General features: G+C 42.2%; 49 protein-coding genes, 3 tRNA genes and 2 pseudogenes. 28 read left to right on the top strand and 26 right to left on the bottom strand.

Annotated features, from left to right (window positions below; all coding sequences use genetic code 11):
• Positions 1 to 129: 129 nt before the first annotated feature.
• From ACGF5R_RS18020 to ACGF5R_RS17975, 10 genes are all read left to right on the top strand, one after another.
• Positions 130 to 366 carry a hypothetical protein gene (locus ACGF5R_RS18020; protein WP_387692054.1) on the top strand — a complete coding sequence of 79 codons (237 nt, stop codon included), beginning with the start codon at positions 130 to 132 and terminating at the stop codon, positions 364 to 366.
• A gap of 63 nt (positions 367 to 429) precedes the next feature.
• Positions 430 to 882, top strand: coding sequence for a phage tail protein (locus ACGF5R_RS18015; protein WP_112876958.1), 453 nt, complete (start codon positions 430 to 432; stop codon positions 880 to 882).
• Complete coding sequence (locus ACGF5R_RS18010; protein WP_387692052.1) at positions 879 to 1,520, top strand: phage virion morphogenesis protein; 642 nt, start codon at positions 879 to 881, stop codon at positions 1,518 to 1,520. The genes ACGF5R_RS18015 and ACGF5R_RS18010 overlap by 4 nt, the downstream gene beginning before the upstream one ends.
• Positions 1,517 to 2,146 carry a phage baseplate assembly protein V gene (locus tag ACGF5R_RS18005; protein ID WP_112876960.1) on the top strand — a complete coding sequence of 210 codons (630 nt, stop codon included), beginning with the start codon at positions 1,517 to 1,519 and terminating at the stop codon, positions 2,144 to 2,146. The genes ACGF5R_RS18010 and ACGF5R_RS18005 overlap by 4 nt, the downstream gene beginning before the upstream one ends.
• Complete coding sequence (locus ACGF5R_RS18000; protein WP_112876961.1) at positions 2,146 to 2,484, top strand: GPW/gp25 family protein; 339 nt, start codon at positions 2,146 to 2,148, stop codon at positions 2,482 to 2,484. The genes ACGF5R_RS18005 and ACGF5R_RS18000 overlap by 1 nt, the downstream gene beginning before the upstream one ends.
• 4 nt (positions 2,485 to 2,488) lie before the next feature.
• The gene (locus ACGF5R_RS17995; RefSeq protein ID WP_112876962.1) at positions 2,489 to 3,397 is read left to right on the top strand and encodes a baseplate J/gp47 family protein; all 909 of its coding nucleotides are present in this window, start codon (positions 2,489 to 2,491) and stop codon (positions 3,395 to 3,397) included.
• Entirely contained in the window at positions 3,390 to 3,998 is a 609-nt protein-coding gene (locus tag ACGF5R_RS17990) for a phage tail protein I (protein ID WP_262981738.1), read from the top strand. The genes ACGF5R_RS17995 and ACGF5R_RS17990 overlap by 8 nt, the downstream gene beginning before the upstream one ends.
• Complete coding sequence (locus ACGF5R_RS17985) at positions 3,995 to 5,590, top strand: phage tail protein (protein WP_387692050.1); 1,596 nt, start codon at positions 3,995 to 3,997, stop codon at positions 5,588 to 5,590. Before ACGF5R_RS17990 ends, ACGF5R_RS17985 begins: the two co-directional genes overlap by 4 nt.
• A complete protein-coding gene (locus ACGF5R_RS17980; RefSeq protein WP_387692048.1) occupies positions 5,590 to 6,216 on the top strand; it encodes a tail fiber assembly protein in 627 nt (208 codons plus the stop codon). Before ACGF5R_RS17985 ends, ACGF5R_RS17980 begins: the two co-directional genes overlap by 1 nt.
• A 51-nt stretch (positions 6,217 to 6,267) precedes the next feature.
• Entirely contained in the window at positions 6,268 to 6,468 is a 201-nt protein-coding gene (locus ACGF5R_RS17975; RefSeq protein ID WP_112876966.1) for a hypothetical protein, read from the top strand.
• On the opposite strand, the gene ACGF5R_RS17970 is transcribed toward ACGF5R_RS17975, so the two are convergent.
• The 6 genes from ACGF5R_RS17970 to ACGF5R_RS17945 form a co-directional block, all read right to left on the bottom strand.
• The gene (locus ACGF5R_RS17970) at positions 6,448 to 6,882 is read right to left on the bottom strand and encodes a phage tail protein (RefSeq protein WP_112876967.1); all 435 of its coding nucleotides are present in this window, start codon (positions 6,880 to 6,882) and stop codon (positions 6,448 to 6,450) included. The genes ACGF5R_RS17975 and ACGF5R_RS17970 overlap by 21 nt on opposite strands.
• A 4-nt stretch (positions 6,883 to 6,886) precedes the next feature.
• Positions 6,887 to 10,045: a phage tail tape measure protein gene (locus ACGF5R_RS17965; RefSeq protein WP_112876968.1), complete on the bottom strand. Its 3,159-nt coding sequence runs from the start codon at positions 10,043 to 10,045 to the stop codon at positions 6,887 to 6,889.
• The gene (locus ACGF5R_RS17960) at positions 10,042 to 10,107 is read right to left on the bottom strand and encodes a GpE family phage tail protein (protein WP_315903414.1); all 66 of its coding nucleotides are present in this window, start codon (positions 10,105 to 10,107) and stop codon (positions 10,042 to 10,044) included. Before ACGF5R_RS17960 ends, ACGF5R_RS17965 begins: the two co-directional genes overlap by 4 nt.
• Before the next feature lie 83 nt (positions 10,108 to 10,190).
• Complete coding sequence (locus ACGF5R_RS17955) at positions 10,191 to 10,496, bottom strand: phage tail assembly protein (RefSeq protein ID WP_112876969.1); 306 nt, start codon at positions 10,494 to 10,496, stop codon at positions 10,191 to 10,193.
• A gap of 65 nt (positions 10,497 to 10,561) precedes the next feature.
• Complete coding sequence (locus ACGF5R_RS17950; protein WP_049585618.1) at positions 10,562 to 11,074, bottom strand: phage major tail tube protein; 513 nt, start codon at positions 11,072 to 11,074, stop codon at positions 10,562 to 10,564.
• A gap of 12 nt (positions 11,075 to 11,086) precedes the next feature.
• A complete protein-coding gene (locus ACGF5R_RS17945) occupies positions 11,087 to 12,265 on the bottom strand; it encodes a phage tail sheath subtilisin-like domain-containing protein (RefSeq protein WP_370446046.1) in 1,179 nt (392 codons plus the stop codon).
• 159 nt (positions 12,266 to 12,424) lie between these two features.
• Here ACGF5R_RS17945 and ACGF5R_RS17940 point away from each other — a divergent pair, with 159 nt between their 5' ends.
• Positions 12,425 to 13,582: a phage late control D family protein gene (locus ACGF5R_RS17940; RefSeq protein ID WP_112876971.1), complete on the top strand. Its 1,158-nt coding sequence runs from the start codon at positions 12,425 to 12,427 to the stop codon at positions 13,580 to 13,582.
• A 46-nt stretch (positions 13,583 to 13,628) separates the two neighbouring features.
• Entirely contained in the window at positions 13,629 to 13,880 is a 252-nt protein-coding gene (locus ACGF5R_RS17935; RefSeq protein ID WP_112876972.1) for an ogr/Delta-like zinc finger family protein, read from the top strand.
• A gap of 51 nt (positions 13,881 to 13,931) precedes the next feature.
• Here ACGF5R_RS17935 and ACGF5R_RS17930 read toward each other — a convergent pair whose 3' ends face one another.
• The 7 genes from ACGF5R_RS17930 to uvrY form a co-directional block, all read right to left on the bottom strand.
• Complete coding sequence (locus tag ACGF5R_RS17930) at positions 13,932 to 14,681, bottom strand: hypothetical protein (protein ID WP_112876973.1); 750 nt, start codon at positions 14,679 to 14,681, stop codon at positions 13,932 to 13,934.
• 343 nt (positions 14,682 to 15,024) lie between these two features.
• Positions 15,025 to 15,111: transfer RNA gene (locus tag ACGF5R_RS17925), tRNA-Leu, on the bottom strand.
• 6 nt (positions 15,112 to 15,117) lie between these two features.
• Positions 15,118 to 15,191, bottom strand: a tRNA-Cys gene (locus ACGF5R_RS17920).
• Positions 15,192 to 15,281: 90 nt separating this feature from the next.
• Positions 15,282 to 15,357, bottom strand: a tRNA-Gly gene (locus ACGF5R_RS17915).
• A gap of 144 nt (positions 15,358 to 15,501) precedes the next feature.
• Positions 15,502 to 16,050 carry a CDP-diacylglycerol--glycerol-3-phosphate 3-phosphatidyltransferase gene (gene pgsA, locus ACGF5R_RS17910; protein WP_112876974.1) on the bottom strand — a complete coding sequence of 183 codons (549 nt, stop codon included), beginning with the start codon at positions 16,048 to 16,050 and terminating at the stop codon, positions 15,502 to 15,504.
• Positions 16,051 to 16,107: 57 nt separating this feature from the next.
• Entirely contained in the window at positions 16,108 to 17,940 is a 1,833-nt protein-coding gene (gene uvrC, locus ACGF5R_RS17905; protein WP_387692046.1) for an excinuclease ABC subunit UvrC, read from the bottom strand.
• On the bottom strand, positions 17,924 to 18,589 hold the full coding sequence (gene uvrY / locus ACGF5R_RS17900) for a UvrY/SirA/GacA family response regulator transcription factor (protein WP_387692044.1): 666 nt from the start codon (positions 18,587 to 18,589) through the stop codon (positions 17,924 to 17,926). The genes uvrC and uvrY overlap by 17 nt, the downstream gene beginning before the upstream one ends.
• 559 nt (positions 18,590 to 19,148) lie before the next feature.
• Between uvrY and ACGF5R_RS17895 the strand changes: the two genes are divergently transcribed.
• From ACGF5R_RS17895 to phoH, 10 genes are all read left to right on the top strand, one after another.
• Positions 19,149 to 19,373, top strand: a complete 225-nt coding sequence (locus ACGF5R_RS17895; protein ID WP_112876976.1) for a DUF2594 family protein — start codon at positions 19,149 to 19,151, stop codon at positions 19,371 to 19,373.
• 236 nt (positions 19,374 to 19,609) lie between these two features.
• On the top strand, positions 19,610 to 20,038 hold the full coding sequence (locus ACGF5R_RS17890; protein WP_112876977.1) for a universal stress protein: 429 nt from the start codon (positions 19,610 to 19,612) through the stop codon (positions 20,036 to 20,038).
• Between the two features lie 163 nt (positions 20,039 to 20,201).
• Positions 20,202 to 20,540, top strand: a complete 339-nt coding sequence (locus ACGF5R_RS17885) for a hypothetical protein (RefSeq protein ID WP_112876978.1) — start codon at positions 20,202 to 20,204, stop codon at positions 20,538 to 20,540.
• Positions 20,541 to 20,724: 184 nt separating this feature from the next.
• Positions 20,725 to 21,069: a universal stress protein gene (locus ACGF5R_RS17880; protein WP_387692042.1), complete on the top strand. Its 345-nt coding sequence runs from the start codon at positions 20,725 to 20,727 to the stop codon at positions 21,067 to 21,069.
• Between the two features lie 325 nt (positions 21,070 to 21,394).
• Positions 21,395 to 22,090, top strand: a complete 696-nt coding sequence (gene aqpZ, locus ACGF5R_RS17875) for an aquaporin Z (RefSeq protein ID WP_112876979.1) — start codon at positions 21,395 to 21,397, stop codon at positions 22,088 to 22,090.
• A 320-nt stretch (positions 22,091 to 22,410) separates the two neighbouring features.
• Entirely contained in the window at positions 22,411 to 23,181 is a 771-nt protein-coding gene (locus tag ACGF5R_RS17870; RefSeq protein WP_262981422.1) for a phage tail protein, read from the top strand.
• 21 nt (positions 23,182 to 23,202) lie between these two features.
• On the top strand, positions 23,203 to 23,829 hold the full coding sequence (locus tag ACGF5R_RS17865; protein WP_112876981.1) for a tail fiber assembly protein: 627 nt from the start codon (positions 23,203 to 23,205) through the stop codon (positions 23,827 to 23,829).
• A gap of 414 nt (positions 23,830 to 24,243) precedes the next feature.
• On the top strand, positions 24,244 to 25,302 hold the full coding sequence (locus tag ACGF5R_RS17860) for a tail fiber protein (RefSeq protein WP_387692039.1): 1,059 nt from the start codon (positions 24,244 to 24,246) through the stop codon (positions 25,300 to 25,302).
• Between the two features lie 127 nt (positions 25,303 to 25,429).
• Positions 25,430 to 26,413, top strand: coding sequence for an endonuclease (locus ACGF5R_RS17855; protein ID WP_387692057.1), 984 nt, complete (start codon positions 25,430 to 25,432; stop codon positions 26,411 to 26,413).
• 497 nt (positions 26,414 to 26,910) lie between these two features.
• Positions 26,911 to 27,702 carry a phosphate starvation-inducible protein PhoH gene (gene phoH / locus ACGF5R_RS17850; RefSeq protein WP_262981424.1) on the top strand — a complete coding sequence of 264 codons (792 nt, stop codon included), beginning with the start codon at positions 26,911 to 26,913 and terminating at the stop codon, positions 27,700 to 27,702.
• 327 nt (positions 27,703 to 28,029) lie between these two features.
• Here the strand turns inward: phoH and ACGF5R_RS17845 are convergent, their stop codons facing one another.
• From ACGF5R_RS17845 to ACGF5R_RS17815, 7 genes are all read right to left on the bottom strand, one after another.
• On the bottom strand, positions 28,030 to 28,227 hold the full coding sequence (locus ACGF5R_RS17845) for a hypothetical protein (protein ID WP_387692037.1): 198 nt from the start codon (positions 28,225 to 28,227) through the stop codon (positions 28,030 to 28,032).
• Positions 28,224 to 30,143, bottom strand: coding sequence for a lipase family protein (locus tag ACGF5R_RS17840; protein WP_387692035.1), 1,920 nt, complete (start codon positions 30,141 to 30,143; stop codon positions 28,224 to 28,226). The genes ACGF5R_RS17845 and ACGF5R_RS17840 overlap by 4 nt, the downstream gene beginning before the upstream one ends.
• A 694-nt stretch (positions 30,144 to 30,837) precedes the next feature.
• Positions 30,838 to 31,671, bottom strand: coding sequence for a siderophore-interacting protein (locus ACGF5R_RS17835; RefSeq protein WP_112876988.1), 834 nt, complete (start codon positions 31,669 to 31,671; stop codon positions 30,838 to 30,840).
• 138 nt (positions 31,672 to 31,809) lie between these two features.
• The gene (locus ACGF5R_RS17830; protein ID WP_240000724.1) at positions 31,810 to 32,898 is read right to left on the bottom strand and encodes a histidine kinase; all 1,089 of its coding nucleotides are present in this window, start codon (positions 32,896 to 32,898) and stop codon (positions 31,810 to 31,812) included.
• A gap of 208 nt (positions 32,899 to 33,106) precedes the next feature.
• Positions 33,107 to 33,265 (bottom strand): DUF2474 domain-containing protein, encoded by a 159-nt coding sequence (locus ACGF5R_RS17825; protein WP_387692033.1) that lies wholly within the window; start codon positions 33,263 to 33,265, stop codon positions 33,107 to 33,109.
• Positions 33,246 to 34,253, bottom strand: coding sequence for a cytochrome d ubiquinol oxidase subunit II (cydB, locus tag ACGF5R_RS17820; protein ID WP_387692031.1), 1,008 nt, complete (start codon positions 34,251 to 34,253; stop codon positions 33,246 to 33,248). Before cydB ends, ACGF5R_RS17825 begins: the two co-directional genes overlap by 20 nt.
• The gene (locus ACGF5R_RS17815) at positions 34,243 to 35,580 is read right to left on the bottom strand and encodes a cytochrome ubiquinol oxidase subunit I (RefSeq protein ID WP_387692029.1); all 1,338 of its coding nucleotides are present in this window, start codon (positions 35,578 to 35,580) and stop codon (positions 34,243 to 34,245) included. Before ACGF5R_RS17815 ends, cydB begins: the two co-directional genes overlap by 11 nt.
• 131 nt (positions 35,581 to 35,711) lie before the next feature.
• On the opposite strand from ACGF5R_RS17815, the gene ACGF5R_RS17810 reads away from it, so the two are divergent.
• Positions 35,712 to 37,133 (top strand): PLP-dependent aminotransferase family protein, encoded by a 1,422-nt coding sequence (locus tag ACGF5R_RS17810; protein WP_387692027.1) that lies wholly within the window; start codon positions 35,712 to 35,714, stop codon positions 37,131 to 37,133.
• 15 nt (positions 37,134 to 37,148) lie between these two features.
• Positions 37,149 to 37,250 (top strand): annotated as a pseudogene (locus tag ACGF5R_RS17805) (AbrB/MazE/SpoVT family DNA-binding domain-containing protein); the annotation flags it as partial.
• Between the two features lie 125 nt (positions 37,251 to 37,375).
• Here the strand turns inward: ACGF5R_RS17805 and ACGF5R_RS17800 are convergent.
• Positions 37,376 to 38,218 carry a hypothetical protein gene (locus tag ACGF5R_RS17800; protein ID WP_112876995.1) on the bottom strand — a complete coding sequence of 281 codons (843 nt, stop codon included), beginning with the start codon at positions 38,216 to 38,218 and terminating at the stop codon, positions 37,376 to 37,378.
• Between the two features lie 517 nt (positions 38,219 to 38,735).
• Complete coding sequence (locus ACGF5R_RS17795) at positions 38,736 to 39,542, bottom strand: hypothetical protein (protein ID WP_262981430.1); 807 nt, start codon at positions 39,540 to 39,542, stop codon at positions 38,736 to 38,738.
• 736 nt (positions 39,543 to 40,278) lie between these two features.
• Between ACGF5R_RS17795 and ACGF5R_RS17790 the strand changes: the two genes are divergently transcribed.
• Positions 40,279 to 41,487, top strand: coding sequence for a phage tail protein (locus ACGF5R_RS17790; protein ID WP_387692025.1), 1,209 nt, complete (start codon positions 40,279 to 40,281; stop codon positions 41,485 to 41,487).
• Positions 41,488 to 41,991: 504 nt separating this feature from the next.
• Here ACGF5R_RS17790 and ACGF5R_RS17785 read toward each other — a convergent pair.
• The gene (locus ACGF5R_RS17785) at positions 41,992 to 42,966 is read right to left on the bottom strand and encodes a GlxA family transcriptional regulator (protein ID WP_112876999.1); all 975 of its coding nucleotides are present in this window, start codon (positions 42,964 to 42,966) and stop codon (positions 41,992 to 41,994) included.
• Between the two features lie 129 nt (positions 42,967 to 43,095).
• Entirely contained in the window at positions 43,096 to 43,875 is a 780-nt protein-coding gene (locus ACGF5R_RS17780; protein WP_112877000.1) for an MBL fold metallo-hydrolase, read from the bottom strand.
• A 182-nt stretch (positions 43,876 to 44,057) separates the two neighbouring features.
• Here ACGF5R_RS17780 and ACGF5R_RS17775 point away from each other — a divergent pair.
• Positions 44,058 to 44,693, top strand: a pseudogene (locus ACGF5R_RS17775) (ATP-binding cassette domain-containing protein); the annotation flags it as partial.
• A gap of 183 nt (positions 44,694 to 44,876) precedes the next feature.
• Here ACGF5R_RS17775 and ychF read toward each other — a convergent pair.
• Together ychF and pth are read right to left on the bottom strand one after the other, a co-directional pair.
• Positions 44,877 to 45,968, bottom strand: coding sequence for a redox-regulated ATPase YchF (gene ychF, locus ACGF5R_RS17770; RefSeq protein ID WP_112877001.1), 1,092 nt, complete (start codon positions 45,966 to 45,968; stop codon positions 44,877 to 44,879).
• Positions 45,969 to 46,102: 134 nt separating this feature from the next.
• Entirely contained in the window at positions 46,103 to 46,693 is a 591-nt protein-coding gene (gene pth / locus ACGF5R_RS17765) for an aminoacyl-tRNA hydrolase (RefSeq protein ID WP_112877002.1), read from the bottom strand.
• Positions 46,694 to 47,057: 364 nt separating this feature from the next.
• Here pth and ACGF5R_RS17760 point away from each other — a divergent pair, with 364 nt between their 5' ends.
• A complete protein-coding gene (locus ACGF5R_RS17760; protein ID WP_262981435.1) occupies positions 47,058 to 48,740 on the top strand; it encodes a phage tail protein in 1,683 nt (560 codons plus the stop codon).
• A 227-nt stretch (positions 48,741 to 48,967) separates the two neighbouring features.
• Positions 48,968 to 51,611: inverse autotransporter beta domain-containing protein (locus ACGF5R_RS17755; RefSeq protein WP_387692023.1), on the top strand; the 2,644-nt coding region annotated here is incomplete at its 3' end.

Below are 51,611 nucleotides of genomic sequence, written 5' to 3'. Positions count from 1 at the left end.
AAATGTGAATGTGGGTTTGACTGGAGAAACTGGGCCAAGGAACAGTATTCATGAACACCCTGCCACCTCAGAGACCTCAGAGTAAATGATTCTGGGGTTGCAGGACTACATTAGAATGGAGTGTTTACGATGAACGAAGCTAAACAGCAAGACGGCAGCAAAATACAGGGCTATCGAAAACTTGATGATAAAGATATCGCTAACATGAACCGATTGAAAGAAATCAGTCGCCAGTTTATTGCCCAGTTGGATTCTCTTTGTGATTGTGATGCTGATAAGCGTTGGCTTTCAATTGCAAGAAACGATATGCAAACAGCATGTATGGCTGCGTGTCGTGCTGTTGCTAAACCGGATAATGATTGTTGAGAACGAACAGCAAATAAAATATTTGCAGGACTACATAAAAACCCAGTGCCAGTAGGGGGAGATATGCTGAAAACAAAACTGATGAGAGACATTATCACAAAACACAATCCCTTTTTTGTTCAAAATCCAGACCGACTGGAAGTGTATGTCACAGAAGGAAATCTGATAGCGACAGGAACGGCGTCACCGTCATTTTTGTATCAGTATAAATTACATGTGCTTGCGCTTGACTACCCGCATTCGCTCGACAGTCTCAGCGTGTCGGTTCTTGAGTGGGCGCGTCGGCATCAACCTGATTTGTTATTTAATCCTGATCAGCGTACGGATGGCATGAAGTTTGATGCCGATATCTTAAGTGACGGTACCGCAGATATTTTATTTGTATTGCGAACAACTGAACGTGTTGTTGTTCAATCAGAAAACGGGCGATTGACAGCCCAACATCTTGATGAGCCTCCTTATCCCTCTGCTAAAGATCCTTGGGGTGTATTGATTGACGGGAGCGTACAGCAATGACGGAAAATAATTCACTGTTCGTTGCGCTTGATAATGAACTGCAAAAATTAATCAGTACCACAAAACCGGCATACCGCCGCCGACTGGCTAATAAGCTGTCAAAGGCGATCCGCGCTGACCAACAGAAGCGCATTCGCAGCCAAAAAAATGTGGATGGTACCGCTTATGAGCCGCGCCGCCGTCGCGTATTACGCTCGCAGAAGGGTATTAAGTTTTTGTACCAAGGAGATGTGCGCACGCTGAAAAATTGGCGCGCAACGCGCGGACGCCGGGGGCGTATGATTACTGGCTTTGACGAAGAACGTAACGCGGTACGTTCATTTTATCGCAGTAATATAGAGCGTTATCTGGAAATCAATCACAGTGAAGTGAAAAAAACGTCAAATCGCCGCGATCCGATGTTCCGGCGATTGAGAACCGCGCGTTTTCTTAAGTCCAGTGCATCATCAGCCGCCGCTGTTGTTGGTTTTCAAGGCCGGGCCGCAGCAATTGCTCGTCAGCATCAATACGGTTTGGAAGGCAGTATTAACGCGTTGGCAGAAACGAAGTATCCGCAACGTCAATTGTTAGGCATCACGCCGCATGAGCGACTGCAACTGATTGAATTAATTTATCATGACCTCGTGAGTGAACTATGACACTGCCAGAATTGCATCGACTATTAACAAATATTATCCGCGTCGGCTTGGTCACGGATGTTGATCTCGTTGGTCATCGTTGTCGGGTAAGGACAGGTGACTTAAAAACGGATTGGATACCCTGGCTGACACTGCGAGCAGGTCATTCCCGTACCTGGTGGGCGCCCAGTGTTGGCGAACAGGTTTTATTGCTTGCCATTGGTGGAGAGTTGACTACTGCTTTTGTCTTACCGGCTGTTTATTCTGATCAGTTTCCGGCGCCGTCAGTTTCTGCCGAGGCTGTTCATATTGCTTTTCCTGATGGGGCAGTGATGGAATATGAGCCAGCGGTCAGTGCCTTAAAAGTAACGGGTATTAAAACCGCAACGGTGAATGCCTCCGGTTCTGTTCATGTCACTGCGCCAGAAATGACTTGTACCGCAAGCAGTCAAATTACGCTTGATACGCCTCACGTCATTTGTACCAATTTACTGACAACAGCCAGCTTGGTAGTGCAAAAAGGCGGAAAAATGACTGGAAATATTGAGCATAACGACGGGCAATTCAGCTCAAACGGGGTGATCGTGGATTCCCATAAACACACCGGCGTCAGATCAGGCGGTGACACATCAGGAGGCCCTGCATAATGAAATTTTTGGGTATGAATAAGCAAACGGGCCGCAACATGACTGATATTGAACACGTTCGCCAGAGCATCACCGATATTTTAATGACTCCAATCAACACACGCGTCATGCGACGCGAATACGGTTCATTGCTGCCCGCATTGATTGATCAGCCGCAGAATCCGGCATTACGTCTAAAAATTATGAGTGCTTGTTATATGGCAATCATGCGTTGGGAACCCCGCGTACGACTCACAACAATTACATTTCAGCGAGCAGAAGCGGGAGAAATGCACGTTGAAATAACTGGCGTTTATATCAACGGAAATGACTTAACAATAGCTATCCCCGTGAGGTGAAACTATGCCGACCATTGACTTAAGCCAGTTGCCGCCACCTGATGTCGTCGAGCCACTGGATTATGAAAGCCTGTTGGCTGAACGTAAAGCCAGGCTGATATCTCTTTATCCCGAAGAGCAACGAGCTGCAATCACTCGCACGCTTGAGTTGGAATCTGAACCCATTGTGAAATTATTACAAGAGAATGCTTATCGGGAGTTATTGCTGCGCCAGCGCGTGAATGAAGCGGCTCGCGCGGTGATGGTGGCCTATGCAGCGGGTAGCGATTTAGATCAGTTGGGCGCAAATAACAATATTACGCGTCTCATGCTGCAACAAGCTGATAACGACACGGTTCCGCCTATTGCGGCTATCATGGAATCCGATAACGATTTTCGCGTTCGTATCCCCCAGGCTTTCGAGGGGCTGAGCGTTGCCGGGCCGGTGGGTGCTTATGAATATCATGCCCGGAGTGCTGATGGCCGTGTTGCTGATGCATCAGCTATCAGCCCGTCACCGGCAAATGTCACTGTGACTATTATGTCGCGAGAAAATAACGGCGTAGCATCACAAGATTTGTTGGATAAAGTGGCTATAGCTCTTAATGACGAGAATGTTAGACCGGTTGCTGACCGGCTAATAGTTCAGTCAGCAAAAGTAATTGAATATCAGATTGATGCCGTGCTTTATCTCTATCCGACACCGGAGTCCGAACCGATTCGCATTGCCGCCATGCAACAAATGAAACGCTACACAGAGACACAACATCGTTTAGGGCGTGATATTCGCTTATCTGCCATTTATGCCGCTCTACATGTGGAGGGCGTGCAACGCGTGGAATTGAAATCACCCGCTCATGATGTTGTGTTAGATAAAACCCAGGTGTCATTTTGCACCAGCGCAAAACTCAGTGTCGGGGGTTCTGATGAATGACCGCTTGTTGCCATCGGGTTCTACCGTTTTGGAAGTGGCCGCAGCTAAGGCATGTGCACAATTGCAAAATGTTCCGGTACCGCTTCGCCAGCTCTGGAATCCTGATACTTGCCCGGTGGAGTTATTACCTTATCTGGCGTGGGCGTGGTCCGTTGATCGTTGGGATGAAAACTGGCCGGTAACGACTAAGCGGGATGTAATAAAAAACTCACTATTTTTGCACAAACATAAGGGCACTATTGGTGCTATCCGCCGTGTGGTAGAGCCATTGGGCTATTTCATTCAAATAAAGGAATGGTGGCAAACCAATGATGCGCCCGGCACTTTTCGACTTGAAGTCGGCGTTCGTGAGAGCGGGATTACTGCGGAAATATTTTCAGAGCTTGAACGTTTAATCTCTGATGCCAAACCTGTGAGCCGCCACCTAATCGGCTTGGCTGTCAGTTTAGATATATCGGGTGTCATTCACTGCGCGGCAACAAGCTATATCGGCGATAGTCTGACAGTTTACCCCTATTTGCCAGAAATGATTGAAACTAAAGGTACCGCTCATGCGGGATCTGCGGTTCATTTGATTGATACGATGAGGATTTTATCATGAAATACTTTGCCATTTTAACTAAGTTGGGTGCGGCAAAGCTGGCGAATGCTGCCGCATTGGGTACCAAAATTAGCATTACTCACATGGCCGTGGGCGACGGCGCCGGCAAATTACCAGAGCCTGACGCTAATCAAACACAATTAGTCAATGAAAAGCGTCGAGCCGCGATTAATACATTAAGCGTCGATCCGGTAAACACTAACCAAATTATTGCTGAACAGATTATCCCTGAAAGTGAGGGTGGTTGGTGGATGCGTGAAATTGGCTTATTTGATGGCGAGGATAGTCTGATAGCAGTAGCGAATTGCCCGGAAACCTATAAACCCCAATTACAAGAAGGGTCAGGCAGAACGCAGACGGTGAGAATGATTTTAATTGTTAACAGTACTGAGTCAGTCACGTTAAAAGTTGATCCCTCTGTCGTACTGGCAACGCGCGAGTATGTCGATAAAAACACGATTGAAGTGAAAGCTTACTGTGATAATGCATTTAAAGAGCATCTTGCAGCTAGTGATCCGCATCCACAATATTTGCTGAAAAAGAATTTACCGCCGTTGCCTGATGCCTCATTGACTCAGAAGGGGATAGTACAACTCAGTAGTGCGACAAATAGCGTAAGTGAAACCTTATCTGCTACGCCAAAAGCCGTAAAAGCGGCTTATGATCTTGCAGCAAGTAAGCTTGCAAGCATGCCCGACGCCTCATTAACCCAAAAAGGCATCACCCAGCTCACAGACAAAACAGGCAACAGTAATACCCTTGCAGCCACTCAGAAGTTAGTTTCTGATGTAAATGATAATGCAAATAGTAAACTAGCCAAAAATCAAAATGGCGCAGACATCCCTAATAAAAGTGAGTTTGTGAAAAACCTCGGATTGGTGGAGACGGTGGAGTTGGCGAGGAATTCAGCGCAGCAAAGCTTTGTTGATGCTAATTTCGCAAGAGGGAATATTGGAGTTGTTAATACAAGGAGCATATATCCATTAATTAATTTTTTACCGCCAGCTGGAAAAGAAAACAGAGGATTCTTTGCTATCGAGGCAAATCTAACTAATGATAATGAGCAATCTATTTATTTATATAAGCGAAACGCTGCGGGTAATAATATTTATCTTGTTAATTTCCCAAACAAAAACGGCACGTTAGCAACACTTGATGATATTGTTCCAGTCGGCGTTCCGCTTCCGTATCCTCACAGATACACTCCGGCCGGTTATCTTACGTGCAACGGCCAAACGTTTGATAAATCAAAATACCCAAAGTTAGCAGAAGCTTATCCCTCCGGGCAACTTCTTGATTTGCGCGGTGAATTTATCAGGGGATGGGATGATAGTCGAGGCGTTGATCCAGGGCGAATGCCTGGAACATGGCAAGGAGACGCGATACAAGATCATAATCACTATAAAGTAGCTTCAAAACAAAATGTTGAAGACCTCATTCTCGCCGGGAATCAGTCCTGGTCAACAGGAAAAGGAAGCACATACACACGTTCACTTGATCAAAATACGTACACTGGCGGCGTTACTGAAGCAGCAGCAAACGAAACCCGCCCCCGCAACGTCGCATTTAACTACATAGTGAGAGCAGCATAATGACTGAACAAAAGTACTCTTTAGAACATGAAACAGCCGTATTAGGTAAAGACGGATTAGCAATTCAGGCAGGCTGGATAAAGGTTTATCACTCGAATCAGATAACGAGAGAATTCACAGTTTCAGACATTGAGTATGTGATGTTGGGTGTCAGTCTGTCAGCCGGTGCTTATCCCGATGCGCCAAAGCTTCCCGATTCTCACGATGTGGCCGTTTGTCGCAGTGAAGACGGTAAGTGCTGGCAAATCCTCCCGGATTACCGTGGCAAAACAGCTTACGACACGTTAACTCGCGCTCCGCAAGAAGTCACTGAAATCGGTGAACTGCCGGATACCCTGACGTTCAAGAAGCCTCCCACAGACTTCGATAAGTGGAACGGTAAAGAATGGGTAGTTGATAAAGACCTTCTCAAATCCCATCAGATTAATGAAGCTAAGCAACAACAAGCAGCACTGTTACAACAAGCAAATGAAACACTCTCATTGCTACAAGACTCTGTTGATTTAGAAGTCGCTACTGACTCAGAGAAAGCCGCTCTACTCGAATGGAAAAAGTACAGAGTATTGCTGACTCGTGTAGATGTGAATCAAGCGCCTGACGTTGAGTGGCCGCCTGTACCTAAATAAGAACAGGGCCGTTTGGCCCTTGTCTACTGTACCCAGATTTGGAAATTAGAGATGTCAATACGTCGTTTTTTTATTGCTGTAAGTAGTATCATGGATATCATGCCAGCAACCAATTATAGAAAGCTTATATCGTCGAAAAGTGATAATGAGAAAATCCGCAATGATATTGCTGCGATATCTCAAGATACAGTTAACGCTTTAAATAAAAACAGAGTGGGCAAACGTACTACATTACTTAACAATATTAAGTAGATCATCAGCAGTGATATTGCTTAAGCCTTCTCTAATATCTTCACTGACTTTTTTCAGTGATAAAGTAAATTCAATTTTTCGTGCTTTTCCATCAGAAAAAAATTCGGTCCGGGTTTCATTCAGGCTTTCAATCACGAACATACCGTAAATCATGCCGGTGCCCTCAATTAACGGCCAAGCCCTGCCCGCATATGCAAGTGTGCGCAGGGCTTCAAGAGAAATATCACCCCCCGTCACTTCTGGATAGAGCACTCCATCAAGCGTAATGCTATCTTCACCCGCCCCGATATACTGCCATTTTGCCGATTTCCCCACGCGGTCATTTTTCACATGCCGCCAAGCCATTTCACGACTTAACGTTTGGTAGGGCGCGGTATTCAACATAAAAACAAACATACCATAGATCATCATCATAAAATCAATCTCCATCAGTTAAACGAGAACGGCGACGCGTATTATTTTCTCGCATCAGTTCACGTATTTTTTCTTTCACTAAGTCACCCAGGGCTTTGCTGTCACGCATATCAACGCCGTAAAAATTCAGCTCGAAAGTGTAGTTGTCACTCGCTCTTTGCCGCTCATTTCTATTTCCGTTCAGATCAATCGGTACCGGAATGCCAGCGAACGCCGGTTGTGGTTCTGGCAGCACCGCATTTGCAAGCCCCATCGCAGAATCTTTTAGTCGAGATAACAATGAGGCACGCGGTACATTCAATTGGGGCTCACGATACGCGCCATCTATTGCAGTCACGGCGGGATAATTCTTAAAGACAATTTCACCCAGTTTATTCGCGTCAGCGAGTGATGCAGTATTTTGTAATGATGTATTTGTGGTTCCCCCGCCTGTCTGATTCTTATTGTTCTTTTTATCTCCTTTAGGGGTGTAAACCTCGGTACCGAATGCCGGTATATTGGTTTTTTTATCATTACCAGCTACTTCATCAGCTTTTTTGCCTGCTTGTTTGATTGGTTCTTCGGCGCCGGGTTTCCATTCTTCCTTGACCATTTTTTTTAATTTATCATCCCATCGCCACGCAACCCCATCACCGACTTCGGCAGGTTTGATAGGCTCACCAGCCTTATTCATGACCTGAGCAGCTTCAGCGGCGGCTTTTGTGGCATCGGGAATCGCGCCAAGTTTTTCAAGCAGCCAGCTAACGCCCTCGGCTACTTTCAAAATGACGGATACTACAGCACCGATTGCTTTTCCGACAATTTCCCCAAATGTTTTTCCGGCTTCTGTACACGCTTTCAAATCTTCTGATGTGGTATTGACGGGTTCAAATAGTTTTGTGAACCAGTCCCACACTTTTTTAACTGCATTCGCAATACCATCAAAAATAGGCGCAAATGGCGCAAACGCAGCGTTAAATGCCTGTTTAATCGGCGCCAGCCCTTCAATCAAGCCGGAAAAAAAACCACTAAAAAACGCTTTAATGGGTTCCCAGTATTTCCAAATCAATATCGCGGCACCGACAATAGCAACAATAAGTAGACCAAGCGGACTCAGTAACAGCGAAAACCCGCTCATCAATGCTCTAAGCGCGATTGTTCCGCCACTCCGCAATGCACCAAACCCCGAAGAAACTAAGCTCTTTAACCCGTTGAACAGCATAGACATAGTCGCCATTGGCTGTGTAAAAGCCATCGCGATCCCGCGTCCCGCTGCCGATGCTCCACTCCCTAACGCTTTAAATCCATTGGCTCCGCTTGTTACAAGCTGGCCGCCAAAACGGCGCAATGCCGCGCTGCTATTTTGGAAAATCGGCCCCCATCCCTTAATACTTCTGCTAACGCCACCTAGTGAAGGCAGCAACCCTTTTAAGCCCCCCGTTAATCTACCAACGGACGGAATTAATTTGCCGATCCCGCCGCCGCCCGTCAGCATAAATATACTGAGTTTCATCGCAGCAAGAGGCACAATGACCGCAGCAGCAGCCAGCGCCAGTGCACCCAGTGCGCCGACTAGCGTCACGATAACCAGCGTGCCAACCATGATTGCATAGGTTAATTTGGGATTGGCTTTCATCCAGTCGCCGACGCGAGCAATAATCTTTGTTAGCCCTTGTGTCAGTTTTCGGAACGGAGAGTCAACACTCTCCTCCATTTGTATCCCCAAATCTTCCCACGCTGATTTGAGTTGTTTAAGGTCGCCTTTCAGGTTATCGATTTTGACTTTTGCAACTTTTTCGGCTTCACCTTTTGAATTTTCATTAGCCTTTTTCTGTTCGTCATATTTACCGTTTGCGGCACCTTCTAGCACGGCCCCCATTCCGACCATCGCTTCTTCACCGAAGATGTCTTTTTTGATGCGTATTTGGCTGGGTTGATCATATTTGCGGAGTTTTTGATCCAGTTCTTTTAGAATATCGCCCATATCCCGCAATTTACCGTTGGCCCCGCTGACTTTAATACCCAGAGCCTTCATGGCATCCGCGCCCGCGCCGACAGGCGCGACAAGGCGGGATAACCCCCCCCTCAAAGCCGTACCCGCCATGCTGCCGCGCATGCCATTCGCGGCCATCATTGCGGCCATTGATGCCATGCTTTCTAAGCTAATGCCCAGGTTGGCAGCAATTGGCCCGGCATAAGTCATGGTTTCGCCAAGTTGCCGTAAATCAGTATTGCTTCGAGTAAATGTCGCAGTCAGAACGTCAGACACCCGGTCCATCTGATCAGCATTGAGTTTGAACTGGGTCAGCACGTTTGAGCCAATGTCAGCAGCTTCCCCCAGGTCCACGTCATCAGCTAATGCCATATTAAGCACGCCGGGTAACGCCGCTTTGATAGATTCAGGGGTAAGGTTCGCCATAGCCAAAAATTTCTGACCTGCCGCCGCATCAGTCGCGGTAAATGCCGTACTGGCCCCTAATGCTCTGGCTTGTTCTCTGAGTATCTTAAGGCGAGGATCATTTTTATCGAGACGGGTTAGTGCCTGAACGCCAGACATGCCCTCATCGAAATCTAGACCGGGTGCCATGATGCGAGATGAAGCATACAGAAAGCCCGCGCTACCCGCCGTCGCAGCAGCCCCTGCGGTGGCAAGCTTCCCGCGCATTTCCTTGGCTTTGCTATAGCTATTCTGGGCACGCGTGACCGCATTTAATCGCCGTTGCTGCTCGGCTAATTGCTGATTGTAAATTTCAGTGCGACGGGTTATTTGAGCAGTGGCATTATCGCTTTGACGAACAGAAACGCCGTGTCGGTACATCTGAGCGCCAACCGCTTGTAATTTCTGTTTTTCTTTATCCAGTGTGCGGCCATAGCGATCCCGTTCCTGTCTGGCTGCAAGCAGGATTTTGCGCTGTTCTTCGGTTTGTTCCCTGAACCGCGGAAATTGCGCCGCTAACTCTTTGGCTTTAGCTTTGGCTTTGTCGTAAGTCTCCGCGTTTTTTTTAATAGAATCGCTTAAGCGGTCAAACGTTTTTGTCTGACTTGCCAGGCTCTTAATGTCGCTTGACGTTGATTTGATTTGAGAAGCCAGCCCCGCCGCTGCACGACTGGCAGCACTAACGGGACCGGATAACTTATTAGCGGCGCTCAGTGATACACGGATGTTAAGATTACGATCTGTCATGAATCACTTCCATTGCGTGCGGCTGCGCGTTCATGCCATTTTAATAATTCGAGCACGGTCATTGCGTCATACTCAGACGGGGCCCAGTGAAAAACCGTCGCGATATCCGCGATAATTTCGTCTGTTTCCACAAACGGGCACGGAATTATTTTTCGTCCTGTGTTTTGATCGTATCGGCTTCCGAGCTCGGTGCTAAAAAATCAGCAACACCGCTTGCCAGTGCTGTGAAATCCTGAATCCCCATGCTGTTAATCTCTGCTTCTGTCAAACGCGGCTGTGTCACACGCGGCAATAGCGTGATGAGAGAGTTCACATCACTTGTCATGACGTCATACAGTTTTAACCCACGTAAGGCGCCCACTTGCTTCATCGTGTCAGTGATCGTGACCTGTGTAATGGTTTCCCCGTTGTGGCGCTCTAAAGGTTCTGAGAGGGTAATTGTTTTTGACATGGTTAAATCTCCTGCAATTGGCCAATTGGCGTAATTACGGCCATTAAATTAAGTAGATAATTAGATTAGTGGCCGATATTGGCCCGGTGCTGCTCAAGTAAATCTTTGCCGTCGACTTTCCAGACCAAATTCAACATATCGACTTCGAACACTTCACTATTATCAATCGTGACTTTGCAATACGTGTTTTTCAGCGTGTATTTATGTTGAGTGTTGTCACCCGCTTTTGCCGAACCCCAGTCAAGTTCCGTGAAACGTCCTCGCGTCTGAATTTCACACGCGATAGTCTGCCCGGTTGCATCGTCATAGTAAGAACCAGCAAAGCGCAATTGCAGACTGTCAAGCGTACCGCCCCATGTTTTCAGCAATGAAGCTTCAATACCGCCCATTGTGACATCCATATCCAACGCGCCCCCGTCCATTCCGACGAGTACCGCGACTGATCCCGGCATGCCGGCGCCCTGATAATCTTCGGTTTTCAATGACAGCTTAGGCGTAGTGACTTCTTCAACCTGGCCTAAATATGTTTGACCGTTGATATACGTATCAAACATGAACAACTTTTTTGGCATACCCATTGTGTGTTTCCTCTAGCCTAACTGATTAAAAACGGCGAAATATTCATCAGTGAACGTCTGAGTGAGTTGTAGATTTTCCAGCGGCGGTACCGGCGTATATTTGTAGCGAATATGCGCTTTACCATCCCGCAAGTTTTCTTTCGGATTGTCTGCCGGGTCATACCAACATTCGAAGCCCAACAATTTCCCTTCTGTGACCAGTTGTACTCCTTTTCTATTAATGCCATCGATCACATCTTTGATGAGAGAAGGGGTTAGCGTTTTATCAATATAAGAGAAATGCGCTTCGGCAATCATATCTGCCAAGATCTGAGCGGTACGGGTATAGACTTCAAAGAAGTAAGTTTCACTGTCGCAAGTACGATTGCCCCAGAAACGGAAACCATCTCTTTTAATCAGTGTAGTTACGCCTTTGCTGTTGAGATCGTTAGCGTCAGTGTCGGTACTTTGCAGCGTCCACCAAATATCAGCAGAAATGCCAAGCACGCCGTTAACGGGAACGTTAGATAACGACTTATGCCAGCCTTGATCAGCGTCAATACGAGCACGTAGCCCCAGGGCGAACGCCGTAGCGGGAATCGTTTCATTTTTCCCTGACTGACTGTTGTAAGTAATGAAATCGGGGTAAATCACCATCAGCTCACGCTGATTGAAGTTTTCACGATATTTCTTCACATCAGCCAGCGTTTTATTGCCATTCGCGCCGATGTAAGCGAATGCACGCAGCTTCTCCGCAAATATCGCTATCTGAGCCGCGACGGCCTGCGTATCAAGTCCGGGGGCCGCTAGAATCCGTGGATGTTCTCCAACATTGGATTCAGCTGTTAATAGGGCGTATAAGCCGGTATAGCGCCCATCGGTACCAACACCGCCGATAACAAGCTGATCTTGTGTTTTTGTATCTTCACCCGACTTTTGTTTCGCTGCGTCAGCAACACGGATAACAATCACTTTTGGGCTGCACTGATCAGAAATGGCTTTCAGTGTTGTGTATAGCGTCCCTGTTTTCCCGGCTTTACCAATCACACTGTTAATACGCGTTACCAGCGTTGGCATGTCCAGCGGAAACAGTTCTGGATCAGCATCATCAGCGGTACAAACAACGCCAATAATTGACGTATCAATGTCCCGGATTAGCGTACTGAGTTTTGTTGTCTCCGTAACAGAGACCCCATGATGAAAAGCGGCCATGATTTTTACTCTCATGATTGAACATGTTGCTATAGTGATAGCTCAGCAACAAGAAATCATGTTGTGCCGCGTGTCGTGGTACCGCGACAACACTCGCTAATTGTCTACACGCGCACGCGCGGCAATGATGGACTGAAATAAATCGGTACTGGGTGGGTGATGAGTTTTCTTGATAATTTAATGGCGAGTGAATACGTCAAGCAGCCTGCTTTTGATCTAATGATTGGCGGTCAGCAAATCACAACACTGAATGACCGGCTGATTTCACTATCACTAACGGATAATCGGGGGTTTGAAGCAGATACGCTTGAGTTGGTCATTGACGACTCAGACGGTAAAGTTGCATTACCGCCACGCGGCGTCGAGATTTCTGTTGCAATTGGCTGGCAGGGAGAACCCCTTATTCACAAAGGTTTTTTTACAGTTGATGAAATTAGTCACAGCGGTCCCCCGGACCAATTAACTGTGACCGCCAGGTCTGCAGACTTTAGACAAGAATTCAATGTCAAACGAGAGTACAGCTGGCACGATATCACGGTTGCAAAAGTCGTCAGTGCGATTGCTGGCAGATACAATTTAAAGCCCGGCGTCAGTCGTCAATTGATGAATATTGAGATTGACCACGCCGACCAAACCAATGAGTCTGACATTAGTTTTTTGGGCCGGATGGCTGAAATGCTCGGCGCAATTGCGACAATCAAAAACGGTATGTTGCTGTTCATTGTACCCGGCCAGGGCGTTTCACGCAGCGGTAAGCCCTTGCCGGTTGTTACTCTCAAACGTGAATCTGGGGATAAGCATAATTTTAGCCTGGCTGATAGAGATGCTTACACCGGCGTTAAGGCTTATTGGTTGGATTTAAACTTTGGTAAAAAACCCGCAACAACAATGAAGCGTAAAAGTCAGCCTGACCAATCCACAAAAACAAAAACCAAGGCAACAGCATCAAATAAATCAAGCAAAAAAGAGGGCGATTATTTAGAAGGTGCAGAGGGAAATGTGTATGTGATGCGTCAGACATTCAAGACAGAACGTATAGCCCGCCGTGCTGCCGCGGCGAAATGGGCCACTTTGCAACGAGGAGCCGCCGAATTTAGTATCACACTGGCAAGGGGCCGCCCAGATCTCTATCCGGATCTCTATGCGCAAGTGATTGGTTTTAAGACAGTGATTGACTCCTCTGAGTGGGTAATAACAAGAGTGGGGCACAACATCGGTGACAGTGGTTATACAACTTCACTGGAACTTGAATTAAAAATTAAGAATACAGAAATGAGCGTGGCTGACGAAAATAGCAAAAATAGTCACAAGTCGTGATATGCTTATATTAAGCAAACCCCTTTTAGATTAGAGGGCTAATATCATGGCGTTTATATGTCCCCGCTGCAATGCTGTAGCAAAGACCCGCACAAGTGAAATGATGAGTGAAGAAACTCGTCGCAGCTATCATCAATGCCAAAATCTGCTATGCGGCTGTACATTTACAACCATTACAACCGTTGAACGCTATCTCTGTACACCCAATCAACATGAATTACCGCCAGAATTCAAATTACCAAAAATGGCATTCCCGGCAAGTCACTACGGTGATGAGCAAATAGGTTTTGGTTTTTAGCTCTACTGTAAGCAAGAAAATAAACCCCGAAAATCGGGGTTTTGGCGGCTATCACTTAGATATTATATTTATTATTTGGCCTGTCTTAATATCTACATTTGCTGAGATGGTTTGTTTTACGATCCCACCATAGGCATTACTACCTTTAAAAGTCGTTTCTATTACTGCATGAGGATTTTTATCTAATATCAAGCGATAGGTTGTTTCTACGTGCTTATATGTGGATTCATCATGCATATTTTCTTTAATAATTTTTTCGAGTGGGCGATATGAGCCATCCCATCCGCTAAATTTAGACATAAATTCATCAAAGTTAATGCGATTTGTAAGTGATTTGGGATCTTGAGTATAGTCGGCATAACACCATCCAAGTACATCTCCCAGTTTAAGATCACCTGATTTCGTATACGATATCTGGCTTAAGCAACTGTAGAAATCATCTGTTTCGGTTTCAGGGATATCTTTGTATGACACATAGTTTTCAACAATTTCTTTTCTTTCGTATTGAGGTTCGTTTCTATACTCTTTGAGTGTTTTTGAGGCATATTTGAATTTTTTGTCACTATGTTTTTCTTTTCTTTCTTCCTGGGGTTCCTGATTGGTTTTTTCTGTTGACTTTAATGTGGTTGAATTATGAGTTGGGTAGAGTTGAGAACCTATAGTGATTGATGCAAAAAACGCGAGTAAGTAGATAAATGAAGATTTTTTTCTATTCGGCATTAAAACTAGACTTGGCTTTATAAGTCCAACAACAAAGGCAATGAATGTAATCACCGCTACGGTTGCAAATATGTTTTCCATGAGACCCTCTTTGGCACAAATGAGATTAATTCATATTATAGAACCTACTGTAATTCGATTGCACCATCAAGGTAAAATAAAGCCCCGATTACCAAGGCTAATCATGGCGTTTATATGTCCCCGCCACAATGCTGTAGCAAAAACCCGCAAAATTTATTTTTTTACCCATTATGTTGGCTTGATTTTTGGCGCAAAAGTGGTACTGGTTATATAACCAGTGCCGCCAATCTGTCGCCATTCTGCCGCCACTTTTCAATTTTCATCTCATCGCAGAAAGCAAAAAAGCCACCTTGCGGTGGCCTTTTCTTTTCCCTAACTCACTGTTTTACAGCAAGTTTTTATTTGGTGCCCAGGGCGGGACTTGAACCCGCACAGCCTTAAGGCCGAGGGATTTTAAATCCCTTGTGTCTACCGATTTCACCACCTGGGCTGATTTTGGAGGCGCGTCCCGGAGTCGAACCGAGGTTGACGGATTTGCAATCCGCTGCATGGCCACTCTGCCAACGCGCCTTTCTATATTCAATGAATAATTATTCAACGAATAATTCAGCTACTAAACCTTTATTCGCTAAGTTACTATCCAACTTCTGAACAGTAACTTGGAGCGGGAAACGAGACTCGAACTCGCGACCCCAACCTTGGCAAGGTTGTGCTCTACCAACTGAGCTATTCCCGCACTGCTTTGAACTGGCTGATTTACTTATTTGTTTTCGTAAATCTCATGTGCCGTTCGATGCGTTGCATTCTACTTACTTCACGTATCGAGTCAACACAATTATTGTTACGCTGTGTTTGTTCGATGGTTTTTACGTCATTTCGATCAAGCTTCACGCAAGTCAGACCAAGCCGCGTTGACATATTGAAACATTGACCAAAATGTCATCACCGTAGCAACATAAAGTAATATGAATCCGCCTAATTCGAATTCAAAATTAGGGCGCCATAATAAAGCAACTAACGCCGCCATCTGTGCTGTCGTTTTTACCTTACCCATCCAGGAAACGGCAACACTACTGCGTTTGCCTAATTCAGCCATCCATTCTCTGAGAGAAGAGATGATAATTTCACGCGCTATCATGGTTGCTGCGGGGAGGGTTATCCACCATGTATGATAGTGTTCGGAAACTAAGACTAGTGCGGCAGCAACCATGATTTTGTCCGCGACAGGATCAAGAAATGCGCCAAAGCGAGTTGTCTGTTTCCAAAGGCGGGCGAGGAAACCGTCAAACCAGTCTGTCGCCGCAGCGACAACAAAAATTATGGCACAAACCATCGGCGCCCATGTGAATGGCAAATAGAATGCCAGGACAAAAAATGGGATCAGGACGATACGAAATAGAGTGAGCCATGTTGGTATATTTAATTGCATAGTGCTTCTTAACTATCTGGCTATAGTGGAATTTATAAGTATGGTGCATCAATGTACTTAGTGTTTCAATGCATTATAAATTTTTTCTGCTAATGCATAGGAAATAGTCGGTACTTTTGCGATCTCTTCGACACTTGCATTACGTAAAGGCTGCAAACCTCCCATGTATTTCAGTAACATTTGTCGGCGTTTTGGCCCAACGCCTTCAATAGATTCCAGCGTACTGGTGTTTCTAACTTTAGATCTACGTTGACGGTGCCCGGTTATTGCATGATTATGTGATTCGTCACGAATATGCTGAATCACATGCAGGGCAGGAGAGTCCGGCGGTAATGCGATACCTTTATCCTCCGTCGCGAAAAATAGTGTTTCAAGCCCGGCTTTGCGATCACTGCCTTTGGCAATGCCTATTAATTGAGGTCGCGTTTTATCCCATTCAACATCAAGAGACTGAAAGACATCTATTGCTTGAGCTAATTGCCCTTTACCGCCATCGATGAAAATAATGTCCGGAATTTTTGACTCATCTAATGCTTTCCCGTATCGACGGCGTAGTACTTGATTCATGGCAGCGTAATCATCACCGGGAGTAATACCATTGATATTATAGCGCCGGTATTCAGAACGTAGTGGGCCATTGCTATCAAAGACGACACAGGATGCAACAGTTTGTTCCCCCATAGTGTGACTAATGTCAAAACATTCCATTCTCTGAATTTTTGCTAACTTAACTAATTTGGTGAGAGCGTCTAATCTTTGATGAATAGTTGATTGTTGTGATAAGCGGGTCGCTAGGGCGATTGTTGCATTTGTGCGGGCAAGTTTCAGATAACGGGCTTTATCTCCGCGGGGTCGGGTTTGAATATGAATTTTTCGCCCAGATATTTCAGATAAAGAATCAGACAAAATGTCTTTTTCTGGCAGAGTAAAATCCAGCAAAATTTCTGAGGGCAAAGTCCGATTTTGGCTGCCCTGTAAATAAAATTGACCAAGGAATGTTTGTACAATCTCATCAAGCTTTGTCCCAGTCGGGACTTTAGGATAGTAACTTCGGCTACCCAGTACTTTGCCCTGACGTATAAACAGTACATGCAGGCAAGCTATGCCCGCTTCAAAGGCAACACTGATAACATCAAGGTCATCGTCTGTTCCTGAAACAAATTGTCTTTCAGTAACCTGACGAACGGCCTGGATTTGATCTCGGTATCTTGCTGCATCTTCAAATTTCAGTTGCTGGCTGGCTTGTTCCATTCGGTCAATTAATCTGGTTAAAACTTGCTGATCTTTGCCTGAAAGGAACAGACGAATATAATCAACTTGCTGCTGATATTCTTCTTCACTTACCAGCCCTTTAACGCAAGGCCCAAGGCAGCGGCCAATTTGATATTGCAGGCATGGCCGCGAGCGATTGCGGTAGACGCTATCTTCACATTGTCGGATAGGAAAAAGTTTTTGCAGTAAAATTAATGATTCTCGTACCGCATGAGCGTTTGGAAATGGGCCGAAATATTCACCTTTGAAATGTTTAGCTCCCCGATGCATTGCCAGTCGTGGGTGTTTATCTGCGCTGAGAAAAATGTAAGGGTAGGATTTGTCATCTCGCAGTAAAACGTTATATCGGGGTTGATAGAGCTTAATGTAATTATGCTCCAGCAGCAGTGCTTCGGTTTCGGTATGCGTAACCGTAACATCTATTTGAACAATATTTTTAACCAGAGATTCGGTTTTACGACTGGCGATCTGTGCGCGAAAGTAGCTGGCAAGCCGTTTTTTTAAATCCTTGGCTTTACCGACATAAATAACCGTGCCTGAGGTGTCATACATACGATAAACGCCAGGCTGACTGGTTACTGTTTTTAAAAATGTTTTTGAATCAAATTGTTCCGTCACTATTTAATAGACTCTCTGTGTCGAATAGCCCATAACGTATTGCCATATGTGTTAATTCTACATCACCGCTGATATTTAGTTTACTAAACATTCGGTAGCGATAGCTATTAACGGTTTTTGGGCTGAGATTAAGTTGTTCAGAGATATTGCTCACCTTTTGTCCTTTCGTGATCATCAGCATAATCTGTAATTCACGATCAGACAGACAACTTAATGGATTGTCTTGCTGTGGGCTAATTTGGCTAAGGGCCATCTGTTGAGCGATATCGGGAGCGATATAGCGCTGGCCGGCATTAACTGCACGAATTGCATTAACCATGTCTTGAGAGGTAGAGGCTTTACTGAGATATCCTCTGGCGCCAGCCTGCATCACCTTCATTGGTAAAGGATTTTCAGTATAGACAGTCAACATGATGACACGGACATCGGGACAATAACGTAGGATTCTTTTTGTCGCCTCCAGGCCACCAATGCCTGGCATGTTCATATCCATTAACACGATATCTACTTTATTAGCTCGGCACCATTTTATCGCATCTTCACCACAATTAACTTCTCCTACTACGGTTATTCCTTTTACGTCATCAAGAATACGTTTTACACCAACTCTGATCAGCTCATGATCATCGACTAACAAAATATTTATCAAAAAAGTGTCTCCAACTGGCTCTATGCTCATACATGAGCTTCATTGATATACCTGTTATCTTTCAAATTGCCTCTTTGCTGGCTGCACTCACTCACCCCGGTCACATCGTTACCTATGCTCCCGGGGATTCGCTCCCTTGCCGTCGCGATGCATCTTGAAATCCATAGGGTATATTGCTTGTGTATTGAATTTGTTTCAGAAGAGTTAACTTCAATTGTCTGTTTTTTAACTTTTAGTAAAGATTATATAAAACAATAAAATAGATAAATTATCCTAAAAGTTCATCAAGAATGCGAATATTATACTTATCTCCTCCAAAGACAAAAGAGAATTATTTTATATGATAACAAGTGTCATTTATTTGAAATCAGAATGTCCTATATATTCTGATTATGATAAAATTAATAACTAAATAAATATTTATAAAACAAATGGGTTTAACAATAATTTAACGTTTTTTGGCGTAGATCTATTTGGAAAATGTATAAAAATAGGGGGTGAATTATGTGGTATAATTATTATTTTCATAACGCAATTAATACGTAAACAGGTAACGACTATGAATAAAATCGATTTAATTCCTTCATCTGATACTGAAACCTTAGCAACAGAGGTGACATGTTTGAAAGTTCTGTTGGCTTCTATTCTTAAAACTATGGGGCAAGCTCATGCAGGGAAAGTTGTACTGAATTTGGAACATGTTATTGCAGAAATGGGCAATGAAAAACAGGCTAAGATATTTGAAAATACCGTTCAGCAAATAAAAGCATTATATCGGCAGTGAGGTAGGGTCTCAGGGGTTAATGTTATTGCCCCTGTACATATCCCACTTTTGCTACGTATTTAACGATCATAACTATATGAAACTAAAGGTGTAAGGTAAATAAATTAAAAACGATATTAATTATCTGGTTATAGAGAAAGGTGTGGGAAGAGGAAAATAGCTCATAGTAATTAACAGGATATAGCGTATACTAAATGTAGTAGTCTGGTTTGGTATGTAAATATAGGAGCGTGCGTATGTACAAAACTATTTTAGTACCGGTAGATATTTCAGAAGATGAACTAACGAGTAAAGCGGTTAAGCATGCACTGTCTTTAGCAAAAGAAACAGGTGCGAAGCTCCATATTCTTCATGTACTGCCAATTTCATCCGCGATTGTTAACGCATATTCGTTGGGATATGATGAAATTAAGGATAAAGCGACAATTAAAGCCGAAGATGATTTGAAAACGCTGCTTGATACCATCGATTTTCCTGCTAACAGGTTATCCTATTCCATTGCATTTGGGTCGCCAAGAGATGAAATAACAGCAGCAGCGACAGAAATTAATGCTGATCTTATCGTTATTGGCTCTAGAAGGCCCAATATTACAACGCACTTATTAGGATCTAATGCATCAGGTGTTGTCAAATATTCGACAACATCTGTTTTGGTTATCAGGTAAGGTGATTAAAACGTAATGAGAGAGATTGATTAGCCATCTTCGGATGGCTTGCTATATATGTCTTAGCTAACGCTGTGTTGCTATATTTTTATTAAATTTTCTCTGATTTCATTTTCATTGAGATTGCATAAGGTTTCGTAGAATTGTTGAGGATGCAATAATTGTGGAAAAATTTACTGATAAACTGATTCGTTTGGACCATTTTTTATGGCGGGTGGTGCGTTTTTACCTTATTGCTGCAACCTTTTTCTTTATTGGAATAATTCCGGGTGTCCTGGGGTTTTACCTGATAGAGGGGCATACATTTTGTGAATCTTTGCTTAACGCTTTATCTATGCTGGGATCGCAGGGTTTAGATCCCGTCCCTGTTAGTTTACCCGGTAAATATTTTATTGCCATATATGGGGTATTTTTGGAAAGTGTGTTCTTTATTACTTTGGGGCTTGTTGTAACACCTTTCATTCATCGAATATTACATAAGTGGCATCTTGATTCTGAGTGATTGAAAATAGAGCTATACGGTAATTTATTTGATTTAGTTAAACAACTCACAACAAATAATGTAATAGTTTATACCCTATGGATTTCAAGTTGCATCGCGACGGCAAGGGAATGAATCCCCGGGAGCATAGATAACTATGTGACCGGGGTGAGTGAGTGCAGCCGACAAAGAGGCAGCTTGAAAGATGACGGGTATACATCTTTTCCATGCCGTTCCTGACATATCAAGGTTTTCAATTAGTTATAGTTACCATTATGACTTGCTCAACTCTTTTGCCAAGAAATCTATTGCAAGATCAGAAGAGGAATTGGCAAAAGTGGCTGAGAAAATAGACTTGCCAAAAGAGCGAGTCTCTTTCTCCGTAGCCTTTGGATCACCGAGGGATAAAGTATTATCGACAGCAGATGAAATTAAAGCAGATTTAATTGTTATTGGTTCCCGGCGGCCTAATATTTCCACCCATTTATTAGGTTCAAACGCTTCAGGGATTGTCGGATATGCAAATATTTCAGTTTTAGTAGTCAGATGAATGACCTATACCCTATGGATTTCAAGATGCATTGAGACGGCAAGGGAGTGAATCCTCGCCGTTTTTTACGGCGGGGAGCAGTCACAACAGAATATTGAACTTATTTTGGTGATAATTGATTTTAAGCTATCCATTTTTTACCAAAAAGTTGATCTGCACAGGATAGATGTTGCATAAAATCCCGGATTAAAGTGAATATCAGGCAAAGATGCCACAAGAATCAGCAACTTATACGGCTATAGTAAAAATAAGCATGATTTTAATTTATTGGCTATAGTTAATTTCAGCAAGGTGACTCGTTTTGATAACTGGATGAGGACAAAACATGTTAAGAAAATTGGCGGCTGAATTACTTGGAACTTTTGTTCTGGTTTTTGGGGGATGTGGTAGTGTTGTATTCGCTGCGGCATTTCCTGAATTAGGGATTGGCTTTGTCGGTGTATCTTTGGCATTTGGTTTAACAGTATTGACGATGATATATGCTGTTGGGCATATTTCTGGCGGGCACTTTAATCCCGCTGTAACAATTGGTCTTTGGGCTGGTGGTCGTTTCAAGGCAGTGGAGGTTATTCCTTATATTATTTCTCAAGTTATAGGTGGTATTCTTGCTGCCGCGGTATTATATGTTATTGCCAGTGGGCAGGCGGGTTTTGATGCGACCACGAGTGGTTTTGCAGCAAATGGTTTTGGTGAACATTCACCAGGTGGATTCTCGCTTCAATCGGCTATTGTGGCTGAAATTGTTTTAACGGCTATTTTCTTAATTGTTATTATTGGTGCGACAGATAGACGAGCACCTCCGGGCTTTGCGCCATTAGCAATAGGTTTGGCGTTGGTTTTAATTAATTTGATTAGCATTCCTATTACTAACACGTCAGTCAATCCGGCACGAAGCACGGCTGTTGCGATATTCCAGAATACCTGGGCTTTAGAGCAGTTATGGTTTTTCTGGGTGATGCCAATTATTGGTGGGATTGTTGGAGGGGGAATTTACAGGTTATTGTTTGCTGAAAAACAATGATTTTTACTGGTGAGTTACCTTGCTTAAGGCCACGCTGTAGTGTGGTCTTTTTACTTTTCAATGAAAGAACTTTTTGTCACTATTATTTTTTCATTTGTTTTAATAAAGGTAGGAAATATTATCATGAAGATTTATTGCAATGTATTGGGTGGTTTATTACCGTCAATTATACAAAAATAATTAACCCTATAAGTTATAAAATAAATTTCATTATTCCTTTCCTGAACTAGACTATAATTATCGCCAATTGAGAGAGGCTATCTGTACGACTATTTAATATATTGATTACTGAATGATATTATTGAATTTAAGAGGAGTATATGAGCCAAAGAAATGATTTTAAAGCCTTTTCTATTAGTGAGAATGCTAATATAGTGAGTCAAGAAAAATATGAAGAAAGCCAGAATTTAAAGACGGGGTTTCCACCTGAGAATGTTTCTACTCATGTATTAAATAAGGTATTACGCCAATCCTCAACAATATCATCTGTTGTGGCTAATTTTATTGCGACACAATCTGGTGAAGATGTACTGGATGATGGTGATATAGCTAAACTGACCGTGCTATTTAATAGCGCTTTAGATAAAGCTTTAGAGCAAAAAGCTTCAAATATTTCCGGCACCCCTGTTGGCTCTCCTATTCCGTGGCCGTTACCCCATCCACCTTCCGGTTATTTTACTTGTAATGGTTCCGTTTTTAGTAGATCACAGTATCCTAAATTAGCAGAAGCTTATCCTGACGGTAGATTACCTGATCTAAGAGGCGAGTTTATTCGTGGTTGGGATGATGGTCGTGGTGTTGATAGTGGCCGTGGAATCTTAACTCATCAAGGGGATGCGATTAGGAATATTACTGGTAGTGTAAGTGGACGAACTGTATCCACCTCATCCCGTATGTTTAGTTATGCTGGTGGTGCTTTTTATACTTCTGTAACTAACCCCGGAAGTCATTTTAATGCTGGTGCTACATATAATTCTGTAGCCCAGGATCGATTTAGTCTACTAGAAATTGATGCTTCTCGCATTGTACCTACTGCGAATGAAAATCGCCCCCGCAATATCGCATTTAACTATATCGTAAAAGCAGAATAATATCGTAAAGGTAGAATAATAATGACACAAGAAAATATTTTAGATACTGAAACCGCTGTATTAGGTGAAGACGGATTAGCAACTCAAGCTGGCTGGATAAAAGTTTATCATGCTAATCCCTATTCGAGAGAATTCTCTGGCTCTGATTTCGAATATGTTGCGGAAGGCGTCGGTTTGTCAGCGCATTCTTATTTAGATGCGCCAGATTTGCCAGGTTCTGATGATATGGCTGTGCGTCGCAGTGAGGATGGGAGTTATTGGGAAATTGTCCCTGACCACCGTGGAAAAATAGCTTACAACACGCAAGTGGGTGCGCAGGAAGAAGTGGCTGCGCTGGGTGAATTACCGGAAACATTAACATTCGAACAACCGTCCACCGATTTTGATCAATGGGATGGTGAAAAATGGGTAACGGACTTTGAAGCTCAAAAAATCAGTCAAGTTGAACAGGCAGAACAACAGCGTGCTATTTTTCGTCGGCAAGCTGATGAAGCCATCACGGTATTGCAGTATGCGGTTGAAACTGAAATGGCATCAGAAGCGGAAAAAACTTTATTGCTAGATTGGAAAAAGTATTTGGTATTACTGCGTCGGGTTGATGTTTCATCGGCACCAGATATTAATTGGCCTGAAAAGCCGAAAGAATAATACCATTAAAGTTTTATAATTCTTAAATATTAACGAAGCACTGGTTTTTAATCAGTGCTTTGATTGGAAAAAATTCGTATAAAAGTCCATATAAAAATGAACTCTGATTCGTAAAGTTGATTTGGTTATCGACTTTAAATTTATTTTTGCTAAAAGCGGAGGGCGGTCAGTAAGGATATTTTTATTGTTTTTCGGAATTAGACTATACCCTATGGATTTCAAGATGCATTGCGACGGCAAGGGAGCGAATCCCCGGGAGCATAGATAACTATGTGACCGGGGTGAGTGAGTGCAGCCAACAAAGAGGCAACTTGAAAGATAACGGGTATATAACTGATGTAAATTATGGGGAATTATTTCTAATAATTCGACTTATTGACTGTAAATGAACATTATTTAATTTGGGGAAGGTATATGAGTAAAAATGATTTTAAAGCTTTTGCTATTGATAGTAACGCTAATGTGCCCAGTCAGCAAGACTATGAAACAGATCTGAATTTGTCGCGTGGGTTTCCAGACAGGCAGTATATTGATAATTACATATTAAATAAGATATTTCGTCAAACATCAACAATAACATCGGTTATAGCTGATTTTATTGCGACACAAATCGGTGAGGATGTTTTAGATGATGGTAATGTCACTAAACTCACTGCACAGTTAAATAAAGCTTTAGAACAGAAAGCGATAACAGGAATTCCCAATGCTTCATTAACACAAAAAGGTATTGTGCAACTTACCGATGTGATGGGTGATAGTGATACATTGGCAGTGACGCAACAGTTGATTAAGGAAATAGTTAATTCATTACTTGGAAATATTAATACTAGAGTACCTGATAGCCGGAAAATAAACGGTAAGGCGTTGACTGGGGATATCAATCTGACTGCGGGGGATGTGGGTGCAGTATCAACTAATAATGCAATGCTTTCAATGGGTTTTGCTCGTTTGAATGGATTGGAAAATTTATACGATGGTTGTGCCGGATATGGGCCCAACGCGCCATTCGTCACTAAATATGGATTGCCACTTGGTGGGTATGGCGTTCAGTTAAGATTTAGTAATGTAAATGGCTTATCAAGTGAAGGCGTGTATGGTGTATGGAGCCATAGGCTGGTTTTCGAGCATGAAGGCAATACATATCGTACCGATAGCATAAATAGCGATAGCAACAGACAAGCTACCCGTAAGTTTTGGGACGATAAGAACGCTAAACCAGACACCAACGGATACCTCAAGAAAGCCTCTCCGATAATAGAAATCTACCCTGATGGCACATTCTTGACTAATGACGAATCCGAAGGTGCAGAAGTGATAAAACAGGGAACCGGCATATATCGTATATCAAATATCCTGGGCTATAACGCTGATGGTGGTTGGGGGGTGCATGGAGGTATTTCCGTTCCCCGCGACAACAATAATCTCGAACTGATTTTTGTTGATGATCACGTTCAACCTGACGGCTCTATTTAAAAGAGATGCTAAGAAGAAATGCAAAGAAACAATGTTTGTCTTATAGGTCGATTATGAGGCAACATAAAAGGTTAAAATCAGAATGATATTTTTATATAAGTAGGGGTTATCATTGAAACGTAAAGTTATTTTTTGGGCAATTCACATTGGGTGTTTCAGTTTAATTGCTCCTTTGCCTTCTTTTGCCGCACCGGCTGCCTTTGAACAAGCTAAAGTTGAATTACGTAAACGCATTTATCATGATCAATTTAAGTCAGAGACCGGGACACTTTATTGTGGTTGTCATTGGCAATGGACAGGTAAGAGCGGTGGACGCACAATCCTTTCTTCGTGTGGTTATCAAGTCAGGTCACAACAGAATCGTGCTGAACGAATTGAATGGGAACATATTGTTACTGCCTGGGTTTTTGGTCATCAGCGGCAATGTTGGCGAAATGGAGGGAGGAAGAATTGTGTCTCTTCCGATCCTGTTTTCAGGGCAATGGAATCTGATATGCATAATTTGGCCCCATCAATTGGTGAGGTTAATGGCGATCGTAGTAATTTCAGTTATGGAATGTTACCGAAAAGTATGCCGAATAATTATGGTCGTTGTACCAGTAAAGTCGATTTTAAATCTCGAACGTTCGAACCGAGAGATGAGGTAAAAGGGCAGGTCGCTCGGATTAATTTTTATATGCACGATCGTTACAATCTTTCCATGTCCCGCCAACAACAGCAATTATTTATCGCTTGGGATCGTCAATATCCACCGAGTAAATGGGAGCAGGAGAGAGATAATCGAATTGCCGGTATTATGGGGCATCACAATCCTTTTGTTACCGGTGAACAGAAATGGCAATTATGGCATAAAAACTCCGCCGCTGGCATTCCAAAAAGCGAGCAGAGAAAAGGGCAGAGAAATAGTCAAACAGATACCCAGAGACAACGGGTGTTATCTGATGCATCCTCTACAGGATTAATTAAAGGGAATAACAATAGCAAAATCTATCATTTTTCTCATTGTTCAGGTTATAAGATGATTCAGGAGAAGAACGCGGTCTATTTTAAAACAGAAACTGAAGCAAAAAATGCGGGTTTTCGATTGGCTGGAAACTGTAAGGGGATTTAACAAAACAGATAATTAACTATTTGCTCTGTTGTCATCAATAATAATATTGTTGCCATCCGTTGAAGAAGAGTGCTTGCAGATAGTGACTTCTTTGCCGGATGGTAACGGAATGTATCAATACCATAGTAGCTAAATCAATAATGGCTACTATGATGTTAAGTCATTAGTGGTGTTAAGTCATTAATGAATACTTATCATTGTAAATATTAAGTCATATTATTCAATGAATTAAATTTCTCGCAAAACTAAATAAAGGATACTGTCGATTATTTTTAATCAAGAGTTCTTGGTTTGTTTGCCATAACTTAGGAATTGTCATTATACTGTCATAATGATTCGTTAGTTTTCATTAGATAGAAATAATGGTGAGTAACATTAATGATTGATATTCCGATAATATGCGAACCTGTGGGAAGCTCAGAGTCATTAAATAACGTAGTTATTGTATCGGTGATATGACACCGGATGGGTGAAAACAACGATAAGGTGATACTGCTATGAGTAGACAGAAAGCAGTGATTAAATCACGTCGAGAGGCAAAACGGATGATGAAAAGGGATTTGCGTCATCATCAATGTTATCAGGATGATAATGTAACCTCTCTGGTGCAACTCGGTGGCGTAGAAGCCATTGGTATGGCACGTGATAACCGGGATACTTCGGAAATTTTGCCACGGACTGAAACGCAACGGCGTTATATGCGCGCAATAAACTATAAGAAACTGATTATTGCCAGTGGGGAGGCGGGCTGTGGTAAAACGTTTATCAGTGCGGCAATGGCCGCGGATGCATTGATTAATAAGGAAATTGATAGGATCATCGTTACCCGTCCTGTATTACAGGCAGATGAGGATCTCGGTTTTTTGCCCGGAGATATGGCTGAAAAATTTGCTCCTTATTTCCGGCCGGTTTATGACGTTTTATTAAAACGCATGGGTGCCTCATTTTTGCAATATTGCTTACGGCCTGAAATTGGCAAAGTAGAAATTGCGCCTTTTGCCTATATGCGAGGCAGAACATTTGAAAATGCATTTGTAATTCTGGATGAAGCTCAGAATGTAACGGTTAATCAGATGAAAATGTTTCTGACTCGGCTTGGAGAAAATGTTACTGTGATTGTCAATGGTGATATAAGTCAATGTGATTTGCCGATTGGCGTCGTATCAGGATTGCGTGATGCACTGGAAAGATTTTCAGATGATGAAATCGTCAGTGTTATCCATTTTAATCAAGAGGATTGTGTTCGTTCTCAACTGTGCCAGAAAACGTTGTTGGCTTATTGTAAATAACCGATGGAAATATGCCGTGGGGGCTTTTGCAAGAGCGCCTCACGGCGTGATCCTTAGCATATTCTCTGATTATTCGGTAGATTTTAGAGCTCTTATCCTCATTGTTTTATTCTGGATAAACTTATTTGTGATTAATTATTATATTGAAAGCGTATTTAATATAATGATATTTTATTATCTTTTTAAATCGATTTTATTTTTATATTGATTTTGAAAATTATAGATTAGGTAAAGTCTTGTCGAATAAATATCAATAGTGGTTCATTTATTTTCCAGACTACTCTAATAGCTGACGGCCAATGATTTTTACTGGAAACTCTGATAGAACTACTTTATTTTCCAGTAATCAATAGAATCTCTATTTAAATCAATTCTGCCATCAGGATATTCAACTCTTGAGGGTTTTTTACCTGGTGGGATAATAATTTTAGGCATCTTGGTTTCATCTAATTTAGGTTTATCGCCAAATGCCCAGTAAATAAAATAGAAAAACAATAATGACAACGTTATTTTTAATATTTTCATACGGACAATTCCTTCTTATCACAGTAATGTTGTAAGGCCAGTGTTCCTTGTTCTTCTTGCTGGCTCACGGTCAGTGATTTTACTAACTGCTTATCCATATCCAGAAAATAGAGATTTCGGTAGTAAACATTGTCAGGGATAAGCATCTTATAACTATCCATTTTCGCCTTAAATTGACGCTGGCTGTCCTGATAGACTGTAATCTTATCTGGTTCGCATAACTCTCTGAGGCGCTTGTCAATATACCCCGCATATTTATACGAGCTATGGTTAGAAAACCCGAATCCTCCTTTCAAATCAGCACTTCTGTTTTCAACAAACAGTTTGTCTTTTTCTTGTTGGCTGAGCTGATTAAACAACGCATTTTGCTGTTCACCGGCCAGAGAAAAATCCTTTTCTGTGTCTTGGTTCAATTCAGGAATTAAATAGAGCTTTGTAGTATTGCTCAATATTTCTTCGGCAATACCCGTTATAAGAGAGACATTCCGGGCGGAAATCAGCCATTCCGGGCAACTGTTGGCTTGAAAAAAATGAACCACTTTACCATGATGCAGATAAATTTCTTTACTGGCTGTCGCCTGCTTAATTGCCTGAATAATCGGTGAGGGTGATAATAATTTCATGATTTCCCAGTCATACCCCGCCAGCGTCCAGTAATTGAAAAACCCATTATCCATATCCTGCTCAAATGGCACGGTAGGAATTACATCATCTTCATTAACATGACGATAGTGGATAATGGAAGATAATTCCTCTACCGCACTACGAGTTAGTGTTCGCGGCATCCCGTAACTATAGAGACAAGGGTTATACTCTTTCAATTGTGCGCTGTGTAGTAATGCTAACGCTCCTCCCAGACTATGACCACAAATAAATAACTTTCTTTTTTCAACTAATTTAAAGATATCACTGAATACTTCTTTCTTTTTATCTCTGGGGACTGTTAACTCTCTAACCAAATTAAATGCTTCCCAGAACCCTTTATGCACTTTGCCGTGATGAATAAACCCACTGCACAGAGCTTTGTCATCATCGCAGCTTAAAGCCAATGGCTGGAAGGTGGCATCAGTCAGGTAATTTTCCAGGCTAGCCGTTCCTCGCCAACTAACAATCACATCGTTCTTACTGGCAGCATAAAACAGTTTGGTATCACCCTGCTTGTTGTTCCCCGCTTGTGAATCAATAAACTCCACCCGGGCATAACGTTCACTAAATGGCACATCGTAAACTACAGGGGTCGCCGATGCCTTTTCTATCTGATAAGGCAACTTCGAAACATCGACCATTTGCCGGTTAAAAAAGTGAAGTATAGAGCCTTCAATATCAACATCCCCGCCAGCATAGGCCAGCACGCTCATCAAACACTGGTTATAGGCATTCACAATGGAATACTCTTTTTGATGATGTAGTTGCAAAACCCAAGCTCGGAATGGACATACTTCCAGCACATACCGTCGATTTACCGGATGAACTTTATAGCCTTCTGGCTCCGGGTCCGGGAAATGATAGGGAGGAGGAATGTCTTTAGGATCTTTCCAATCATCTAGCGCCGGCAACCCATCACTGATCTGTCCGATAGTCACATAGCGATATTGATGGCCTTCCGCTTCTGCTTTTGGCTTCACCACTGAAAATTCTTCTCCCCGTTTTTCCCGTAACGGACGTTGTTCCATTTCATCTGCCAGCGGTTGGGCGCCGATATACAGGGTTACCGGATGGGGCGGCATATCTTCTTCCCTTAATAATCCATTACCATCGGTAACCCCTTTACGTCCTAGCCGAGGATTTCCACGGATTTTCAAACGATAAGGCATATTGACCAAGGGTTTCCCTTGTTCATCTACCAACTGAAATTCCAGCCAGTTTTTCAGCATGTTTTTACAGTCAAGACAATCGAGTGGGCTTAATTTGCTCATTGATACTCTTTCCTTACAATTAACGTTACAGATAGGCACGCAGCCCAAACATCATGTGTTGAAAGTCTCACAAGATTTTCCAGATCAGCTATCAATCACCTTCATCAGCATAAATATCCCGCCAGGAATAGCCGTGATTGATTGCGTCACCAAAGAAACAAGATAGTAAAAATCCTATTACCACAGATAAGAAACACCGCTTATGCCGTGAGTAATAGTGAGTTGAACGACAGGAAGACAGAGATGTATTCCCATCGATTAATCCTTTTGAATAAAGGGAACAGGAGTTGTAATTTCCTTCATACTGTCCATATGATGGAACTCAAGTTATGATTATTAAATCATCAGTAAATAGCAAGAGAAAATTTTCATTTTTTAAATCTATGAAAAAATAGATTTGTAAGAAAGTGTTACAAACTCAATAGGGATTGAGTTATCGTCAATCGCATTTCTTCGATTTTAAAAATCTCGTTTTAAGTAATCTTGCTGATAATATCAGTATCGCTGATTCCCTCATCCTCTGATTTTAGCAAGCGAGGGGATCAAGCGAGTATAAATATACCCGTCATCTTTCAAGCTGCCTCTTTGTTGGCTGCACTCACTCACCCCGGTCACATAGTTTGCTATGCTCCCGGGGATTCACTCCTTTGCCGTCGCGATACATCTTGAAATCCATAGGGTATATACAAGGTTCTTAATCGTCGCTATCCATCACTTCATGACGCAGGACATGATAACCTTCCTCATCAAAGCCGTGCCTCCAGTAGGGAATAGCATATAGCTGGTGACGTTCATAGCCTTTTTCTCGGCGAATATAGCGACGAAGTTCTTTTACCAGCTTATCTTCACCGGCAAGCCAGAAAGTGACATCTTCTGTTGGTAATGACCAGGATTTGAATTCAGATACGATTGTGTCAGTTATTTCAACATCACCGGTGATCCAGTGAACCGCTATTCCAGTCGGTTTTTTTAATTCCTGAATATCTTGTTCACTTTCGATACGAATAATAATTTGTCCAGTCGCATCTGGTTTTACTGTTTCCAGTAACGCGGCAATAGCTGGTAGGGAACTTGAGTCACCGGCCATATAATAATTGCTGACTTTTGGCAGTAATGGATCTGGGCCACCGGGGTTAGTGATACCGATCCAGTCACCAATTTGGGCTCTATAAGCAAATTCTACTGCCGGGCCGCCATTGTGGTGTAGTGCAAATTCAATATCGATCTCTTTTTGTTCGGTACGGATAGCCCGAACCGAGTAAGTGCGCGTTATTGGGCGCAGTTCACTCGGCGGCCATATTGGGCCTTCTGGAGATAAAGTCGGTAATACCGGTTTGGTCTGCCCCGGAAGCGGTAAGAATATCTTTAGGTGCCCACCTTCACATTCAGTGGGATAACTATCCAGACACTCGCTGGTGAAAGTAATGCTGCGCATATTCGGTGTCACATCGAAAATATTTTTTACCTGAACAAGTCTCGGTGGTGCAGGCCGGTAAATGTTTTTTTCTTCAATTGTTCTATTGGTCACGTAAAATTCCTCTGGAAAATTTACCGAAGGTTATTATCTGATAAAGCCGAAGTTAGTGTAACAGTAATTAACGCAAATGCTAATTATTATCATTCAACAAATTGCGTTGCCGTCAATAATGGGATTTATCTGCCTTTTTCAATCCACTGAAAATTGAATTTCTACTTCTGTACCACCATGTTTACGGTTTTTTATCTGTAATTGTCCACCCAGGATAGAAACTCTGTCTTGCATAATAGCCATGCCAAATTTGTTCTTATTAACGGAGTTCAGATTGATACCTTGGCCGTTATCACTGACGACTGTAATAATTTTGTCATCAATCGGATAAATACGGACACTGATCCAATTGGCATCGGCATGCTTATAACAGTTATTCAAACATTCCCTAATGATTTGTATCAAATGTTTGCTGTAACTGTCAGGAATGTGCTGATGTGTCAGGCGGTAATTGAATTCAATATTGAAGCCTAGACGGTGGTTAAATTCATTAATCAAGTCCTGTAAAGATTCTTGTAGATTACATTGAGGTTGTTCGTTCCTGAACGTTGCCAGTAATTCTCTTAGCTGGCGATAGGCAATATTCAACTCATCTTTAATCATATTCAGTGAGGTTAAACTTTGCTTGGGTAAATTATCACTGCCGATATATAGGCAATTAACTTGAATCTTAAGGAAAGAGAGGGATTGAGCAATGGAATCGTGCAGTTCACGGGAAATAGCGGATCTCTCTGCGGCCAACATACTCTGGTGTTGGCATTGGATCTGATTTTCCCGTAATAGTTTATTTGTCATTAAAGTCACCACATCCTGGACCAAGCTTTTTTCATCGGGAGTAAGATCACTATTTCTGTGTGTTTTTATCCAGAGTATTCCATAGTTATCAATATTGTCATCTAGATTCCATCTCGTAATAAGCGGCATATCGAAATAGGGACATTGGTGGGGATTACGGAAGGAATATTCTTGTTGTGATGGATAAAAGATGATTTTGGCTTCACAGAAAGGGATCAGGCGATTGAGGTGAGAAAAAATCTCCTGAAGCTTTTCAGGTAGCAGTTTACAATTTTGGAGTTTGAAATGGCTTTGACAGAGGAAATCCAAATAGCCATTTTTTTGTTTCAGTGCGTTAATTTCTGCTTTGTATCTTGCATGTTGCCATTCTTTAACAGGAGCAGAGTTATGTACCACTTTTATCAGAAAGTAGACATTTGTAATACTTAACATTATCAATAACGGTAAAATTAAATCTGGAATCGACGGTTTATCAATCAACAACAGTATAAAAAGTAAAAATAAATTTATAATAGAGTTGATTACAAACAGTTTTTGATTTTTGAAGATGGTGTTATTTGAACTTGTTTTCATCAGGTTAAGATTCCGTTCTGCAATACTGATGAAAACTTTAGCTCAATTTATTAAATAGTGTTAACAATTACTTCAATTTCATACCTGCTGCTGTCATTAGAAGGCGAAATAGCGTGGAAACAGCAAAAAGAGCCATCACACTGCATAACCAGATCGTAGCCATCCAGCCTATCCGTTTCCATACAGAAGGGCGTGGGATGTTTTGATTAGTGGTAGCCTTGTTCATGGTTAACTTTCCCCCGAAAAACGTAGTAGCTCCAATAGGTGTAAACCAGGATCACTGGGATGATAAGTAGGGCGCCGACCAGCATAAAACCTAAACTTTGCTGCGGTGCTGCCGCAGCTTCGTAGCTGATGGTCGGTGGGATCAAGTTAGGCCAGATACTGATACCTAACCCACTGTAGCCAAGGAAAACTAACAATAGTGCTACCAGAAACGGTGTGTAATGAGCTTTACGTTTGATGGAATGCAGTAGTTTCCAGCCAGACCAGACCACCAACAGTGGCACGGGAAGGAAGAACAACAGGTTAGGTAAGCTGAACCAACGTTCAGTTATTGCCGGATGAATGAATGGTGTCCATAAACTGATAATGGCGATAACTGTCAGCATCAGAAAAGTGAGCGGACGGGCGACTCGGTACATCTCTTGTTGTAGGTGACCTTCGGTTTTCATAATTAGCCAGCCACAGCCTAATAATGCGTAAGCAATTATCAGGCCAAAACCACAAAATAGGGGGAAGGGTGAGAACCAATCAAAATAGCCGCCGGTGTAAGTTCGGTTTTCCACCGGGAACCCTTGAATAAAGGCGCCCACCACCATGCCCTGAGCAAACGTCGCCATCACAGAGCCGCTGATAAAAGCTTTGTCCCAGATATGACGATGCTCAAGTGCGCATTTGAAACGAAATTCAAAGGCGACACCGCGGAAGATCAGACCAAATAACATTAATGTCAGGGGGATCGTTAATGCATCAAGGATAACGGCATAAGCCAAAGGAAAAGCACCGAACAAACCTGCGCCGCCAAGCACTAACCAGGTTTCGTTACCATCCCATACCGGCGCAACACTGTTCATCATTAAATCACGCTCCTCATCGCTTTTAACCGTGGGATAGAGCAGCCCAATCCCAAGATCAAAACCATCCATGACAATGTACATCATGATGCTGAATACAATGATAATGAACCAGATTAACGGCAGATCAATACCCATTTTTTAGCTCCTTTTTGGGACCTTTGCGGATAAGTTTCATCATATAGGCGTAACCCACACCAAATACCGAGCTGTAAACCGCGATAAAAAGCAACAAACTGATGCTCATATGTATTTCACCATGTGCAGATACTGCATCTTTGGTGCGTAACAGGCCATAAACTACCCACGGTTGACGGCCTATTTCGGTGGTAAACCAACCGGCAAGAATGGCGATCAGGCCGGAAGGCGCCATCAAGAATATAAAGCGCAGGAAGCTTTTTGACTGATAAAGTCGTCTCTTATAGCGCAGCCAAAGCCCCCAAAAGCCGGCAACTATCATCAATACACCGAGGCCGACCATCACTCTAAATGACCAGAAAACCATAAGCGCATTGGGTCTGTCTTCCGGTGGAAATTCCTTAAGCGCTGGAACCTGCTTATCTATACTGTGAGTTAAGATTAGACTGGCGAGATAAGGAATTTCGACGGCATAACGCGTCTCTTCCCGCTCCATATCCGGGATACCAAACAGGATCAGCGGCGTTGCTTCACCGGGAGGATTCTCCCAGTGGCCTTCCATTGCCGCGACTTTAGCGGGTTGATGTTTGAGGGTGTTGAGACCGTGAGCATCACCAATCAATGCCTGCAAAGGCGCAATAATCAAGATCATCCACATCGACATGGATAGCATTTTTTTCATTGCTGCCGAGTCATTGCCTTTTAATAAATGCCATGCCGCTGAAGCTGCAACAAAGAATGCTGAGGCGAGGAAGGCCGCAGTAGACATATGAGCCAGGCGATAGGGAAAGGAGGGATTAAATATCACTGCCAGCCAGTCGACGGGGACGACCTGATTATTGACAATTTCGTGACCTTGCGGGGTTTGCATCCAGCTATTGGAAGCCAGTATCCAAAAAGTGGATATCAGAGTACCTAGCGCAACCATAAAGGTGGCGAAGAAATGTAATTTTTCACCTACACGATTCCAGCCGAATAACATAACGCCGAGAAAGCCCGCTTCAAGAAAGAACGCGGTCAGTACTTCGTAAGTCAGTAATGGACCCGTGATCGAACCGGCAAAATCAGAGAAAAAACTCCAGTTAGTGCCGAACTGGTAAGCCATAACCAGACCGGAAACCACGCCCATACCGAAGTTAACAGCAAAAATTTTCGACCAGAAATGATATAGCACTTTGTAATCAGTATTACGCGTTTTCAGCCATAACCCTTCCAGTACGGCTAAAAAACTTGCCAGCCCGATGGTAATCGCCGGAAAGATAATGTGAAAGGAGACGGTAAACGCGAACTGAATTCTGGCCAGTTCCAGGGCACTTAAACCAAACATAGTGACCTCTTATTTTTAGTTTGAATAAAGGCAGGAAATGTATGCGGACAAGTAAAGCATGAAAAAAACGACTATAATAGTGACAGTTTTCTGTATATTGACTATAACAGTTTGCGGGGAGATCTGAATTGATGAAACGTTATGAACAATTTGCCAGGCAAATTCTCCAACATATTGAAGACGGTACCTGGCTGGTGGGAGATAGATTACCTTCACTGAGGGAATCAGTGAAGTTATCGGGTTTGAGTTTGATGACCGTTGTTCAATCGTATCAATTATTAGAGAGTCAGGGATGGATCATTTCCCGCCCTCAATCGGGTTATTACGTCGCCAAACGTTTGCAGCCCTTTGCCGCAGCAAAAGGAGGAAAGCGATTACATTTAAGTGAAAGCGTAGAAATAAGCGCTTCTATTTTTGATGTATTACAGGCGTGCAAAGATCCTGCGATTATTCCGTTTGGTTCAGCATTTCCAGACCCATCCTTATTGATTCAACCTAAACTTTCCAAAGCGTTAGCGGCCGCTGCCAGACGAATAGCGCCGCATAGCGCTTTAGCCAATTTACCGCCGGGTAATGATAAGTTACGCCGTAACATATCGCGCCGTTATGCAATGCATGGTATTCATGTCTCTCCTGATGAAATTGTCATTACCGCTGGTGCGATGGAATCACTGAGTTTCAGTTTACAGTCGGTGACTGAGCCGGGGGATTGGGTGGTGATTGAATCACCGGCTTTTTACGGTGCTTTACAGGCCATTGAACGTTTACGTTTGAAAGCGGTAGCAATCAAAACTGATCCACAAAACGGTATTGATTTGGATGCGCTGGAGGAGGTAATTCAGAAATACCCAATAAAAGCCTGTTGGTTAATGACCCACTTTCAGAACCCGCTTGGGGGAACGATGTCTGCTGAAAGTAAATTACGGCTGGTGAATATCCTGAACAGTAATCAGGTGGTACTGATTGAAGATGATGTTTATGGTGAACTCTATTTCGATCAGCAACGGCCTGTACCGGCGAAAGGGTTAGACAGTGAAAACAACTTTATGCATTGCTCCTCGTTTTCTAAATGTCTGGCACCGGGATTCCGTGTGGGTTGGGTTGCAGCAGGAAAACATGCCAAGAGAATCCAACAGCTACAAATGATGAGTACCGTTTCTGCCAGCATGCCGACGCAATTGGCAATTGCGGATTATCTTGCTGAGGGGGGATATGACAACCACTTACGTCGCCTTCGTCGCATATTGGAGCAACGTCAGCAACTGATGTTACGAGCAATTGGTGACTATATGCCTGCTTCAGTCAAAGTGAATTGCCCTAAAGGTGGTTATTTCCTCTGGCTGGAATTTGAGCCATTGTTCAATGCACAGCGGCTTTATCAACTGGCATTGGCCGAAGGGATCAGTATTGCACCGGGCAGTATGTTTTGTACCAGTGAACAGTTTAACCATGCCTTTCGTCTGAATGCCTCTTTTGATTGGAATCAGGAAATGGAACGTGCGATGCAGATTTTAGGCAATATTTGCCATACATTATTGGCTGAAATAGGCTGATATCAGGTTGATATGGCTGGTGAGTCTTGGGATAGTTGGTTTAATGGTCTTGGCGTTACAGCCGATTTTATGACAGAACGCGAACAGCCGTCAGTACAAGAGTGTGGGGAATTCTGATGCTGAAATACCATGCTTGATACTAGGCCAACGAAAAGTAATGACAGTAGCTTATTGCCTGTTCAATGAAACTTATGGTGTCCACGACGTTTTTGCAGACACCATTTTGGGGTTATTTCACCACATTATTCTATACAAAGCGCTCTTACATTACTTCCTTGCTTTCTCCGAGTGGTCATACTATCAATCCAATCTTCTAATGATACCTTCTGTGCTTTCTCGAATGCTGGCTTTACATTTACCCATGATTCGTACCTTAGGTTATATTCTGCTTGTGGCAGGAAGTAATGAGATTTGAATTCGATAAGACCTTTATCATCTTCGTAAGCGACGATTGAAAACTCAGACCAATATAAGAAGAATGACACGCCACCTCTTGGTGATGTAGCAAGAACACTTTGAACGAAATTGGATTGAGTTTGTCTCCTGCCTGCATAGGATAATGCAGCGATAGCCAGTTGTCTCAGTGGGGTTTTCATCTGCTCTCTTTCCTGACTAGATAATCCTAAGAAGTTTTCCAGGAAAGAGTTGATTAAAACATCTGCATTATGGCTTTTTTGAATAACATTTTGTACGCTGGTTGACAGTAAAGAAAGGAATGGAACGCCAGATAATTCTGAGGTAAATGAGAAGAAATTCTTTTTATTACCTTGGCCTTGAGGATCTAAAGGATTATAGCCTGAGACCGCACGGCACATATTAATAACAGTTTGCAAGCCTTCGGTAATGCTTAGTGGATTTCTAGATGATGTGGAAGAATCTTTTTCAAGCTGTGTATAATCCCCTGTAGCTGCGCCATTAGCCGGGCTTTGTACATCGGAATAATCTCCGGCATCAGGATAATCCATAGTAATATTGCCTGAACGCTCCCAATCTTTAAGGAATCTTGTTCCTCCTTTTTCAATATGTTCTATCCATTCTTGGGCTTTTTTGACTGCATAATCAGGATTATTTAAGATATTTTCCATGATTTTTATCCTTAATAGATTTATTAAGTTAGGTATTGAATGTTAGGGTACTGTTGAAAGTAGGGAACAATGTTGAACCCTATTTTTAACAGTGAGATAAATCGATAATCGTGTACTTAATATTACTGTTTTTTTAGCTTGGTAATTTTTATTTTAAATTTTTTTAATAAATGTTAAATGTATTTTTGTGCGAACTAAGTATATCCATAAGTGAATATTTTTCACTATCAAATATTAATGGTATGTAATTTAACTTATTCCTCACAGATAAATGGTTGTTTATGTGATATTTCCATATTAGCATTAAAATACGGTTTTTAAAATTTATCGATGTAAAATTCACATTTTAAGATAATTCATTTTTATATATTCTGATCGTATGTTATATTCTTTTATATTATATTTTTATTGAATTTAATAATTTTATTAAATAACTATGATTAGAATAATCTTAGCACATATTGGTAATAATATTGTTGATATAAATCAATTAATCTACTTACAGAGAGTTTTCAGTTTATGCTTTCATTTTGGTTGTCATACAATCAATTAAATATTCTGTGGTTATCTTATCCTCTTTCTCGAATACAGATTTTACTATTTCCCACGTTTTCTGGCTGAGATTATATTCTGCCTGGCAAAGATTATAATGAGAGGTGAATTTAATAGTACCCTTGTTATCTACTTTCTGTATTATCAATATAGAAGAATAGAGTAAGAGTGACACCCCATTTGGGGTTTTAGTCAGAGCATATTGTACCAGGTTGGATTTTTTTTCCTTTTGATCGGCATATGATAAAGCGGTATGAATCAACTTTTTCAAATAAATCTTAATGGTAATTTTATCCTGAGGAGATAACCCTTGAAAGGCTTCAACAAAAGAATCGATTAAGACATCTGTGTCATGACTTTGTTGAGTAATCGTATTTGTATCTGCCCATAGTAAAGAGAGAAAGGGAACCTTTTCTATTTCTTCTGTGAATGCTATGAATTTCTGCGCATTGCCATTACCTTCTGGTTCCTGCGGGTCATAACCTGAGGCCCCTCGACATAAGTTAATGATAGTTTGCAGCCCCTCAGTGACACTGACTGGGTATTTATTTGATGTGGCCGATTTCTTGGCGAATAGTGTGTATTTATTTGTCGCTGCTACACTGGCTGGACTTTGTATATCAGAAAGATTCTCAATTTCTAAGAAATGAGTAAAAATATTATCTGAATGTGGCTGCGTTTTAGAATATCTTTCTCCTCTGTGTTTAACGTATTCTATCCACTCTTGAACATCTTTAATTTTATGATCAGAATTTGTTAATATATCTTTCATGGTTGTTTTCCTTTATGGATTTATTAGATAAGTAATTGATTTTCATTCTTTACTCAAAATGAACTCCAGATTCAGAAACTATAATTTATTTCATATCAATAACATAGGTCTTTATTTAGGTGATAAGCATATGTTCCTGAAAAACGAGAATATCTTAATCAATAGGTAAAAATATATATCTAATCTTTTAATAATAGTGTAAAAATGTAGTATGTAAAGTCCATTACAATAAAATTTGTGCTTTAGGTTGTTTTTATTGAATAATCTTACATTATATTATCTGGCTATTTATTTTTTATTTTCTAATAATGAGTTTTATTATTAATTATTTGTCGATTTATTTTGTTTCATATTTATTGTAAATTAATAATTACAAGTGAAAATTACGATCAATTATATTAACTTCTTGGTTAAAACATTTTTTTGCATGGTTAATTTTATTTATTCTTGGAAAGTAAATGTTGTTATAAATATTTTCGAGATGAAATGGATGGAAAAGAGTCATTTTCATATGTTGGACAGAAATGATTTTAATATATGTCTGGTTTTAGGGAGTTTAATTTTTATTGCTATAAATTATAAAAATAATTGGTAATTTAAGTTGTAAGAATGTTCCATTATTGTTTATCTAAGCTAGACTATGATTGAAGTGAATTGTGGGGAATGATTTTTACGGTGGTTAAATTAAATTAAATTAAATTAAATTAAATTAATATTATTTTATTTTGGAGGGTGTATGAGTTCTAAAAATGATTTTAAAGCTTTTTCTATTGGTAATGATGCTAATATAGTGAGTCAAGAAGAATATGAACAAATCCCAGATTTAAAGACTGGGTTTCCACCAGATAATATTACGGTTCATTTGCTCAATAAGGTATTACGTCAGTCGTCAACAATAGCATCTGTTGTAGCTAATTTTATCGCAAAATATTCCGGCAATGATGTTTTGGACGATGGGGATATAGTTAAACTTGCTGCCCAATTAAATGAAGCGTTAGAACAAAAAATTGCCATCGAAGTACCAAATGCCTCATTAACACAAAAAGGTGTTACTCAGCTCACAGATAAAACCGGCAACAGTAATACCTTGGCGGTAACACAGAAGCTAGTTTCTGATGTAAATGATAATGCTAATAACCGATTGGCAAAAGATCAAAATGGTGCAGACATTCCTGATAAAAAAGCATTTGTGGAAAATCTCGGTTTAGAAGTGATTAGTACAAAGCCGGTTGTTGTTGGGAATAATACCGCTTCTACAATCGATAATTTTGATAATATTCCTCAGAATTCGACATATTTTGGATATCCAGTAGGGTTAAATGGTCCAGGTGTACATGGTCCCGGAATTAGATTTTCAGGAGGGTATGGGACCTTTAAGGGTTATGAGCTGATGATTCACTCCTCATATGTGAAGAAGAGCGAATTATACTATAGAACGCATAATGGTGACGGTAACATCAATAAATGGAATCCGTGGTATAAAGTCTGGTCAACAAGCAACACCAAGCCGGATACGAATGGCAACCTTAAAGTCTCCAGTCCAGTGGTAGATATTCACCCAGACGGAACTTACCAGTTAACTTGCGAAGTTAAAGGGGTGACGGTCGAGCGAATAGAGACCGGGAAATATCGTATCAGCGGCTGCAATGGTTTTGCTAAAGATGGGGCGTGGGGAATTCACGGTGGTACTATTGTCCCGGCAGACAGTAATGGATTAAATCTGATTTGGGTTTGTGAATCGGTAGATTCGTCCAATGGCGATATAACCATCGAATGTTATCATCGTCAAAATAGAGATGCGCCGATATTTGCGCAAAATAGGCGTGTTAAGAGTATTAATAGTGACGGAGAAGTCGTTTATTACAATGATGGTGAGCTATGCGACATCCCCGATGGACGAGTAATTAATGTTCGAATACAACTGCCGGAGAAATCACAAGAATAATACAATCGGGAATAAACGGATTTTTGTGATTCGTTGCTGAATCATGTGCAAATTGCAATTTATAATCAGACTTATTGGTGATTTAGACGACAAAAAAATCCGCGTAACTACGCGGATTTTAAGAGTTTTAATCAGTCTCTGAGATGTCATTTGATATTACGAGGTATTAATTGAGTCCCGATCTGACATTTCGATTTGACAAAGAGGAGAATGACCGACTTTGATTAAAAATGTTGAATCTGAAATTAAAGAATAACAGGTAACTCTCATGTGTCCTTATTTGAACCATGATTTTAATCGCGCAGCAGCTTTTACTAAAACATCTAAAAAAACGCATAACTACCTATTAGTCATTAAATTTATTGATATCTGGTTATTTTTACTTAATTATTGTTTGCTCTCCATTTCCAACGCCATCATTTATTACAACTCGGCGACCCTGTCACGTTTGCTGGATAGGTTTGAAGCTGAAGGGAATGCTCTCTCTTATATCTTAACTTTCGCTCAGATCTTTTCCTGATCTACAGGCGCAGAACCACGGAATGCCCGGCGCCATTCGCTTGGGCTGACGCTGAATCTCGCCTTAAAACTCTGGCGGAAAGAAATTGGTGACTGAAACCCGGCCATGTCTGACACGCTTTCAATACTGCTGTCCGTGGTTTCCAGCAGTTCCTGGCTTCTTTGAAGGCGCTCCGCATTCAGCCATTCTCCCAGCGTCGTTCCGGTTGCCTTGAAAAAATGACGCGTCAGCGTTCGCCTGCTCATACTGACGAATCCGGCCAGTGAGTCGAGATCGTGCGGCTTATCTAGGTTTCGACGCAGATATTCAATCAGCTCGTTCATTTTGCTGTCCCGCGTAGATACCGGAACCGGGCGTTCAATGAACTGGGCCTGTCCACCTTCCCGGTAAGGTGGAACAACCATTCTTCTTGCAACCCGGTTGGCAATTGCAGAGCCGTAATGGTCACGAATGATGTTCAGACAGCAGTCAATACCGGCCGCTGTACCGGCAGAGGTAATAAGACGTTCATCGCTGGTATACAGCGAGTTGCTGTCCAGATGAACGGCTGGAAATCGTTCGGTGAAGTCCTTTTCATACTCCCAGTGTGTTGCAGCACGGTGCTGATTAAGCAAGCCTGAGTAGGCAAGTACGTAAGTACCTAAACAAAGGCCCACCACCTCTGCGCCACGCTGCCATGCGCTTATCAGCTTATCCAGCAGTGCCTGAGAGGGTTTTTCATCAGGATTATTCCAGTAGGGCACAATAACAATGTCTGCAACGTCAAGCTGCTCAAGTCCGTGCTCCACGTTGATGGACAGCCCAATATCAGAGAGCACTACGCCGGGATTTTCCGCACAGATTTCCACACGGAATAAGTCCGGCTGCGGCATTGACTGCCCGAAAAGAATACAGGGCACTGAAAAGTGAAACGGGCTGAATCCGGCCGTGGCGATCACGGCGACCGTCAGTACAGACATAACGTTAACCTTACCGTAAATGATAACCACCGGATCACCGGCGGCTAATGCGCTGATTTCGATTGACCAAAGGATAACAGGTGACCTGCCGGAATGGCATTCTGTCCCTCAGTCAGGCGGAATGGCTTATCAGAAAGCCATTATCTTACCGTCTGCAGGGATAAGGACCTTATCTTCAATGCCGTGTTCAAGGGTGAACTCCCGTAACTCCGCGCGGGTAAGAAGGCAATGGTTAATCGATTCCATGTGAGAAGCCACGATGGTCGCAGTCGGCAACATCTTAAGCGTGCGCAGCGTGTCCTCTTTACCCATGATAATCGGACCGTAAAGGTCGTTGACAGCATAGCCGGTGTTTAGCACCACAATCTCCGGCTTGAAGCGCTGCAGGCTTCTTGCATAAGGCTTAACCCAGACGGTATCACCCGCGATATAAAGCGTTTTTTCATCATGATGTGTGAAGACCAGCCCACATGCATCCCCCAGTAGATCCCCCCATTCGGCATCTGCGTACAATTCGTTACTGCCGTGCTGACCGTCAGTTTTATAAATAGTCAGGCCATCAACGAAATGATTTTCATCTTTCAGAACGCGGATGTTGAGAAAGCCCTGAGAACGGATCAGCGCCGCGTCGCTCTCATCCTGCGTGTAGATAAGCATGTCTTTGGGAACAGCCTGCTGAGCCGCTTCATCCCAGTGATCGGTATGGGTGTGTGTCAGAATAACGGCATCAACAGCCAGTAAATCTTCTACCGCCACAGGCAGGGCAACCATGGGATTACGCAGATGCGGGCGTGCATTTCCGGCAAAGCCATCCCAGGCTTCCTTTTCTGCCAGCATCGGATCGATAAGAAATTTTTTACCGGCATATTCCAGCACGAGAGTGGCATTGCGGATTTGCGTTAATTTCATTGATTGCTCCAGTAATTCATCAGATTTTGAGGCTCATCCACCGTGTTTGCTGTTGTCCGACAGGGTGGCTGCGAGTGGGCTTACTATAAGATGACGAAGGGATAAGCCGTGACATGCTATCAGGTCATTAGTCGATGAAATCAGGTCAATCGCAATGGCAATGGCTTAGGTTTTTACTGGCATTACATCAATTGCATGATAACGACAGCTTGATAGATGAGTTACGGCCATTTGCACCACTGATAGATGAACAGCGTAAGATGGCTCTGATTGGCGCTGGTTTTACTTACTCGCGCCATCAGCAAAAAGTGGCTACCCTCAGTGGTGGAGAACGTTCAAGATTGTTGTTTATAGGATTGAGTCTGGCGAAGTATGAATTGATCATACTGGATGAACCGACTAACCACCTGGATATTGAAGGTAAAGAAGCACTGTGTGAGCAAATTGCGACATTTAGTGGTGCATTACTTGTTGTTAGCCATGATCGCTGGTTGATCGAAAATAGCTGTCAGCGTTTTTGGTTTATCAATAACAACCAATTGGAAGAGTATTACGATGTTGAGGCTATCTATCAGCAAATTGAACAGATGGGTCAGCAGCAAAGTAACCATAAGGAGCACGGCTGTTATACCTCCCACATTGTTAACGACAGGTTACAACCATCCTTATTGCCGGAAGAGCAATTACTGGAGTGCCTGTTTCATCTTGAAGAAAAACTGGAGGTCGATAGGAAGCGAAAAATCGCTCACCAGAAACCGCACCTTCAGCAGCAGTGGATAAAGGAGATAGAAAAAATACAGGCTCAGTTGAACCTGTAATTTATTGCCCGTGCTAAGCGCATTTGGCCCTGAGAATGGTCATAATATCTCGGTGATGCCTGACCTTTCTGTAAGGCTCGCATCACTTTAATGCCTTTCAAGCCAACCTCATTATTTTCAGCGGCCTGAAAAGTCTATGTACCTACATAGACTTTTTTTGAACTAAGAATTCTGAATAAAGTTTTACACATTAAACAAGAAATTCATTACATCGCCATCTTTAACGATATAGTCTTTACCTTCTGAACGCATCTTACCGGCCTCTTTTGCCCCTTGCTCACCTTTGTAAGTGATGAAATCTTCAAAAGAGATGGTTTGTGCGCGGATAAAACCTTTTTCAAAATCAGTATGGATCTTACCGGCTGCTTGTGGTGCGGTTGCGCCAACTGGGATGGTCCATGCTCGAACCTCTTTCACGCCGGCAGTGAAGTAAGTTTGCAGATTCAGTAACTGATAGCCAGCGCGGATAACGCGATTTAAACCGGGTTCTTCTAGGCCAAGTTCAGCCATAAACTCTGCGCGTTCATCATCTTCCAGCTCGGCGATATCCGCTTCTACCGCGGCACAAACCGGTACGACCACTGACCCCTCTTTTTCTGCGATCGCACGAACCGCATCCAGATGAGGGTTGTTTTCGAAACCCTCTTCGTTGACATTAGCGATGTACATAGTGGGTTTTAGCGTCAGGAAACTCAAATAGCGGATAGCCGCTTTCTCTTCGGTACTGAGATCCAACGCCCGCAACATACCCGCTTGTTCCAGATGAGGCAGACATTTTTCCAGTGCCGCTAATTCTGCTTTGGCATCTTTATCGCCACCTTTGGCCCTTTTCTGGACACGATGAATGGCTCGTTCACAGGTGTCCAGATCGGAAAGGGCCAGTTCGGTATTGATGATCTCAATATCAGCAGCAGGATCAACTTGACCGGAAACGTGAATGATATTGTCATTGACAAAGCAGCGCACAACATGGCCGATAGCTTCTGTTTCACGAATGTTAGTCAAAAACTGGTTGCCCAAGCCTTCACCTTTTGATGCGCCTTTCACCAGACCAGCAATATCGACGAATTCCATTGTGGTTGGTAAGATTCGCTGAGGTTTCACAATTTCAGCCAGTTGTTCAAGCCGTGGATCTGGCATAGGGACTACACCCGTATTAGGTTCAATGGTGCAGAACGGGAAGTTTGCTGCTTCGATACCTGCTTTAGTCAGCGCATTGAATAAGGTTGATTTTCCGACGTTAGGCAGGCCAACGATACCGCATTTGAATCCCATGATTTTCACCTTAATTTACTTATAAATCAAAAGGCTGTATCAGCCTTTTCGATGAGTCAAAAAAATTGGCGCCATTATACACGGAATAACGGGCTATCACGATCTTACAGACAAGATTTATCGATTCCATGTCATCAAACGCTGGCTTTGAAGCTATGTAAGCGGTTAATCGCTTTATCCATATCTTGTTTCATCAGGATATCAGTACAACGCTGAGCTTCATCAATTGCATCATCAATCAGCTTTTGTTCACTGGCTGGTGGTTTGCCTAGCACAAAACCAACAACTTTATTTTTATCGCCGGGATGGCCGATACCAATACGTAAGCGATAAAAGTTAGGGTTATTGCCAAATTTGTTCTGAATATCTTTCAAGCCATTATGACCGCCATGACTACCACCCAGCTTCATTTTTGCCACCCCTGGCGGTAAATCGAGTTCATCATGAGCCACCAGAATTTCATCCGGTTGAATACGGTAGAAGGAGGCGAGGGCAGCGACAGATTTACCACTGAGATTCATAAATGTCGTTGGCACTAACAGACGAATATCATGACCGCACATATTAATCCGGGCAGTGTAACCAAAAAATTTACTCTCTTCTTTTAGTGATTGATTATGGCTCCGAGCGAGTAGATCAACATACCAGGCTCCGGCATTGTGTCTGGTTTGGGCATATTCAGCACCGGGATTAGCCAGACCGACGATTAGTTTTATGTTACTCACTATTTTTCTTCACTTTTGACAGTAAAACAAAAAGGAGGATAGTTTACCTGTCGGCGGCGACAAGTACAAAGTTCAGTTTGAAAGCCTGGAAATATTGTTACGAAAATTTTCGAGAGGAAATTGGAAGGAGAAAAGTCATTTACAGATATTAAGCACAAATAGTTTTGATATCTGTCTGGTTTGAAAATATTAAATTTTTTATTATTGCCAGTGGTACAAAAATAGTTAACTACCTAAGTCATAAGAAAGTTTTATTATTGTTTTTTCTAGATAGACTATAATTTAAATAAATTATGTAGAACGATTTTTACGATAATCCAACATGTTGATTATGAAATGATGTTTTTTTATTTTAGGAGGATATATGAGTCAAAAAAATGATTTTAAAGCTTTTTCTATTAGTAATAATGCTAATGTGGTGAGTCAAGAAGGATATGAAGAAAGCCGGAGTTTAAAGACGGGGTTTCCACCAGAAAATATTACTACTCATTTACTCAACAAGGTATTACGTCAGTCGTCGACAATAACATCTGTCGTGGCTGATTTTATCGCAACATATTCCGGCAATGATATTCTGGATGATGGGGATATAGCTAAACTTATTGTTCAATTAAATAGAGCGTTAGAACAAAAAATCGCAATAGAAGTACCAAATGCTTCATTAACACAAAAAGGTGTTACTCAGCTCACAGATAAAATAGGTAATAGCAATACCCTCGCGGTAACGCAGAAGCTTGTTTCTGATGTAAATGATAATGCTAATAACCGATTGGCAAAAAATCAAAATGGCGCAGATATTCCTGATAAAAACGCGTTTGTAAAAAACCTCGGCTTATCGGAAACAGTGGAATTGGCGAAAAATGCGGTATCGGCCAGTGGTGGAAATTATCCACAGTATTTTAGGTTTAAACAGGTTGAAACACTGCCTACTGAACGTAATGCGACTATGTTAGTTTCTTTGCAGGGAGCTAAACCGACAAGTGAGATAGTTGGGTTTACGCTTTACAATTGGTATGACAATTATATTAAAACCGGTATTGTGCGTGGAGGTAGCGTCGATACCTACGGATATACGATAGATATTAATGGCAGACGAGTTTTCTCTGTTTCTCCTGTGGGTCAGATTGAAGCTGCGTCGGCGAATATAAGGGGGAATGCCGGAGTTTTTAATATAACTCATGACACGGGTAAACATGCATATTGTCAGTTTATTGAAGGGGCAAAAAGAACGGCTTACGTTGGATTTCCAAGTGACGGGTCACCGAATTTTGATATTTGCAACGAAAAAAAATCTAGCAAATTAACAATTGGTGGAGAGTTGGCGGCGTATATTAATAACAATCTGGTTTTCTCTGTTTCTCCGGCGGGTCGGATTGATGCCGGGTCGGCAAATTTAAAGGGGGCTGGGGGTGTTTTTAACGTAACATACGATGCAGGTGGACATGCATATTTGCAGTTTTATGAAGGGGTAACAAGAACCGCCTACGTTGGATTTCCAGGTGATGGGTCATCGGATTTTGATATTTGCAATGAAAAAAAATATGGCAGGCTGACAGTTGGCGATAAGTTGAAATATAACGGTAATCCTATTGCAGTTTTTAATGATAACTGTATCGCCGATACTAACGGCAATCTCAAAGTATCCAGCCCCGTAGTGAATATTCATCCAGACGGAACTTATGATCTAACTCGTGAAGCGGAAGGTATGATTGTTGAGCGGATAGAGACAGGGAAATATCGCATTAGCGGTTGCAACGGTTTCGCTAAAGATGGGGCATGGGGAATTCACGGTGGTACTATCGTCCCAGCAGATAGCAACGGGTTAAATCTGATTTGGGTTTGTGAATCAGTAGATCCATCTAATGGCAATATAACCATCGAATGTTATCATCGTCAAAATAAAGATGCGCCGATATTTGCTCAAAATAGGCGCGTCAAGAGCGTTAATGGTGATGGAGAAGTCATTTATTATAATGATGGTGAACTATGCGATATCCCCGATGGACGAGTGATTAATGTTCGAGTTCAACTGCCGGAAAAATCATAATAACCATAATCACTGAGTGCGAACTCAGTGATTACAAATAAGCAGAAAATTGTATAAATACTTAATACTGGATTAGGAAAGCGTTTACGACGACTTTTATTTTGCTAAGTGATTACTTATGGTTATCGACTGATAATTTATTTTCATTATACAAAGTCATAGAAAGTAATTTATTGTGCTTAGTAGTGACAACTGAATATAACGGCAATGACTTTATGGTATTTCTGATGAACATTAATCGTACTTTTCGTAATAAAAGTGTGCTAATCGTCTTTTTTTTATTTTCAGCGATTATGCTACTAAAAAGTTATCCTGCTTTATCTGAACCAGTAAAGTCTTTGATTGGTATTGAAAATTGCCAGGAATACCCAAAAGCAGTTATAGAGCATAATATTGATAGCAAAAAACAGATAACCGAGCAGGCTGGCAATAAATTACACGAAAACGTTACTTATAAAGAGAAAAAGCGATCAGAGTCGAGGAGATGTGGTAATTTTTTATCAAAGAGAAGCATAGTAGGAAAAAACGATAGCGGTGAAAAACCAAAAATACCTCAGTTATATGAAAATGATCCTAAAGATGATAATCAAAATACTCCTCCTTTAATCCTCTCTCGTGGCCCTGAATTCCTTGGGTTATTAAATAAAGATCCGAAAAAATTAGCTCAGGATTATATTGTCAACAAGTTAAATAGTCAGATAACAAATAATACTCAAAAGTGGTTATCACAGTTTGGTACAGCTAAAATTAATTTAAATGTTGATCATCATGGGCACCTGGATGAAAGTTCCGTAGACTTACTCGTGCCTTTCTATGATGATAAAGATCACTGGCTTGTTTATAGTCAATATGGATATCGTCATAAAGATAGCCGTGACACTGTGAATTTAGGTGTTGGAACCCGTTTATTCATAAATGACTGGATGTATGGGGCGAATACTTTTTACGATAATGATTTAACCGGCAATAATAGCCGATTCAGCCTGGGTGGTGAACTATGGACTAACTACCTAAAAATGTCTGCTAACGCATATTTTCGCTTGAGTAATTGGCATAATTCCCGTGATTTAACCAATTATTATGAGCGCCCTGCCAATGGTTATGACCTTATTGCCGACATGTATTTACCTTCGATGCCCTCACTCGGCGCTAAAATAAAATATGAACAATATTTTGGTGATAATGTTGCATTATTTGGAACTAACAATAGACAAAAAGATCCCTATGCGGCAACTATTGGCGTAAATTATACGCCAATTCCACTGATAACAGCAGGAGTTGACTATAAATTAGGGAAAGAGGGTAAAAGTGATGGTATATTTTCATTCAATGTGAATTACCGATTTGGTGTTCCGTTATCAGAACAACTGTCACCAGAGAATGTTTCTTCACTACGAAGCTTGGCAGGGAGTCGTTACGACTTAGTTGAAAGAAATAATAATATTATTTTGAATTATTTGAAAAAACAGCAACATTTTAGGTTACTGGTTCCTGTATTAGAAATTAGTGGTTATGGTGGTGAAGCTAAACCAATACAAATTCAATCTGATACTCCATTCAAAAATATGATTTGGGATATGCCTGAGTTATTCCAGAAGAATGGCGGGATTCTAAATATAGAAAGTACTAATGGTTATACCATTCAGTTACCGGAATATCAGCCTGATGGAAAAAATGACTATACTATAACAGGTACAAGTAAAGATGATCAGCTAAGGGTGCAAATACAAGCTCATGTATTACAACGTAATATTTCTTTGAGTGTTAATACAACCGATCCTTTAATTGCTGATGGAAATGCGAAATATGTCTATACAGCTACTCTGCTTGGCGCTGACAAAAAAACGCCGATAGAAAATGCAAAATTGATTTGGGATACGGATAAAAAAGATCCTGGATTGAAATTAAAGCCTGATTCAGAGGCAACAGATAAAAATGGACAACAGACTGCAACATTAACAAGTACAACGCCATTATCCGATATACAAGTCAGCGTCAGTATTAATGGTGAACGTGTTACTACGGATAAAAAAGTCAGTTTTACTGAGACCAGTAGCAGCTATCGCGTCACCCGTGTGACGGTGGACAAAGACAGCGGACTCTACAACAACGGCAGTGACAGTTATACCTTCACGGCGACGGTGGTGGATGCTTATGGTAAGCCGGTAGCGGATAAACCGATTGAGATTGACTGGCAGACAGAGCCAACGGAGGCCGGGTTAAAACTGACGAAACAGAGCAGCCCGGTGAGTAACGCGCAGGGGCAGGTCACGGCGACCTTAACCAGCACGGCGGCGGTGAAGAATGTGCAGGTGTCAGCGAAGGCGGCGGCGAATCCGTCATGGATCAAGGCCGATAGCCCGGTAAGCTTTGAGGAACTGAGCCTCAGTTATCAAGTCACCCGCGTAACGGTGGATGTGGATAAAGACAAGAAGCGCTACAACAACGGCGCCGACAGTTATACCTTCACGGCGACAGTGGTGGATGCGCATGGCAGGCCGGTAGCGGATAAACCGATCGACATTGAGTGGCAGACAGAGCCAACGGAGGCCGGGTTAAAACTGACGAAACAGAGCAGCCCGGTGAGTAACGCGCAGGGGCAGGTTACCGCGACCTTAACCAGCACGGCGGCGGTGACTGGTGTGAGGGTATCGGCGAAGATGGCGGCGAACCAATCGTGGGTCGATGCTGATAGCCCGGTGAGCTTTGAGGAGCTGAGCCACAGTTATCGGGTAACCGGCGTGACGGTGGAAGTGGATCAAGACAAGAAGCGCTACAACAACGGCACTGACAGTTATACCTTCACGGCGACGGTGAAGGATGGGCACGGCAATCTGGTGGTGGGTCAACCTATCGACATTGACTGGCAGA

Source organism: Photorhabdus sp. RM71S (assembly GCF_042879355.1).
In the GTDB taxonomy this organism is placed as follows: Bacteria; Pseudomonadota; Gammaproteobacteria; order Enterobacterales; family Enterobacteriaceae; genus Photorhabdus; species Photorhabdus kayaii.
The sequence above is the reverse complement of the archived record's forward strand: the minus strand, read 5'-3'. Positions and strand labels throughout refer to the sequence as shown.

Bases quoted from the DNA above. Each gene is read 5' to 3' on its own strand.
- ACGF5R_RS18020 (WP_387692054.1), top strand. From the start codon at position 130: ATGAACGAAGCTAAACAGCAAGACGGCAGCAAAATACAGGGCTATCGA.
- ACGF5R_RS18015 (WP_112876958.1), top strand. From the start codon at position 430: ATGCTGAAAACAAAACTGATGAGAGACATTATCACAAAACACAATCCC.
- ACGF5R_RS18010 (WP_387692052.1), top strand. From the start codon at position 879: ATGACGGAAAATAATTCACTGTTCGTTGCGCTTGATAATGAACTGCAA.
- ACGF5R_RS18005 (WP_112876960.1), top strand. From the start codon at position 1,517: ATGACACTGCCAGAATTGCATCGACTATTAACAAATATTATCCGCGTC.
- ACGF5R_RS18000 (WP_112876961.1), top strand. From the start codon at position 2,146: ATGAAATTTTTGGGTATGAATAAGCAAACGGGCCGCAACATGACTGAT.
- ACGF5R_RS17995 (WP_112876962.1), top strand. From the start codon at position 2,489: ATGCCGACCATTGACTTAAGCCAGTTGCCGCCACCTGATGTCGTCGAG.
- ACGF5R_RS17990 (WP_262981738.1), top strand. From the start codon at position 3,390: ATGAATGACCGCTTGTTGCCATCGGGTTCTACCGTTTTGGAAGTGGCC.
- ACGF5R_RS17985 (WP_387692050.1), top strand. From the start codon at position 3,995: ATGAAATACTTTGCCATTTTAACTAAGTTGGGTGCGGCAAAGCTGGCG.
- ACGF5R_RS17980 (WP_387692048.1), top strand. From the start codon at position 5,590: ATGACTGAACAAAAGTACTCTTTAGAACATGAAACAGCCGTATTAGGT.
- ACGF5R_RS17975 (WP_112876966.1), top strand. From the start codon at position 6,268: ATGTCAATACGTCGTTTTTTTATTGCTGTAAGTAGTATCATGGATATC.
- ACGF5R_RS17970 (WP_112876967.1), bottom strand. From the start codon at position 6,882: ATGATGATGATCTATGGTATGTTTGTTTTTATGTTGAATACCGCGCCC.
- ACGF5R_RS17965 (WP_112876968.1), bottom strand. From the start codon at position 10,045: ATGACAGATCGTAATCTTAACATCCGTGTATCACTGAGCGCCGCTAAT.
- ACGF5R_RS17955 (WP_112876969.1), bottom strand. From the start codon at position 10,496: ATGTCAAAAACAATTACCCTCTCAGAACCTTTAGAGCGCCACAACGGG.
- ACGF5R_RS17950 (WP_049585618.1), bottom strand. From the start codon at position 11,074: ATGGGTATGCCAAAAAAGTTGTTCATGTTTGATACGTATATCAACGGT.
- ACGF5R_RS17945 (WP_370446046.1), bottom strand. From the start codon at position 12,265: ATGGCCGCTTTTCATCATGGGGTCTCTGTTACGGAGACAACAAAACTC.
- ACGF5R_RS17940 (WP_112876971.1), top strand. From the start codon at position 12,425: ATGAGTTTTCTTGATAATTTAATGGCGAGTGAATACGTCAAGCAGCCT.
- ACGF5R_RS17935 (WP_112876972.1), top strand. From the start codon at position 13,629: ATGGCGTTTATATGTCCCCGCTGCAATGCTGTAGCAAAGACCCGCACA.
- ACGF5R_RS17930 (WP_112876973.1), bottom strand. From the start codon at position 14,681: ATGGAAAACATATTTGCAACCGTAGCGGTGATTACATTCATTGCCTTT.
- pgsA (WP_112876974.1), bottom strand. From the start codon at position 16,050: ATGCAATTAAATATACCAACATGGCTCACTCTATTTCGTATCGTCCTG.
- ACGF5R_RS17895 (WP_112876976.1), top strand. From the start codon at position 19,149: ATGAATAAAATCGATTTAATTCCTTCATCTGATACTGAAACCTTAGCA.
- ACGF5R_RS17890 (WP_112876977.1), top strand. From the start codon at position 19,610: ATGTACAAAACTATTTTAGTACCGGTAGATATTTCAGAAGATGAACTA.
- ACGF5R_RS17880 (WP_387692042.1), top strand. From the start codon at position 20,725: ATGACGGGTATACATCTTTTCCATGCCGTTCCTGACATATCAAGGTTT.
- aqpZ (WP_112876979.1), top strand. From the start codon at position 21,395: ATGTTAAGAAAATTGGCGGCTGAATTACTTGGAACTTTTGTTCTGGTT.
- ACGF5R_RS17870 (WP_262981422.1), top strand. From the start codon at position 22,411: ATGAGCCAAAGAAATGATTTTAAAGCCTTTTCTATTAGTGAGAATGCT.
- ACGF5R_RS17865 (WP_112876981.1), top strand. From the start codon at position 23,203: ATGACACAAGAAAATATTTTAGATACTGAAACCGCTGTATTAGGTGAA.
- ACGF5R_RS17860 (WP_387692039.1), top strand. From the start codon at position 24,244: ATGAGTAAAAATGATTTTAAAGCTTTTGCTATTGATAGTAACGCTAAT.
- phoH (WP_262981424.1), top strand. From the start codon at position 26,911: ATGAGTAGACAGAAAGCAGTGATTAAATCACGTCGAGAGGCAAAACGG.
- ACGF5R_RS17845 (WP_387692037.1), bottom strand. From the start codon at position 28,227: ATGAAAATATTAAAAATAACGTTGTCATTATTGTTTTTCTATTTTATT.
- ACGF5R_RS17840 (WP_387692035.1), bottom strand. From the start codon at position 30,143: ATGAGCAAATTAAGCCCACTCGATTGTCTTGACTGTAAAAACATGCTG.
- ACGF5R_RS17830 (WP_240000724.1), bottom strand. From the start codon at position 32,898: ATGTTAAGTATTACAAATGTCTACTTTCTGATAAAAGTGGTACATAAC.
- ACGF5R_RS17825 (WP_387692033.1), bottom strand. From the start codon at position 33,265: ATGAACAAGGCTACCACTAATCAAAACATCCCACGCCCTTCTGTATGG.
- cydB (WP_387692031.1), bottom strand. From the start codon at position 34,253: ATGGGTATTGATCTGCCGTTAATCTGGTTCATTATCATTGTATTCAGC.
- ACGF5R_RS17815 (WP_387692029.1), bottom strand. From the start codon at position 35,580: ATGTTTGGTTTAAGTGCCCTGGAACTGGCCAGAATTCAGTTCGCGTTT.
- ACGF5R_RS17810 (WP_387692027.1), top strand. From the start codon at position 35,712: ATGAAACGTTATGAACAATTTGCCAGGCAAATTCTCCAACATATTGAA.
- ACGF5R_RS17800 (WP_112876995.1), bottom strand. From the start codon at position 38,218: ATGGAAAATATCTTAAATAATCCTGATTATGCAGTCAAAAAAGCCCAA.
- ACGF5R_RS17795 (WP_262981430.1), bottom strand. From the start codon at position 39,542: ATGAAAGATATATTAACAAATTCTGATCATAAAATTAAAGATGTTCAA.
- ACGF5R_RS17790 (WP_387692025.1), top strand. From the start codon at position 40,279: ATGAGTTCTAAAAATGATTTTAAAGCTTTTTCTATTGGTAATGATGCT.
- ACGF5R_RS17785 (WP_112876999.1), bottom strand. From the start codon at position 42,966: ATGTCTGTACTGACGGTCGCCGTGATCGCCACGGCCGGATTCAGCCCG.
- ACGF5R_RS17780 (WP_112877000.1), bottom strand. From the start codon at position 43,875: ATGAAATTAACGCAAATCCGCAATGCCACTCTCGTGCTGGAATATGCC.
- ychF (WP_112877001.1), bottom strand. From the start codon at position 45,968: ATGGGATTCAAATGCGGTATCGTTGGCCTGCCTAACGTCGGAAAATCA.
- ACGF5R_RS17760 (WP_262981435.1), top strand. From the start codon at position 47,058: ATGAGTCAAAAAAATGATTTTAAAGCTTTTTCTATTAGTAATAATGCT.